General features: G+C 67.4%; 53 protein-coding genes. 27 read left to right on the forward strand and 26 right to left on the reverse strand.

All coding sequences use genetic code 11. The features are described 5' to 3' along the window. Window positions 1-43: 43 nt before the first annotated feature. The 3 genes from nikR to ACUTR7_RS10420 all read left to right on the forward strand — a co-directional run bounded on the left by nikR (window position 44) and on the right by ACUTR7_RS10420 (window position 3383). Window positions 44-502, forward strand: a complete 459-nt coding sequence (gene nikR, locus ACUTR7_RS10410) for a nickel-responsive transcriptional regulator NikR (protein WP_034392370.1) — start codon at window positions 44-46, stop codon at window positions 500-502. An 89-nt stretch (window positions 503-591) separates the two neighbouring features. After that, window positions 592-2655 carry a TonB-dependent receptor gene (locus ACUTR7_RS10415; RefSeq protein ID WP_445608778.1) on the forward strand — a complete coding sequence of 688 codons (2064 nt, stop codon included), beginning with the start codon at window positions 592-594 and terminating at the stop codon, window positions 2653-2655. Window positions 2656-2666: 11 nt separating this feature from the next. After that, on the forward strand, window positions 2667-3383 hold the full coding sequence (locus ACUTR7_RS10420; RefSeq protein WP_445608779.1) for a DUF4198 domain-containing protein: 717 nt from the start codon (window positions 2667-2669) through the stop codon (window positions 3381-3383). Window positions 3384-3416: 33 nt separating this feature from the next. Here the strand turns inward: ACUTR7_RS10420 and ACUTR7_RS10425 are convergent, their stop codons facing one another. Next, window positions 3417-4715: a D-amino acid dehydrogenase gene (locus tag ACUTR7_RS10425; protein WP_373847304.1), complete on the reverse strand. Its 1299-nt coding sequence runs from the start codon at window positions 4713-4715 to the stop codon at window positions 3417-3419. 114 nt (window positions 4716-4829) lie between these two features. On the opposite strand from ACUTR7_RS10425, the gene ACUTR7_RS10430 reads away from it, so the two are divergent. Together ACUTR7_RS10430 and ACUTR7_RS10435 are read left to right on the forward strand one after the other, a co-directional pair. Then, on the forward strand, window positions 4830-5315 hold the full coding sequence (locus ACUTR7_RS10430) for a winged helix-turn-helix transcriptional regulator (protein ID WP_012204957.1): 486 nt from the start codon (window positions 4830-4832) through the stop codon (window positions 5313-5315). Window positions 5316-5647: 332 nt separating this feature from the next. Beyond that, window positions 5648-6877: an IPTL-CTERM sorting domain-containing protein gene (locus tag ACUTR7_RS10435; protein ID WP_445608780.1), complete on the forward strand. Its 1230-nt coding sequence runs from the start codon at window positions 5648-5650 to the stop codon at window positions 6875-6877. Window positions 6878-6903: 26 nt separating this feature from the next. Here the strand turns inward: ACUTR7_RS10435 and ACUTR7_RS10440 are convergent, their stop codons facing one another. The 8 genes from ACUTR7_RS10440 to ACUTR7_RS10475 all read right to left on the reverse strand — a co-directional run bounded on the left by ACUTR7_RS10440 (window position 6904) and on the right by ACUTR7_RS10475 (window position 14155). Continuing rightward, window positions 6904-7782 (reverse strand): phosphodiesterase, encoded by an 879-nt coding sequence (locus tag ACUTR7_RS10440; RefSeq protein WP_445608781.1) that lies wholly within the window; start codon window positions 7780-7782, stop codon window positions 6904-6906. Beyond that, the gene (locus tag ACUTR7_RS10445) at window positions 7769-8830 is read right to left on the reverse strand and encodes an ABC transporter ATP-binding protein (RefSeq protein ID WP_445608782.1); all 1062 of its coding nucleotides are present in this window, start codon (window positions 8828-8830) and stop codon (window positions 7769-7771) included. The genes ACUTR7_RS10440 and ACUTR7_RS10445 overlap by 14 nt, the downstream gene beginning before the upstream one ends. Beyond that, window positions 8820-9587: an ABC transporter permease gene (locus ACUTR7_RS10450; RefSeq protein WP_088165516.1), complete on the reverse strand. Its 768-nt coding sequence runs from the start codon at window positions 9585-9587 to the stop codon at window positions 8820-8822. The genes ACUTR7_RS10445 and ACUTR7_RS10450 overlap by 11 nt, the downstream gene beginning before the upstream one ends. Window positions 9588-9706: 119 nt before the next feature. Continuing rightward, window positions 9707-10564: an ABC transporter permease gene (locus tag ACUTR7_RS10455; protein WP_445608783.1), complete on the reverse strand. Its 858-nt coding sequence runs from the start codon at window positions 10562-10564 to the stop codon at window positions 9707-9709. After that, window positions 10561-11610, reverse strand: a complete 1050-nt coding sequence (locus ACUTR7_RS10460; RefSeq protein WP_445608784.1) for an ABC transporter substrate-binding protein — start codon at window positions 11608-11610, stop codon at window positions 10561-10563. The genes ACUTR7_RS10455 and ACUTR7_RS10460 overlap by 4 nt, the downstream gene beginning before the upstream one ends. A gap of 74 nt (window positions 11611-11684) precedes the next feature. Continuing rightward, complete coding sequence (locus ACUTR7_RS10465) at window positions 11685-12674, reverse strand: LacI family DNA-binding transcriptional regulator (RefSeq protein WP_445608785.1); 990 nt, start codon at window positions 12672-12674, stop codon at window positions 11685-11687. Window positions 12675-12801: 127 nt separating this feature from the next. After that, on the reverse strand, window positions 12802-13590 hold the full coding sequence (locus ACUTR7_RS10470) for a nucleotidyltransferase domain-containing protein (RefSeq protein WP_445608786.1): 789 nt from the start codon (window positions 13588-13590) through the stop codon (window positions 12802-12804). 25 nt (window positions 13591-13615) lie between these two features. After that, window positions 13616-14155 carry a GNAT family N-acetyltransferase gene (locus ACUTR7_RS10475; RefSeq protein WP_099751661.1) on the reverse strand — a complete coding sequence of 180 codons (540 nt, stop codon included), beginning with the start codon at window positions 14153-14155 and terminating at the stop codon, window positions 13616-13618. Window positions 14156-14369: 214 nt separating this feature from the next. Here ACUTR7_RS10475 and ACUTR7_RS10480 point away from each other — a divergent pair, with 214 nt between their 5' ends. Continuing rightward, window positions 14370-15758 (forward strand): GntP family permease, encoded by a 1389-nt coding sequence (locus ACUTR7_RS10480; RefSeq protein ID WP_016453662.1) that lies wholly within the window; start codon window positions 14370-14372, stop codon window positions 15756-15758. 513 nt (window positions 15759-16271) lie between these two features. Then, window positions 16272-16535, forward strand: a complete 264-nt coding sequence (gene infA, locus ACUTR7_RS10485) for a translation initiation factor IF-1 (protein ID WP_012204971.1) — start codon at window positions 16272-16274, stop codon at window positions 16533-16535. A 161-nt stretch (window positions 16536-16696) separates the two neighbouring features. Here the strand turns inward: infA and ACUTR7_RS10490 are convergent, their stop codons facing one another. From ACUTR7_RS10490 to ACUTR7_RS10505, 4 genes are all read right to left on the reverse strand, one after another. Continuing rightward, a complete protein-coding gene (locus tag ACUTR7_RS10490) occupies window positions 16697-17041 on the reverse strand; it encodes a pentapeptide MXKDX repeat protein (RefSeq protein WP_445608787.1) in 345 nt (114 codons plus the stop codon). A 105-nt stretch (window positions 17042-17146) separates the two neighbouring features. Then, on the reverse strand, window positions 17147-17938 hold the full coding sequence (locus ACUTR7_RS10495; RefSeq protein ID WP_445608788.1) for a molybdopterin-dependent oxidoreductase: 792 nt from the start codon (window positions 17936-17938) through the stop codon (window positions 17147-17149). Beyond that, entirely contained in the window at window positions 17935-18588 is a 654-nt protein-coding gene (locus tag ACUTR7_RS10500) for a cytochrome b/b6 domain-containing protein (protein WP_445608789.1), read from the reverse strand. The genes ACUTR7_RS10495 and ACUTR7_RS10500 overlap by 4 nt, the downstream gene beginning before the upstream one ends. Before the next feature lie 69 nt (window positions 18589-18657). Continuing rightward, window positions 18658-19599 carry a LysR family transcriptional regulator gene (locus ACUTR7_RS10505; protein WP_445608790.1) on the reverse strand — a complete coding sequence of 314 codons (942 nt, stop codon included), beginning with the start codon at window positions 19597-19599 and terminating at the stop codon, window positions 18658-18660. Between the two features lie 114 nt (window positions 19600-19713). Here ACUTR7_RS10505 and ACUTR7_RS10510 point away from each other — a divergent pair, with 114 nt between their 5' ends. The 5 genes from ACUTR7_RS10510 to ACUTR7_RS10530 all read left to right on the forward strand — a co-directional run bounded on the left by ACUTR7_RS10510 (window position 19714) and on the right by ACUTR7_RS10530 (window position 24483). Continuing rightward, the gene (locus ACUTR7_RS10510; RefSeq protein WP_445608791.1) at window positions 19714-20667 is read left to right on the forward strand and encodes a hydroxymethylglutaryl-CoA lyase; all 954 of its coding nucleotides are present in this window, start codon (window positions 19714-19716) and stop codon (window positions 20665-20667) included. A 29-nt stretch (window positions 20668-20696) separates the two neighbouring features. After that, window positions 20697-21842, forward strand: a complete 1146-nt coding sequence (locus ACUTR7_RS10515) for a CaiB/BaiF CoA transferase family protein (protein ID WP_445608792.1) — start codon at window positions 20697-20699, stop codon at window positions 21840-21842. Window positions 21843-21919: 77 nt separating this feature from the next. Next, entirely contained in the window at window positions 21920-22903 is a 984-nt protein-coding gene (locus ACUTR7_RS10520) for a tripartite tricarboxylate transporter substrate binding protein (protein WP_198819441.1), read from the forward strand. A gap of 4 nt (window positions 22904-22907) precedes the next feature. Continuing rightward, the gene (locus ACUTR7_RS10525) at window positions 22908-23432 is read left to right on the forward strand and encodes a gamma carbonic anhydrase family protein (protein ID WP_198819442.1); all 525 of its coding nucleotides are present in this window, start codon (window positions 22908-22910) and stop codon (window positions 23430-23432) included. Beyond that, window positions 23425-24483: an Ldh family oxidoreductase gene (locus tag ACUTR7_RS10530; protein WP_445608793.1), complete on the forward strand. Its 1059-nt coding sequence runs from the start codon at window positions 23425-23427 to the stop codon at window positions 24481-24483. The genes ACUTR7_RS10525 and ACUTR7_RS10530 overlap by 8 nt, the downstream gene beginning before the upstream one ends. On the opposite strand, the gene ACUTR7_RS10535 is transcribed toward ACUTR7_RS10530, so the two are convergent. Next, window positions 24458-24901 carry a hypothetical protein gene (locus tag ACUTR7_RS10535; protein ID WP_445608794.1) on the reverse strand — a complete coding sequence of 148 codons (444 nt, stop codon included), beginning with the start codon at window positions 24899-24901 and terminating at the stop codon, window positions 24458-24460. The genes ACUTR7_RS10530 and ACUTR7_RS10535 overlap by 26 nt on opposite strands. Before the next feature lie 128 nt (window positions 24902-25029). On the opposite strand from ACUTR7_RS10535, the gene ACUTR7_RS10540 reads away from it, so the two are divergent. From ACUTR7_RS10540 to ACUTR7_RS10555, 4 genes are all read left to right on the forward strand, one after another. Then, window positions 25030-25329: a hypothetical protein gene (locus ACUTR7_RS10540; RefSeq protein WP_016448111.1), complete on the forward strand. Its 300-nt coding sequence runs from the start codon at window positions 25030-25032 to the stop codon at window positions 25327-25329. Between the two features lie 82 nt (window positions 25330-25411). Beyond that, window positions 25412-26344 (forward strand): dioxygenase family protein, encoded by a 933-nt coding sequence (locus ACUTR7_RS10545; RefSeq protein WP_445608795.1) that lies wholly within the window; start codon window positions 25412-25414, stop codon window positions 26342-26344. A gap of 12 nt (window positions 26345-26356) precedes the next feature. Then, window positions 26357-28018 carry an ATP-binding protein gene (locus ACUTR7_RS10550; RefSeq protein WP_445608796.1) on the forward strand — a complete coding sequence of 554 codons (1662 nt, stop codon included), beginning with the start codon at window positions 26357-26359 and terminating at the stop codon, window positions 28016-28018. Beyond that, window positions 28015-28710, forward strand: a complete 696-nt coding sequence (locus ACUTR7_RS10555) for a response regulator (RefSeq protein WP_012204984.1) — start codon at window positions 28015-28017, stop codon at window positions 28708-28710. The genes ACUTR7_RS10550 and ACUTR7_RS10555 overlap by 4 nt, the downstream gene beginning before the upstream one ends. A gap of 27 nt (window positions 28711-28737) precedes the next feature. Here ACUTR7_RS10555 and ACUTR7_RS10560 read toward each other — a convergent pair whose 3' ends face one another. Together ACUTR7_RS10560 and ACUTR7_RS10565 are read right to left on the reverse strand one after the other, a co-directional pair. After that, a complete protein-coding gene (locus ACUTR7_RS10560; protein WP_445608797.1) occupies window positions 28738-30048 on the reverse strand; it encodes an NtaA/DmoA family FMN-dependent monooxygenase in 1311 nt (436 codons plus the stop codon). A gap of 19 nt (window positions 30049-30067) precedes the next feature. After that, the gene (locus tag ACUTR7_RS10565) at window positions 30068-32017 is read right to left on the reverse strand and encodes a TonB-dependent receptor (protein WP_231574437.1); all 1950 of its coding nucleotides are present in this window, start codon (window positions 32015-32017) and stop codon (window positions 30068-30070) included. A 358-nt stretch (window positions 32018-32375) separates the two neighbouring features. Between ACUTR7_RS10565 and ACUTR7_RS10570 the strand changes: the two genes are divergently transcribed. Continuing rightward, complete coding sequence (locus tag ACUTR7_RS10570) at window positions 32376-33167, forward strand: IclR family transcriptional regulator (RefSeq protein ID WP_096916011.1); 792 nt, start codon at window positions 32376-32378, stop codon at window positions 33165-33167. 30 nt (window positions 33168-33197) lie between these two features. Here ACUTR7_RS10570 and ACUTR7_RS10575 read toward each other — a convergent pair whose 3' ends face one another. Next, window positions 33198-34013: an ABC transporter ATP-binding protein gene (locus tag ACUTR7_RS10575; protein ID WP_445608798.1), complete on the reverse strand. Its 816-nt coding sequence runs from the start codon at window positions 34011-34013 to the stop codon at window positions 33198-33200. A 119-nt stretch (window positions 34014-34132) separates the two neighbouring features. Between ACUTR7_RS10575 and fepB the strand changes: the two genes are divergently transcribed. Genes fepB through ACUTR7_RS10590 form a run of 3 tightly spaced genes read left to right on the forward strand, consistent with a single transcriptional unit; the run spans window position 34133 to window position 37233 of the window. Continuing rightward, window positions 34133-35116 (forward strand): Fe2+-enterobactin ABC transporter substrate-binding protein, encoded by a 984-nt coding sequence (gene fepB / locus ACUTR7_RS10580; RefSeq protein ID WP_445608799.1) that lies wholly within the window; start codon window positions 34133-34135, stop codon window positions 35114-35116. Window positions 35117-35119: 3 nt separating this feature from the next. Next, the gene (locus tag ACUTR7_RS10585; protein ID WP_445608800.1) at window positions 35120-36196 is read left to right on the forward strand and encodes a FecCD family ABC transporter permease; all 1077 of its coding nucleotides are present in this window, start codon (window positions 35120-35122) and stop codon (window positions 36194-36196) included. Further along, window positions 36193-37233 (forward strand): FecCD family ABC transporter permease, encoded by a 1041-nt coding sequence (locus ACUTR7_RS10590; protein WP_123691479.1) that lies wholly within the window; start codon window positions 36193-36195, stop codon window positions 37231-37233. Before ACUTR7_RS10585 ends, ACUTR7_RS10590 begins: the two co-directional genes overlap by 4 nt. Window positions 37234-37279: 46 nt before the next feature. Here the strand turns inward: ACUTR7_RS10590 and ACUTR7_RS10595 are convergent, their stop codons facing one another. Then, a complete protein-coding gene (locus ACUTR7_RS10595; RefSeq protein WP_047328120.1) occupies window positions 37280-37651 on the reverse strand; it encodes a hypothetical protein in 372 nt (123 codons plus the stop codon). A 142-nt stretch (window positions 37652-37793) separates the two neighbouring features. On the opposite strand from ACUTR7_RS10595, the gene ACUTR7_RS10600 reads away from it, so the two are divergent. Together ACUTR7_RS10600 and ACUTR7_RS10605 are read left to right on the forward strand one after the other, a co-directional pair. Further along, window positions 37794-38099 carry a helix-turn-helix domain-containing protein gene (locus ACUTR7_RS10600; protein WP_445608801.1) on the forward strand — a complete coding sequence of 102 codons (306 nt, stop codon included), beginning with the start codon at window positions 37794-37796 and terminating at the stop codon, window positions 38097-38099. 139 nt (window positions 38100-38238) lie between these two features. Further along, on the forward strand, window positions 38239-38970 hold the full coding sequence (locus ACUTR7_RS10605; RefSeq protein WP_445608802.1) for a hypothetical protein: 732 nt from the start codon (window positions 38239-38241) through the stop codon (window positions 38968-38970). A 194-nt stretch (window positions 38971-39164) separates the two neighbouring features. Here the strand turns inward: ACUTR7_RS10605 and ACUTR7_RS10610 are convergent, their stop codons facing one another. Both ACUTR7_RS10610 and ACUTR7_RS10615 read right to left on the reverse strand, forming a co-directional pair. Beyond that, a complete protein-coding gene (locus ACUTR7_RS10610; RefSeq protein ID WP_445608803.1) occupies window positions 39165-39611 on the reverse strand; it encodes a hypothetical protein in 447 nt (148 codons plus the stop codon). 452 nt (window positions 39612-40063) lie between these two features. Continuing rightward, window positions 40064-40999: a LysR family transcriptional regulator gene (locus tag ACUTR7_RS10615; protein ID WP_445608804.1), complete on the reverse strand. Its 936-nt coding sequence runs from the start codon at window positions 40997-40999 to the stop codon at window positions 40064-40066. A gap of 132 nt (window positions 41000-41131) precedes the next feature. Between ACUTR7_RS10615 and ACUTR7_RS10620 the strand changes: the two genes are divergently transcribed. The 3 genes from ACUTR7_RS10620 (at window position 41132) to ACUTR7_RS10630 (ending at window position 44226) form a co-directional block, all read left to right on the forward strand. Then, on the forward strand, window positions 41132-42109 hold the full coding sequence (locus tag ACUTR7_RS10620) for an alpha/beta fold hydrolase (RefSeq protein ID WP_445608805.1): 978 nt from the start codon (window positions 41132-41134) through the stop codon (window positions 42107-42109). A 46-nt stretch (window positions 42110-42155) separates the two neighbouring features. Then, window positions 42156-43160: a tripartite tricarboxylate transporter substrate binding protein BugE gene (locus ACUTR7_RS10625; protein ID WP_013802855.1), complete on the forward strand. Its 1005-nt coding sequence runs from the start codon at window positions 42156-42158 to the stop codon at window positions 43158-43160. Between the two features lie 151 nt (window positions 43161-43311). Then, window positions 43312-44226: a LysR family transcriptional regulator gene (locus ACUTR7_RS10630; protein WP_016448094.1), complete on the forward strand. Its 915-nt coding sequence runs from the start codon at window positions 43312-43314 to the stop codon at window positions 44224-44226. Window positions 44227-44253: 27 nt separating this feature from the next. On the opposite strand, the gene ACUTR7_RS10635 is transcribed toward ACUTR7_RS10630, so the two are convergent. From ACUTR7_RS10635 to ACUTR7_RS10660, 6 genes are all read right to left on the reverse strand, one after another. Then, a complete protein-coding gene (locus ACUTR7_RS10635) occupies window positions 44254-45231 on the reverse strand; it encodes a Bug family tripartite tricarboxylate transporter substrate binding protein (protein ID WP_012205004.1) in 978 nt (325 codons plus the stop codon). A 33-nt stretch (window positions 45232-45264) separates the two neighbouring features. Beyond that, on the reverse strand, window positions 45265-46770 hold the full coding sequence (locus ACUTR7_RS10640) for an acyl-CoA synthetase (protein WP_445608806.1): 1506 nt from the start codon (window positions 46768-46770) through the stop codon (window positions 45265-45267). Next, on the reverse strand, window positions 46767-47672 hold the full coding sequence (locus tag ACUTR7_RS10645) for an SDR family oxidoreductase (protein ID WP_016448092.1): 906 nt from the start codon (window positions 47670-47672) through the stop codon (window positions 46767-46769). The genes ACUTR7_RS10640 and ACUTR7_RS10645 overlap by 4 nt, the downstream gene beginning before the upstream one ends. A 230-nt stretch (window positions 47673-47902) precedes the next feature. After that, window positions 47903-49387: a c-type cytochrome gene (locus tag ACUTR7_RS10650; RefSeq protein WP_445608807.1), complete on the reverse strand. Its 1485-nt coding sequence runs from the start codon at window positions 49385-49387 to the stop codon at window positions 47903-47905. Between the two features lie 5 nt (window positions 49388-49392). Further along, window positions 49393-49989: a (2Fe-2S)-binding protein gene (locus ACUTR7_RS10655; RefSeq protein ID WP_278533749.1), complete on the reverse strand. Its 597-nt coding sequence runs from the start codon at window positions 49987-49989 to the stop codon at window positions 49393-49395. Further along, entirely contained in the window at window positions 49986-52907 is a 2922-nt protein-coding gene (locus ACUTR7_RS10660; RefSeq protein WP_445608808.1) for a xanthine dehydrogenase family protein molybdopterin-binding subunit, read from the reverse strand. Before ACUTR7_RS10660 ends, ACUTR7_RS10655 begins: the two co-directional genes overlap by 4 nt. A 433-nt stretch (window positions 52908-53340) precedes the next feature. On the opposite strand from ACUTR7_RS10660, the gene ACUTR7_RS10665 reads away from it, so the two are divergent. Together ACUTR7_RS10665 and ACUTR7_RS10670 are read left to right on the forward strand one after the other, a co-directional pair. Then, on the forward strand, window positions 53341-54387 hold the full coding sequence (locus tag ACUTR7_RS10665) for a methionine ABC transporter ATP-binding protein (RefSeq protein WP_012205010.1): 1047 nt from the start codon (window positions 53341-53343) through the stop codon (window positions 54385-54387). A gap of 3 nt (window positions 54388-54390) precedes the next feature. Then, window positions 54391-55056: a methionine ABC transporter permease gene (locus tag ACUTR7_RS10670; RefSeq protein ID WP_012205011.1), complete on the forward strand. Its 666-nt coding sequence runs from the start codon at window positions 54391-54393 to the stop codon at window positions 55054-55056. Window positions 55057-55110: the final 54 nt, after the last annotated feature.

Genomic DNA, 55110 nt, shown 5'->3' on the forward strand with positions numbered 1-55110 from the left:
ACCTTTTTTGTTCCCGCCACCTGTTTCCCCACTTCTGCTGCCCATGGAACGCTTCACCATCTCCATCGACGACGACCTGGCCCGTGATTTCGACGCATGGATCGCCGCGCGCGGCTACGACAACCGCTCCGAGGCCATCCGCGACGTGCTGCGCGCCCACCTGGCCCAGGTGCGCGAGCGCGAGGACGCCGACGGCCTGTGCGTGGCCAACCTGTCCTATGTCTACAACCACCACGAGCGCGACCTGTCCGAGCGCCTGGCCAGCCTGCAGCATGACCACCATGAGCTGCACATGGCCACCACCCATGTGCACCTGGACCACGAGCAATGCATTGAAACCGTCATGCTGCGCGGCCCGGCCAGCGCCGTGCGGCGCTTTGCCGACACCATCACGGCCGAGCGCGGCGTGCACCACGGCCAGCTCAACGTGGTGATGGTGCGCAGGGCAGAGCCTGGCGGGCACGATCACGCGCACCACCATCCGCATTCGCACGACGATTGAGCCAGCCCGGGGCCGGGCGCCTTGCGCAGCCCCTGTCATGCAGGTCGGTATGAAGTTTGCTTTTTTCTTCATACAACTCCTGGAAACGCATGACACATCCCCTGAATTCCCCTTCCCGGCGCCTTGCCGTGCACCAGATTGCAGCAGCTGGCCTGCTGGGCCTGGGTTGCATTCACCATGTCGGTGCACAGCAGGCGGGCGACGCCACGGCCAGCCTGCAGCCTGTCGAGGTCAAGGGCCAGACCGCGCGCGGCGCCTCGGCCGCCTACACCACCAGCGTGATCGAGGCCGAGGACATCGCCAACGCCCATGTCAGCCATCCGCAGGAGCTGCTGCGCCAGGTGCCGGGCATGAATGTGCAGAACTACCAGCTGTCCGGCGTGGGTGACGCCATCGTCATGCGCGGCTTCGGCGGTGGGGGTCATGGCGGCGACGTGGGCGTGGTGCTGGACGGCATTCCCCTGAATGAGGCCATGTCGCATGCCGACGGCTATGTGGACCTGGGCGTGATCGTGCCGCTGGAGATGGAGCGCATCAGCATCTACAAGGGTCCCGTGTCCGCGCTGTACGGCAACTTCAACCGCGCGGGGCTGATGGCGATAGAGACGCGCAAGCAGGGCGACTACACCCCCTACCGCGAGGCCGACGTGAGCCTGGCCTCGCACGGCACGCTGGACGCTCAGGCGGCGCTGGGGTTGAAGCCGGGCGATGGCGAGTTCCTGAACCTGGCGGCCCAGCACTACCGCACGGACGGTTTCCGCGCGCAGTCGCAAATGCAGCGCAGCACGGCATCCCTGCGCTGGAGCAAGCGGCTCACGCCGCAGCTGGAGGTGGCGCTGTCGGCACGGCTGCACCATGGTGAGGGCGATTCGCCGTCGTACCTGACAGCGGGGCAGTTCGCGCGCGATCCGCAAGGCATGGACCCGCGCGCCATGAACGATGGCACGCGCAAGAACTTCGCCACGCTGCGGGCCGATGTGCAGTACGCGCTCTCGCCCCGGCTGACCTGGCTGGGCCATGCCTACACCACGCAGCAAAGCTTCACGCGCTGGTTCAGCCGGCCCATCGACGCACTGCAGTGGCGCCAGCGCGAGGAAAGCTATGACCGCGCCGTCTACGGCGCCGGCACCAGCCTCAATGGCCGCCATGTCACGGCGCTGACCCCGCTCAACTGGGTGGCCGGGCTGGAGGCCGTGCGCGAATCCACCGACTACCAGTTCTACGACGGCCTGCAATGGCGCGAGCGCACGGGCGCAGCCATTGACGACCGCAATTCCAGGCTCAACACCCTCTCGGCCTTTGCCGAGGTGGATGCGCCCGTTCACCGCCTGCTGCAGCTGTCCGCCGGCCTGCGCTGGGACCGCTTCACGGGCGGCTGCCGTCCCAACGGCCCCGAAACGGGCAGCGACCCCTGCGGCCCGCTGGCGCGCACGGCGCATGCCAGCCCCAAGCTGGGCCTGCGCTCGCAGGTGGCGCCGGGTGTGCTGCTGCGCGCCAGCTGGTCCGAGGGATTTGCGCTGGCCAGCGATTTCGCCAAGTACGCGCTGGGCGCTGCGCGGCTGGACCCCAATATCTTTCGGCAGACCGAAGTGGGCGCGCAGATCAAGCCCATGCCGGGCCTGGTGCTGGATGTGGCCGCCTATCGCATGCTGTCCTCGGGCGAGATCCGCAACGTGGCGCCCGGCGTGTACGAGAACTTCGGCGCCACGCGCCGCACGGGCTTGGAGGCCAGCGCGCTGTGGGCGGTGCGCAAGAACCTGGACCTGCAACTGGCCTGGGGCAGCGCCCATTCGCGCGTGACCGAGAACGGCAACCCGGCCCTGGTCGGCAACCAGGTGGCCGGCGTGCCCCGGCAGACGGCCACCGTGGGCCTGGCCTGGCGCCCGCTGGCGCAGTGGGAGGGCACGCTCACCTGGCGCCGCGTGGGCCGCTATGCCGTCACGGCCGACAACAGCGTGTTCTACGGCGGCTACGCCACCTGGGACCTGGGCCTGAGCTGGCGCCTGCCTTCGGCGCGCAGCCGCATTTATGCCGTGGTCTCCAACCTGGGGGACAAGGCCTATGCCACGTCGGCCTCGGTCATCCGCGGCGTGCCGCTGTTCGCGCCCGGCGCGCCGCGCACGCTCAAGGTCGGCGTGCAGACACAGTTTTGAGGAAGCAAGAAATGAAATCCAACCCCTGTTTCGCATCCGTTGCAACCGCCGCATTCGTGGTCCTGCTGGCCTGCGCACCGCTGGCCCAGGCCCACAACGTCTGGCTGGAGCCCGATGCCGACGGCGCCTACACCGTTCAATTCGGCGGCCATGAGGGCAAGCTGGAGAACTTTGCGGCCGGCAAGCTCAAGAGCGTTGAGGCGTATGACGCGCGCGGCCGCCGCATCGACGTGGCCGTGCAGCCCGTGCCCGGCGGTGCCCGCGCCACGCCGGCCCGCAAGGCCGCGCTGCTGGCCGCGCATTTCGACAACGGATTTTTCAGCCGCGTGGGCGAGGGGCCGATGGTTGAAAAGCCCATGACCGAGAACCCCGGTGCCACCAGTGGCGTGCATGCGCTCAAGTTCCACAAGACCATCCTCGAATGGGGCCCGGTCACCCGCGAGAAGCTGGGCCAGACCCTGGAGATCGTCGCCCGGACCCGCCGCTCGCCCCACGCGGGCGAGCCCCAGCAATTCCAGGTGCTGCTGAACGGCCAGCCTCGGGCCGGCGTGCGCGTGTCGCTGGGAGAAAGCGGCCCGCCACTGGCAACCGATGCCGACGGCCTGGTGACCGTCACACCGCGTGCCGGCATGAACCAGTTGCTGGCCATCGTGCGCCTGCCCGTGGCAGGCGACGCGCGCACCACCAGCCTCAGCTACGAATACCTGCTGGGGTTCTCAGCGCATTGAAGTGGGGGCGGTGCCCGGCCGCGCTCAGTACGCTCAGGCGGACACGGGGGTGGAGCTGCCCCCCAGGTGCCGGGCCGGCCGGTGCGTGTAGCGGTCCAGGGCCAGGCCGTCGGTGCTGATTTCCGGACTGCGGCCGGTGATCAGGTCGGCGATCAGGCGGCCCGAGCCGCAGGCCATGGTCCAGCCCAGCGTGCCGTGGCCGGTGTTCAGGAACAGGTTGGCATAGCGCGTGGCGCCGATGATGGGCGTGCCGTCCGGCGTCATGGGCCGCAGCCCGGTCCAGAAGCTGGCACGCGCCACGTCGCCGCCCGGGAACAGGTCGTTGACCACCAGCTCCAGCGTGGCGCGCCGGCGCGGGTCCAGGCGCAGGTCGAACCCGCCCAGCTCGGCCATGCCGCCCACGCGGATGCGGTCGTCAAAGCGGGTGACGGCAATCTTGTAGGTCTCGTCCAGCACCGTGGACTGCGGCGCCAGCGCCGGGTTGCCCAGCGGCACGGTGAGCGAATAGCCCTTGACGGGGTAGACGGGCAGGTCAAGCCCCAGCGGCTCAAGCGCCTGGCGCGAGTAGCTGCCGAAGGCCATCACATAGCGGTCGGCGGTCAGCAGTTCGCCATTGACGCGCACGCCGGCAATGCGGCCGCCTTCGACCACCAGGCCATCCACGTTCTGGTTGAAGCGCAACTCCACGCCCAGGCCGGTGGCGATGCGGGCCAATTCATTGGTGAAGCGGTGGCAGTCGCCGGTCTCGTCCTTGGGCAGGCGCAGGCCGCCGGTCAGCCGGTCGCGCGCCTGGGCCAGCGCGGGCTCCACCTGGGCGAGCTGGTCGCGGTCCAGCAGTTCGTAGGGCACGGCGCATTCGCGCAGCACGGCCACATCGCGCTCCACGGCGTCCAGCTGGGCCTGGGTGCGGAACAGCTGCAGCGTTCCGCCCGTGCGCTGCTCGTAGGCAATGCCGGTGTCGGCGCGCAGCTGCTGCAGGCAGCTGCGGCTGTACTCGGCCACGCGCATCATGCGTTCCTTGTTGACGGCGTAGCGCTGGGCAGAGCAGTTGCGCAGCATCTGCGCCATCCAGCGCAACTGGAACAGGCTGCCGTCCAGGCGCACGGCCAGCGGCGCGTGTTCCTGCAGCATCCACTTCAGGGCCTTGAGCGGAATGCCGGGCGCCGCCCAGGGCGTGGAGTAGCCGGGCGAGACCTGGCCCGCGTTGGCAAAGCTGGTTTCGGACGCGGGCGCATCCTGCCGGTCCAGCACCGTGACCTCGGCACCGGCCCGCGCCAGGTAGTACGCACTGGTCACGCCGATGACACCGCCGCCAAGAACAAGGACTTTCATACGATTCACCGCCAGGTCAACAAGATGAAATCAAAGTCTATTGACGATGAGGCAGTGGAAACCACTGAAATATTGCTACTCTCCAGTGATTGATAAGCCCCGGGAATCGCCGCCATGGCTGCCAAAAGTGAAAACCGCGTGCTTGACCGCACCGATCGCAAGATCCTCGACATCCTGCAGCGGGATGGCCGCATCTCCATGACCGAACTGGCCGAGCAGGTCAGCCTCTCGGCCACGCCCTGTTCGGAGCGCGTGCGCCGCCTGGAGCGCGATGGCGTGATCACGGGCTACCACGCCCACCTCTCGCCCGAGGCGCTGGGCAAGACGCTGCTGGTGTTCGTGGAGATCAAGCTCTCGTCCAAGTCGGGCGAGGTCTTCGACAAGGTGCGCCAGGAACTGCTGCACGTGCCCGACGTGCTGGAGTGCTTCCTGGTCTCGGGCAGCTTCGACTACCTGGTCAAGGCCCGCCTGGGCGGCATGCGCGAGTACCGCCGCCTGCTGGGCGACATCCTCAAGAAACTGCCCGTGCCGGCCGAGTCGCACAGCTATGTGGTGATGGAAGAGGTCAAGGAGACGCTGGCGCTGCCTGTGGACCGGTGAGGGCGCCGTCCTCGGCGTTCCAGGGTCGGATCTACCGCCATTTCTTATTGTTATTTACTGTTTGAAACGTTTGTCACAATATCGTTGATTCAAATGGGGTATTGTGCGATCCAATCAAAAAGGATATTGGGCGGAAGATCGGTTGTTATGGAGTTCCGCATTCATCGGCGCTCTCCGTTGAAAAGTAAACCGGACGACGGCTTGGAGTTCAATTCCAATGGCGGGATTGCAAATATTTGTCATTGGATAGTGGCTGTAAGGGATTGTTGATTTTTAAAGTTCAATGCCAGTGATACCTTGATAGCTCAAATCTATCTATCACTGGGAGTTCTATGAACAATCACGCCCTCATGGCTGCCTTGATGGCCGGCGCAGCACTCTCGGCCTGCCCCCCCGCCAGCGCGCAAGTAACGCGTTACTACGGGGAGATGAGAACCGCCTACTCGGATTTCCAGGATCGCACGGCGTGTCCCCTGGGGTCTCACGGCTCATGCCAGGATTTTCCGAGGACCGCCCGCCTGGCCGGCTGGTTTGAAACGGCCGCACCCTTGCAGCCCAATCTGGACGAGAGCGAAATAAGGGCGCTGGTGACTTCCTATAGTTTCTCGGACGGATTGAACACCTACAGCAGTTCCGATCCGGATGTGCGCGCATTCATATTCAGGGTTTCCACGGACAGTGGATCCAATATCGTGAGAAACAGAATCCACCTTCAACGCTGGCTGACGGGAAACAATCCGCACCGCTCCATCAATCAAATTGGCCCGGGTGGATCTCCCAATGATGTGGATATGCTCAGCCGGTTTGAAATGGCCACAGAACAGGTGGGTGCCATGAACAACGCGATGTGCGCTTCCTTGTTCTCGGAAACATCCCAGCAGGTCAGCCATTCGGGTGAAAGCGACACCTGCTTGGGCACCTATGAGATGCCCGACAACGGCGTGTCCGTTGCGTGGACCGGGGCGCCCGTGCAAAACCAGAACGTCATGTCCTGGCACAGGGAGGCCGTGCATCCTGCCCTGTCGTTGACCCATAGCATCTCGCCCGCAGGCCAGGTGCAGGCGGGGCAGGAGGTGCGCTACACCATCACCGTCAGGAATACGGGGACCGTGCCCGCCACCCAAGCGCAGATTGCCGACAGCCTGCCTGCCGGCCTGGAGCGCGCCACCTGGATCTGTACGCCCGGCGCCAGCACACCATGTCCCGTGGCGTCAGGCTCCGGATCGCTGGCAGTCACGGTGCCCGTGTTCGCGGCAGGAGACTCGCTGGTTTTCACCGTGATGGCCAGCGTGTCCAACCCGGCGCCCGCAACCATTACCAATGTGGCCACGGTGGATGCCGGGGACCCGTCGGTGCAGTGCATGCAAGCAGGGCAGGTCGTGGGAACGGTGCCGTGCATGGCTTCCGCGTCCATCAATACGGTGGCGGCTCCCCCCGGCGGTGGCCAGGTGACCCCCGTGCCGACGCTGCAGCACACAGCCCTTGTGGTCCTGAGCCTGCTGGCTGCAGCCATCGGATGGATGGGGCTGGGGCGGCGCCAGCGGGTCGGCGCGGGCCGCTGACGCGGCCAGGGCGCGCCGGCCCGGGCTCAGTCGATCAACCGCCCGTCCGCATCCCAGAACGGGTGCGGCCCGTCGAATTGCCCGCTGGCCACCGCATGGCTGACCAGTCGGCCGCCGTGCGGCAGGGCGTGCAGCATGAAGCCGGGCGGCTCCAGCGTCCAGGCCGATGCGGCGTTGGCCGCCAGGTCCAGGCAGACCTGGTGGGCGGGCGCGGGCGAGGTCATGGCCACCGTGCCGCCGAAGGCGACCTGGATGCTGCGGTGCAGGTGGCCGCAGATGACGCGCTGCACGTTGGGGTGGCGGCGCACCAGGTCTTCGAGTGCCTGGGCGCCCTGCAGCAGGCCGATCTTGTCCATGTGGCCTATCAGGGTCTCGAAGGGCGGGTGGTGCATGGCGATCACCACGGGGCGGCCTTCGCTGGCGGCCAGCTGCAGCTCCAGCCATTGCAGGCGCTCCTCGCACAGCGCGCCCTCGCTGTGGCCGGGCACCACGGTGTCCAGCGCGATCAGCCGCAGATCGCCGATGTCCACCGCGTACTGGATGAAGCCTTCGCTGCGCAGCCAGGTGTGATCGGGAAAGGCGGTGCGCAGCGCGTCGCGGTCGTCGTGGTTGCCGGGCAGCAGGTAGATGGGAAGCTCGCCCAGCGGCGCCAGCAGGCTGCGCAGGTGGGCGTATTCGGCGGGCCTGCCGAAGTCGGTCAGGTCGCCGGTGATCACCAGGGCATGCGGGGGCTGGGGCAGGGCGAGCACGCTTTGCACGCTGCTTTCCAGGTACCGGGCGGTATCGATGCGGCGGTAGGTCAGGCGACCGGGTTCGCGGATGTGCAGGTCGGTGAGCTGGGCCAGGAAGGTGGTCATGGAAGTGCGGGAAGTGCGGGAAGTGCGATGGCTTTCAGGCGTGGGCATGGTTGGGCATCCATTGATGGGGGGCGATGCGCAGGGCCACGCGGTCGCCCGATTGCGCGGCGTGGTCGCGCGCCACGTCGGCCATCAGCGGCGTGTGGCCCGCCAGTTCCAGCGTGAGCTGCAGGCGGTCGCCCAGGAAGACGCGGCGCGTCACCGATGCCGGCACTCCGCCCGGCGTGCCGGCGGCGCAGACCTCGATGTCTTCAGGGCGCAGCAGCAGCCGGGCCGCGCCCGTGCATTCGGCCGGGCAGGCCAGCTCCATGCCGGCCAGCGCCAGCCGGTTGCTGCGCGCATCGTCTTCGCTGCGTTCGACATGGTTCACGCGCCCCAGGAAGGTGGCGACAAAGGGATGGGCCGGGCGGCGGTACAGGCTCTCACCGTCGCCCACCTGCAGGATGCGGCCTGCCTGCATCACGGCCATGCGGTCGGCAATGGCCATGGCCTCCTGCTGGTCGTGCGTGACGTGGACGGCGGTGATGCGCAGCTGGCGCAGCAATTGGGCCAGCTCGTCGCGCAGGGTTTCCTTGAGCTTGGCGTCCAGTGCGGTCAGCGGCTCGTCCAGCAGCAGCACGCGCGGGCGCGATGCCACGGCGCGGGCCAGGGCCACGCGCTGGCGCTGGCCGCCGGACAGTTCGGCCGGGCGCTTGTGCTCCAGGCCGTTCAGGCGCACCAGGTCCACCAGTTCGCCCACCACGCGGCGCTGCTCCTGCTCGGACACGCCGCGTATGCGCAGGCCGTAGCCAATGTTGGCCTGCACGCTCATCTGCGGGAACAGCGCGTAGTGCTGGAACACCATGCCCACCTGGCGCTTTTCTATGGGCACGCGGGTGACGTCGGTGTCGCCGAAGGCGATGCGGCTGCCCGCGTCCGGCGTCTCCAGCCCCGCGATGATGCGCAGCAGCGTGGTCTTGCCGCAGCCCGAGGGGCCGAGCAGGGCCAGCACCTCGCCGGGCTCCACGCGCAGGTCGGTGGCCTGCAGGCCGCGCGTTCCGTCGGCATAGGTCTTGGCGCATTGCCGGATGTCGATGGCGACGCTGTTACTTTCCATAATGCTTCTCGATGAAATGCCCCAGCGCCTGCAGCAGCCACATCACGGGCAGGATGACGATGAGGAAGATGAGGGTGTAGGCCGAGCCCACCTCGATGCGCATGGACGCATAGCTGTCGGCCAGGCCCACGGGCAGGGTGCGCGTCAGCGGCGTATGCAGCATCCAGGTCAGGTTGAACTCGCCCATGGACAGGGTGAACACCATCAGGCAGGCGGCCACGATGGCGGGCAGCACGGCAGGCACCAGCACGCCCAGGAAGCGCTGCGTGAACGAGGCGCCCAGGCTGCGCGCAGCCTCCTCCAGCGCCACCAGTTCCTGGCGGCGCAGCGCCGAGCCCACCATGCGCACCATGAAGGGCAGGGTGAACACCACATGGCCCACCAGGATGAAGGCAAAGCTCTGGCGGAAGGCGGCCACGCTGCCATAGGCCAGCAGCAGGGCCAGGGCGCTGGCCAGGCCCGGAATCGCCACGGGCAGGGTCAGCAGCTCCTCGAAATGCCGGGCCCAGGGCGATCGGCTGCGCGCCAGCGCATAGGCGCAGGGCACGCCCAGCACCAAGGTCATGGCCACGCAGGCGCAGGCCAGCAGCAGCGACATCAGCACGGTATTGCCGTAGCCGGCCCAGACCTCGGCCAGCCAGCGGGTGGTCAATCCGCTGGACAGGCCCTGGCCGTAGTTCTGCACCAGCCCGGCCAGCACCGACAGCAGCATGGGCGCCAGCATGAACAGGGTGACCGTGGCCGTCACCAGCCACATCAGCGGTGGCATTTTTGGCCGCCGGGCCGCCCCAAGGCAAAAAGCGGCCCCTTCGGGGGGCAGCGGACCTTGCGCTGCAAGGGCAGCGTGGGGGCTATTTTTTTGTGTGGTCCGCATGTTCAGACTCCCGAGGCGGCCGGACCCGCCCAGCGCCGCGACAGCCACAGCACCAGCCAGGTGATCAGCCCCAGGCTGATCGACAGGCTGGCGGCCAGGGCGAAGTTGGCGTAGTTGGTGAACTCGTTGTAGATGGTGATGGGCAGCACCTCGAACTTGCTCGACAGCGTGAAGGCCGTGCCGAAGGCGCCGACCGACGTGGCGAACACGATGGCGCTGCAGGCCAGCGTGGTGGGCAGCAACTGCGGCCACCACACATCGCGCGCCACGCGCCAGCCATTGCCGCCCAGCGAGCGCGCGGCCTCTTCCAGGTGCGGGTCCAGCGCCTCGGCCGCTGCCGTGTAGGAGGCAATGGCGCGCGGCAGCGAGAAATACAGGTAGCCCAGGAACAGGCCCAGCAGCCCGTAGGCGAAGGTGATCCGCTCGCCGCCCAGGGCCACCGACAGATCGGCCAGCGCGCCCTGGCGCCCGCCCAGCAGGATGATGAAAAAGCCGATGATCACGCCCGGAAACGACAGCGGCAGCGTCAGCAGCGACAGCAGCAGGCCGCGCCCCGTGAAGCGGTGGCGCGCCAGCGCAATGCCCATCACCGCGCCGATCAGCAGCGTGGCCAGGGTCACGGCCAGTGACAGGGCCAGCGTCTGCAGCAGGCTTTGCAGGTACAGCGCGTCGGTCAGCGTGGCGAAGTAGGTGCGCCAGCCTTCACGCGCCGGCAGCGCCAGCAGCAGGCCGGCCGGCAGCAGCCAGAACGCGGCAAAGAAGGCCACGGCCGGCGCGCTGCAGGCCAGCAGCAGCGCGCGGGCGCGCCAGTCGCCTGGCGCTTGGGAGGGAATGCCCACGATGCAGTCCGCCTGGCTCAACGCACTTCACGCAGGTAGCGCGTGGAGAAGCCCTTTTGCACATCGGCCATCTTCTGGTAGTCCACCGAGGTGGCGCGTGCGTACTCGCTGGCGGGCAGGAAATGGCCGGCCACCTCCTTGGGCAGGGCCACGTCGCGCACGGGGCGCAGGTAGGCGTTGGCCCAGATGGACTGGCCCTTGTCGGACAGCACATAGTCCAGCACCTTCTTGCCGTTGTCCGTGTGCGGCGCCTTGTTCACCAGGCTCATCACATAGGGCATGACCACGGTGCCTTCCTTGGGGATCACGAAGTCCACGTCAGCCTTGTCCTTGTAGCGGGCGCGGTAGGCGTTGAAGTCGTAGTCCAGCAGGATGCCGATCTCGCCCGACAGCAGGCGCGCATACGAGGTCTGCTTGGGCACGATGGGCTCGTTCTTCTGCAGCTTCTTGAAGTAGTCGATGGCGGGCTGGAAGTTGTCCAGTGTGCCGCCCATGGCCTGGTTCACGGCCACGGCGCCCACATAGCCCACGAAGGCCGAGGCCGGGTCCAGGTAGCCGACCAGACCCTTGTATTCGGGCTTGAGCAGGTCTGTCCAGGACTGCGGCACGGGCTTGCCGCCCAGCGCCGCCTTGTTGACCATGAAGCCCAGCGTGCCCGAGTGGATGGTCACCCACTCGCCCTTGGGGTCCTTGAGGCCGGCGGGAACCTGGTCCCAGTTGGCTGGCTTGTAGGCGGCAACCACGCCGTCTTTCTGCGCCTGGATGGCGAAGGTCACGCCCAGGTAGGTCACATCGGCCACGGGGCTGGCCTTCTCGGCCACCAGCTGGGCCAGCGACTGGCCGGAGTTCTTGTTGTCGGGCGGCACGGTGATGCCGGTATCGGCCTTGATGGCCTTGATCTGCGTGCCCCAGTCGGCCCATTCGGGCGGGCAGTTGTAGCAGATGGCGCTCTGGGCCAGGGCCGTTCCGCAGACGGCGGTGGTGGCGGCCAGCAGGGCCAGGCGCTTGAAGGAGGGCTTGAAGGAGAGCTTGAAGGAGAGCTTGAAGGGGAGGGCAGTCAGTTTCATGGTGCGTACTCGAAGAGGTTGGGGGGCGTGGGGAAGGGCACGGCCTTGGCTTGCGCGGGCCGCTGTTGTTGGTTTTAGAGCCGGCAGGACTCGCCGCTGCGCCAGCCATGCGGCAGGCACAGGCTGTCCTGCGCGGCCAGGTTTTTCTTGCCCGCCAGCGCATCGCACAGCAGGCGCACGCAGGCCGAGCCGATGTCGTGGTTGGGCTGGGAAATCGAGGCCAGCGAAGGCGTGAGATCGTCCGCCATGGCAATCCCGTCAAAGCCGACCACGCTCAGGTCCGCAGGCACGCGGAACCCGGCCAGCGATGCCGCGCGGATGGTACGTATCGCCAGCAGATCGTTGCTGCAGACAATGGCCGTGGGCGGCGCCTGCTCGCTCAGGTGCTGCTGCAGCATCTGTACGGCGGTGGCGGCAAAGGGCACCTCCCAGACCGGCAGCGGCGCCAGGCCTGCGGCCTGCATGCCCAGCGCATAGCCACGGCAGCGCTGCTGGGCGCGGTCGGACGCGCGCAACTGGCCCGTGACCATGCCGATGCGGCTGTGGCCGGCCGCGGCCAGGCGCAGCACCAGTTCGCTGACGGCGCGCGTGTTGTCCACGCCCACGCAGGCATGCTCATGGGTGTGGTGATAGGCCAGCACATAGGGCTTGCCGGCCTGGCGCACACGCGCCAGCGCCGCCGAATCGCCAGGGTTGGAGACCACCAGCACCAGCGCATCCACCCCGCTGGCCAGCAGCCGCGTAGTGGCCGCGTCTTCACCGGCGTGGTCGTATTCGGTGGTGCAAGGCGAAATCGCATAGCCGCGCAGCGCCGCCTGCGAGGCAATGCCCTGCAGGCACTCGGCAAACACCGGATTGGTGAGCGTGGGCAGCACCACGCCCAGCACCTTGCTGCTGCGCGTGCGCAGCGTGCGTGCGCTGGCATTGGCCACATAGCCCACTTCCTGCGCCACACGCAGCACCGTGCTGCGCGTTTGCGCATTGACCACCTCCGGCGAATTGAAAACCCGCGAAACAGTGGCGACGGACAGTCCCGCGCGGCGTGCAACCTCGGTGATGCTCATGGATGTAAACGATTTCTTGAAAACGTTTACATTGCACCCGCTGCGCGTGACGGTGCGGTGACGGAGGAGTGAAGGTTTTGTTGCGTATCAGGCGCTTGGCGGCTTGGGCCCTGACGTTGCCCGGTACCTAGACTGCCGTAGATGCAGCTCGCTGGCGCCGAATCCAGCTGATGAAGGCCGAAAGCTCTGCGTTGAAACGAGCTCTGGGTGCCTCGGGCGTACTTGACTGCGCCAGAAAGAAAGCCACGGTCTGCGCCATTTCCGGATGGAGCTGCGCAAAGCAATCGGCGAACTCCTCCAGCGTGCGCGGCCAGAAGCCGCCTGAGCAGGGGCGCAGCACATTGGTGGCCCGGATCAGCTTGCGTGCGGCTTCGCGTTGCAGACGCAGGGCCTCCATGTCGTCCCTGGTTCCGGAAATGCGCTGCAGGTAGTCGTTCAGCACCTGCACGTAGTCGCCATTGACGGCCTGTGCAATCGCCCTGGACGGCTCGAACGCCTCAAACTGCTGCGCCAGGTCCGCGCCGTGGATGCAGCGGCACTCATGCTTGAGCCAGTAGCCCCAGCTGTAGAGATGGGCCGGGTCCAGCACCTCTTGCCGAGTGCCCAGGTCGAAATCGATCTTCGCGACTTCTTTGTGACGTAGTTGCAGGTCCTGGCGCCGCTGCTCCAGCCGGGCGCTCTCCTGCCTGGACAGGGGGCGGGCCAGCACGATCGTCAGGTCCAAGTCCGAGAAGCCCGCCCTCGCGCAGCCGCGCGCCACGCTGCCATACAGGTAGAGGCTGTCCAGCGCCTCGCCGAGGGCGCTGGCGATGGCTGCGCGCGCATCGTCCACCAGGCGCTGGAACTCGGGCTGGACAGGATCGTTGGGGATGAGGTCCAGAGTGCGGGTCGCGTGAGGATCGCTGCAGGAGTGCATGGGGATGCCTGGGCTCGTCGCCCGCTCATTCGTCTGCTGCAAGCCGCGCGTAGAGCGCATAGTCCCTGGGCATTCCGCGAACCAGCCTGAACGAACGCAGCAGCCCCTCATGCCGGTACCCGCAGGCCTGCACGACCTTGGCCGAGGCCTGGTTCGACTCCAGCACCGCAGCCTGGATGCGGATGAAGCCGTATTCCTGAAAGGCCCATCGGGTCACTGTCGCGCACAGGGCCTTGGCTATGCCGCGTCCCCAGTATTCCGGGGCGAGGTCGTAGGCGATTTCGGCGGTGCGGTTCACGCCGGAGATGGTGTGAAAGCCGATGCTGCCCACCATCCGGCCACTGCGGGCATCGACGACGGCCAGGCGGCGCTGGGAGTCGGCGGACGGGGACTCGAACGCATCGAACAGCGGCAGCAGGTCGTCGCCTGAGGCGAGGTTCCAACTGGTGTGCTCGGTGACGGCGGGCAGCCTCAGGTAGGCGTACCAGGCACCGATGTCCGAGCGTTCGACCTGGCGAAGGGAGATTCCGGGCAGCTCCGGTACGGGGGGATGGTGTATGCGCATGGGTTCCGGGATGGCAGCGCCGGCTTGCCCGGCAGGGACGATTGTGGACCGGCGCCAGCGCGAACTCTGTGAACAAGCCTGAAACCTACAACCCGCCGACAGGCCCAGGCATACGATTTGTAGCGATTGGAAACCGCCCACCGCTTGCGGCATGCCGCATGCCGCAAGCGCGCAGGCGGGGTCCAACGCCAAGAATCACAACTCCAAGCTTCCTATGTCTTCATTCGATACCCAACTGCTGCTCATCGCGCTGGCCAGCGTGCTGGTCCTCGTCGCGCTGATCGTCTCGCGCATCCGTCTTCATCCCCTGCTGGCGCTGCTGGTGGTTTCCATTGGCGTGGGCTTTGCCACGGGCATGGCGCCAGGCGAGATCGTCAAGAACCTCACCAATGGGGCCGGCAAGACGCTGGGCGCGGTGGGCGTGGTCATTGCCCTGGGCGCCATGCTGGGCAAGATCCTGGCGGACTCCGGCACCACGGAGCGGCTGGCCAGTGCCATCCTGCAGCGCACGTCCGAGCGCATGATTCCCTGGGCCATGACCCTGGTGGCCTTCGTGATCGGCATTCCCATGTTCTTCGAGGTGGGGCTGGTGGTCATGCTGCCGCTGATCTTCAGCGTGGCGCGCAAGCTGGAAAGCAATGAGCGCTTCAAGGGATCGGCCTATGTCTATGTGGGCGTGCCCGTGATCGCCGCGCTGGCCGCCATGCACGGCATGGTGCCGCCGCACCCGGGCCCGCTCACCGCCATCGCCACGCTGCACACCACGGTCGGCCCGACCATGCTGTACGGCTTTCTGGCCGTGATTCCCGCCATGGTGCTGGGTGGCCCGCTGTACGGCGCCTTCATCACGCCGCGCATGAGCACGCGCCCCGATGCAGCCCTGCTGGAGCAGTTCACATCAGGCAAGAAGGAAGGCGGGGAGGGCAGTGCGCCCAGCATCGGCATGGGCGTGCTGTGCGCCTTGCTGCCCGCGCTGCTGATGCTGGTGCATGCGCTGGCCGAGGTGCTTCTGCCCAAGGATTCGGGCCTGCTGCATGCGGCGGCCTTCCTGGGCAATCCGCTGGTGGCCATGCTGCTGGGCGTGGTGTTTGCCTCCATCACCCTCGGCTATCTGCGCGGCGCCGATGCCGAGAAGCTGCGCGACGCGCTGGGCCAGAGCCTCAAGCCCATCGCCGGCATCATGCTCATCATTGCGGGCGGCGGTGCCTTCCAGCAGATCCTGACCAGCGCCAAGGTGGGCGATGCCATCGTCCACATGACCCAGCAGTTCGCCCTGCCTCCGCTGGTGCTGGGCTGGATGATCGCCATGCTGCTGTCGGTGTCCACCGGCTCGGCCACCGTGGGCATCGTCGGCGCGGCGGGCCTGCTGGCGCCGCTGGCGGCCTCCGATCCTTCGCTGAACGTGCCGCTGCTGGCGCTGGCCATTGGCTGCGGCTCGCTGTTCTTCAACTACGCCAACCACGCGGGCTTCTGGATGGTGAAGGAGTCCTTCGGCATGAGCATGGGCGAGGCCACCAAGACGATTACCGTGGTCCAGTCCATCGTGTCCTTTGTGGGCCTGCTGATGGTGCTGCTGTTCAACCTGCTGCCCAAGCTGGGATAGGTGAAAGGCATGAGTGAAAGGCATGAGGCGGGCTGCCGGCGGCCGCTTCGATGCCGCGGCAACCACCAAGAGAGGGCACTACTTCCGGTTCGACTGCGGATTGCCCCAGTCGCGACAGGGAAAATGCCGCCCCGTACAGGTGCGGTACCCGGCGCCGCTTCAACGCGGGGCCGGCAATTCACCTATACTGATGGAGGTGCTGTCCTTGTTGTTCGCCTCCTCAGTGCCCGTCTGACACCTTCGCGGTCTCCGGGCTGCCGTTAGCCGCCCACTGTCACAAAGTCTGTGACGAGGTCCGCAACTGTCACTCTCAACGGCGAGCACCACGCGAATCCAACCCACCTCCCGGGTCCGCACTCTCCCTGCCACCTGCAGGGTCCTCTTTTCCCTTTTTTCGATGCTCCGCTGCCTGCGTGCAGCGGTCATCCTGCGCTGGCCCAAGGCCGCAGCATGGTGCTGCACCAGCAACTTGCGGCGACGCAACCCTTTCAACATGTACTCACAGGAGTCCCATTGGCTAAAGAAGAACTGATCGAAATGCAAGGCCGGGTAGACGAAGTGCTGCCTGATTCCCGCTTCCGCGTAACGCTGGAAAACGGCCACCAGCTCATCGCCTATACCGGCGGAAAAATGCGCAAGCACCGCATCCGCGTGCTGGCCGGCGACAAGGTGACGCTTGAAATGTCGCCTTATGACCTGAACAAGGGTCGCCTCACGTTCCGCCACATCGAGCAACGCTCCGGCGCACCGGGCCCGCGTCCTCCGCAGCGCCGCTGAAGCCCGCCGGCCCGCTTCTGTTGCAGAGCGGGCATTCGGGGCGCAGGCAGGACCGGGCTCTGTGCCTGGTTGCCTGATCGGCAGCCCCACTCAGCTTTCCAAGCAGCCCCGACGGCCCGACCGCCTGGAGGGCACCAGACGGATCAGGCGAGTCCGTCTGCTTATTTGGACATGGCGTCCTTGCCCATGGAATCCTTCTTCATTCCATCCTTGGACATGCCGTCCTTGTGCATGCCATCCTTGTGCATGCCGTCCTTGGACATCGAGTCCTTCTTCATCCCGTCCTTGGACATGGAGTCTTTCTTCATGCCGTCCTTGGCCATGGAGTCTTTCTTCATGCCGTCCTTGGCCATGGAGTCCTTCTTCATTCCATCCTTGGACATCGAATCCTTGGACATGGCTCCGTTGGACATGCCGTCCTTCGCCATCTCATCCGCAGCGAATGCCGTGGTGGCACCGGCCAGGGCGAGGCAGGTGGCGAGCAGGGTGGTGGTGAGCTTGGTCATTTGAGTCTTCCTTTGGATTAGCGGTTTGCGGGATTGCAAATCGGCCGGCTTTGGATGGGCCCGGCCTCGCACCTTCGTTGGCGGCCCAGCGGCTTGGAAGGCCGCTCAGCTGCCTCCGAACCAGTTGTAGCCCTGGTCTTCCCAGTAGCCGCCGGAGTAGGTGTTGGTGACGAACATGGCCTGGATGTGCTTCGGGTTCTTGTAGCCCAGCTTGGTGGGCATGCGCAGCTTCATCGGAAAGCCATATTTGGGCGGCAGGGGCTGCCCGTCGTAAGTCAATGCCATCAGCGTCTGCGGATGCAGGGCCGTGGCCATGTCGATGCTGGTGAAGTAGTCGTCAACGCACTTGAAGCCGACGTACTTGGCGCTGGTGTCGGCGCCTATGTGGCGCAGGAAATCGGCAAAGCGCACGCCGCCCCAGCGGCCTATGGCGCTCCAGCCTTCCACGCAGATATGGCGCGTGATCTGTTCGTCCTGCGGCATGGCGCGCAGCTCGGCCAGGGTCCAGGCATGGCGGTCGGCGACCATGCCGGTCACCTCCAGGCGCCAGCTGGCCCCGTCCACCTCGCGCACCTCGTCCTCGCCGTAGTAGGCATTGAAGGGGAAGGGGCGCGTGATCTCGGCTGCGGAATAGGTGGGCGCCAGCCGCGTGGGGCTGAAGAGCAGGCCCTGCACGCGGTCGTTGAAGCGCGATACCTGGCTGAGCGCGGCCTCGACGTGGCTGTCATCGCTGATGCTGCAGCCCGTGAGCAGGGACAGGCCGCCCAGCGTCAGCGAGCGTTGCAAAAAGGCGCGGCGTGCGGGCTGGTCCAGCTTGCGGGCGATCAGCGAGCGTGCCTCGTGCACCACGGCCTCGCCATCGACGCCGGGCAGGGAAGGGGCTTTGAAGATTTTCATGGTGTCTTGGGCGCACGGCCGTGGATCATGGTCAGGAAGGTCCGGGGCACCAGGGCGACCATTGCCAGGTGCACCACCACGAAGGCCACCAGCGCGGACATGCCGAAGAAGTGCACGCGCCGTGCGGATTCATAGCCGCCCAGCAGCTCGCGCAGCAGCGGGAACTGCACCGACTTCCACAGCACCAGGCCCGACAGCACGATCACCACCAGGTCCAGCACCACGAACAGGTAGGCCAGCTTTTGCACATGGTTGTAGCGGGCCGGGTCGGCATGCGACAGCCGGCCCTTGAGGGCGGCCACCAGGTCCTGCCGCACGCCCTGCACGCTGACGGGAAAGAACTTGCGCAGCCATCGGCCGCTGGCGATGTTGAGCAGCAGGTACAGCAATCCGTTGAACACCAGCAGCCACATGGCCGCGAAGTGCCATTGCAGCGCCCCGCCCAGCCAGCCGCCCAGCGTGATCGAGCCCGGAAAGCTGAAATCAAAGAACGGCGCCGCGTTGTAGATGCGCCAGCCGCTGGTCACCAGGATGACCACGGCCAGCGCATTGAGCCAATGCGTGAGGCGCAGCCACAGCGGGTGGATGCGCTGGCCATCCTTGGGCTGTGCCGGTTGGGGGGTGAGGAGGGCGGTGTTCATGGGTCCCATTGTTGGAGGGACCCTGTAGCGGATGTATCACGCAAACTTCAATTAATCGTGATAACTCCCAAGGCCTGTTCAGCCCGCCTGGGCGCACCCGGCCAGATAGTCCACCAGCGTGCGCGCCGCAGGCGATAGCCGGCTGCCGTCCCTGAAGCAGATGGCGAACTGCCGCCGCGCCCAGGCATCGGTGAGCGACACCATGTTCACGCCTTGCACGCCTTGCACGCCTTGCACGCCTTGCACGCCCTGACCGGAGCCCGCCATGCCCAGGATCTCCCTGGGCATGATGGCCACGCCCAGGCCGGCGCGCACGCAGCGGATCGTGGCGTCGAAGGAGCTGACCACGGCGCGGTAATTGAGGGGCCGGCCGATGATGGCCGCCGCCCGTGCCAGCATGGTGTAGACGGCCGTGGAGGCGGGCAGGCCCACATGCTCGCAATCCAGCGTTTCGCTGAAGCTGCAGCTGTCGCGCAAGGCCAGCGGGTGGCCGGCCGGCACGGCTACGGCCAGGGTGTCGCAGCGGTAGGGCAGGGTCTGCAGGCCCTCCAGATCGGCCGCATTCCAGCACACGCCCACCAGGGCCAGGCCTTCGCGGATGGATCGGATGATTTCGCTGCTGGTCAGCTCCTCGATGTCCACGCGGATCTGCGCGTGCTCGGGCTTTTGCAGAAAGGCCGCAATGTCGTCGGGCAGCGACTCGGCAATCGACGAGACCGAGGCCAGTATCCGCACCTGTCCCTTCACGCCGTGCTGGTAGGCCGCCATGTCGCGGGCCGCGCGGTCGGCGCTGGCCAGCATGGCGCGTGCGTGCTCCAGCAGCATCAGCCCGGCTGCCGTGGGCACTACGCCGCGGCGGTGGCGCTCCAGCAGCGGGGCCTGCACCTGCTCTTCCAGCAGCGCCATGCGCTTGCTGATGGCCGATGAGCCGATGTGCTGCTGCTCGCCCGCGCGGGCAATATTGCCCAGGTCGCAGGCGGCGACAAAGAGCCGCAGGGTGGTCAGGTCCAGGTCTTTCATGGCGGTTATGGATTTCCATTTGGGAAACTCTAAGGCGAAAAATTATCGCTTCTGCACGCTGGTGGGAATGTCTAAAGTGCCATTCAAGACAAACCACCCCACGCGAACCTTCCCATGCCAGAACCCATCCGTGCCCTGCAGTCCGCCGTCATCCGCGAGGTCGGCCTGCGCGATGGCCTGCAAAGCATCCAGACCGTGCTGTCCACCGAGCGCAAGAAGGAATGGATACGCGATGCCTACGCTGCCGGCCAGCGCGAGATCGAAGTCGGCTCCTTCGTCCCCGCGCGCCTGCTGCCCCAACTGGCCGACACGGCCGAGCTGGTGGCCTATGCCCGAACGCTGCCGGGCCTGTTCGTCTCCGTGCTGGTGCCCAACATGCGTGGTGCCGAAAGCGCCCTTGCCAGCGGGGCCGACCTGATGCTGGTGCCGCTGTCGGCCAGCCATGCCCACAGCCTGGCCAACCTGCGCAAGACGCCCGATGAGGTCGTGGCCGAGGTGGCCCGCATGCGTGCCGCACGCGATGCGGCGGGTTCGACGATGCTGATCGAGGGCGGCATTGGCACGGCCTTCGGCTGCACGCTGCAGGGCCGGGTGGAACCGGCCGAGGTGCTGCGCTGCATGCAGGCCCTGCTGGACGCGGGGGCCGACCGCGTCAGCATGGCCGACACCGTGGGCCACGGCGGGCCGGGCCAGGTGCAATCGCTGTTCGAGCAGGCGCGGCGCATTGCGGGCGAACGCTTTTGGTGCGGCCACTTCCACGACACGCGTGGCCTGGCGCTGGCCAATGTGCATGCCGCACTGCAAACCGGCGTCACGCGCTTTGACGCCACGCTGGCCGGCATCGGCGGCTGCCCCCATGCGCCCGGCGCCAGCGGCAATGCCTCCACCGAAGACCTGGCCTTCATGCTGGACACCATGGACATCGACACGGGCCTGGACATCGAGGCCCTGCTGCGCCTGCGCGCCAAGGTGGCCGCCTGGCTGGCCGGCGAAAGCTTGCACGGCGCGCTGTGGCGCGCGGGCCTGCCGCGCAGCGTCACCGCCGACGCAGCCCCCGCCGCTGCATGAACCCCTTACCTTCCCACGAGCACACCTGTATGGCCACCGAACCCCTGCTGCCGCTGTCCGGCATCCGCGTCATCGAATTCACCCACATGGTCATGGGCCCCACCTGCGGCATGATCCTGGCCGACCTGGGCGCCGAAGTCATCAAGGTCGAGCCACCGGGCGGCGACAAAACGCGCACGCTGCCCGGCCTGGGCATCGGCTTTTTCCGCAGCTTCAACCGCAACAAGAAAAGCGTGGTGCTGGACATCACCACCGAAGCGGGCCGCGCCACCGCTGCCGAGCTGGCCGCTGGCAGCGATGTGGTGCTGGAGAACTTCCGCCCCGGCCTCATGCAGTCCCTGGGCCTGGACTACGCCACGCTGTCGCAGCGCGCGCCCGGTCTCATCTACGTCAGCCACAAGGGCTTTCTGCCCGGCCCCTACGAAAAGCGCCTGGCGCTGGACGAGGTGGTGCAGATGATGGGCGGCCTGTCGTACATGACCGGCCCCGTGGGCCGGCCGCTGCGCGCGGGCACCAGCGTCAACGACATCATGGGCGGCATGTTCGGCGCCATCGGCGTGCTCGCCGCCCTGCGCGAGCGTGAGCACACCGGGCGCGGCCAGGAGGTGCAAAGCGCGCTGTTCGAGAACTGCGTCTTTCTGTCCTCCCAGCACATGCAGCAGTACCTGATGACGGGAGAGGCACCGCCGCCCATGCCCTCGCGCGTGTCGGCCTGGAGCGTCTACGACGTGTTCACCCTGGCCGGTGGCGAGCAGCTGTTCATCGGCGCCGTCAGCGACAAGCAGTTCGCCACCCTGTGCCGCGTGCTGGGCCGCGCCGACCTGCTGCAGCGCCCCGAATACGCCGACAACGCCGCCCGCGTGGCCGTGCGCCCCCAACTGCTGGCCGAGCTGGGCGCCATCCTGGCCAGCCATGAATCGGCCCGGCTTGCGCCGCAGCTGGAGGCCGCAGGCATTCCCTACGCGCCCATCACGCGGCCCGAGCAACTGGTGGACGACTCGCACCTGCGCCAAAGCGGCGGCCTGGCTTCCATGCAGACCGAAGACGGCGGCCAGACCGACGTGGTGCTGCTGCCACTGCTCATGAACGGCCACCGTCCCGGCGTGCGCATGCCGCTGGCCGGGATTGGCGAGCACACCGAAGAAATCCTCGGAGCCCTTGCATCACGGACCTGACAGCCATCCCCGGGCGCCGAAGGCCGCAGAAAAACCACCCCGGCGCGCATGAGACAACACAAAAAGGAGACAACCCCATGCACTCGTCCCATCCCTTCCGCCGCCGCACCCTGCTGGCCCTGGCCGGCGCATCGCTGGGGGCCGCTGCCCTGGGCGTGCGCGCCCAAAATGGCACGCCGCTGCGCGTCATCCTGCCCGTGGGGGCTGGCTCGGGCGCCGACACCATCGTGCGCTCGGCCCAGACTGCGCTGGTGCGCTCGCTGGGCGGCCAGCCCGTGGTCATGGAGAACCTGCCGGGCGCGGGCGGCATCACGGGAACGCAGATGCTGGTCAAGGCGCCGGCCGATGGCAACACCATCGCCTTCATCTCCAACAACCACGCCGTCAACCCCAGCGTCTTCAAGAAGCTGCCCTACGACAGCCTGGCCGACATCACGCCGCTGTCCATCGTCGGCGGCTCGCCCTTTGTGCTGGTCGTCCACCCCAAGGTGGCGGCGCGCAATGCGCGCGAACTGCAGGCGCTCATGAAGGCGCGGCCCGGCGACCTCAACTACGCCTCGTCCGGCAACGGCACCATCTTCCACCTCGCGGCCGAAGTCTTTCTGGACGCGGCCGGCACCACGGCGCGCCACATTCCCTACAAGGGCGTGGGCCAGATGGTGGTGGACCTGCTCAGCGGGCAGGTGGACTTCGGCGTGATCGCCGTGGGCACGGCGCAGGCGCACCTCAAATCCGGCGCGCTGCGTGCCATCGGCATCATGGGCCGCGAGCGCGTGGCATCGCTGCCCGATGTACCCACCGTGGCCGAACAGGGCTTTCCCGGCGTGGACATCGCCGGCTGGGTGGCCGCCATAGGCCCCAAGGGCATGCCGCCCGCCCAGGTGCGCCGCCTGCACGACGGCATCGCCTCTGCCTTTGCCGACCCCGAGGTCAAGGCCGGCTTTGCTCGGCGCGACGAATACACCGTGCTCAACAGCCCCGAGGCGGCAGCCCAGTTCCTGCGCTCCGAACAGGAGCGCTTTGCGCGCCTGGTCAAGAAGGCCAATGTCACGCTGGAGTAAGCGCATGGCCCTCTATCGTTATCGGAACAAGGCACCGCTGCTGCCCGCATCCGCCTATGTGGCGGCCGAGGCCACGCTCATCGGCGACGTCACACTGGGCGAGGGCGCCAGCCTCTGGCCCGGCGCCGTGGCGCGCGGTGACAACGAACCCGTGCGCATAGGCGAGGGCAGCAACGTGCAGGAAGGCGCCGTGCTGCATGCCGATCCCGGCTTCGCGCTCACCCTGGCTGCCCATGTCACCGTGGGCCACCAGGCCATGCTGCATGGCTGCAGCGTGGGGGAGGGCTCGCTCATCGGCATACAGGCCGTGGTGCTCAACGGTGCCGTCATCGGCGCGCACAGCCTGGTGGGTGCCGGCGCCATCGTCACCGAAGGCAAGCAGTTCCCTCCGCGCTCGCTGATTCTTGGCGCCCCCGCCAAGCTGGTGCGTACGCTCAGTGACGAAGAAGTCGCGGGCCTGCTGCAAAGCGCCGCCAGCTACGTGGAGCGTGCAATGTCCTTTCGCCAGGAGCTGCAGCGCATTGACTGATTCCCTGAACCCGCTGACCGACGCCGTGCGCATGCCCGCCGCAGCGCTGCAAGCCTGGGCTGCTGGCGTGCTCCAGGCCTTTGATGTGAGCGCATGCCACGCGCAGGCCACCGCCCAGGCACTGGTGCGCACCAGCCTGCGCGGCGTGGACACGCATGGCGTGGCAAGACTGCCGCCCTATGTGCAGCGCATCCGCGAAGGCACCATCCATACCCGGGCCAAGCCCAGCCTGCAGGAGCACAACGGCCTGCTGCGCTGCCATGGCGACCATGCCCTGGGCCAGCCCGTGCTGGAGCTGGCGCTGCAAGCCTGCCTGGACAGGGCCGCAAGCCAGGCCGTGGTGGCCTGCCACATCGAGGCCTGCGGCCACCTCGGCGCCCTGGGCGTGCTGCTGCTGCCCGCCGTGGAACAGGGCTGCATGGCCCTGCTGTGCCAGCGCACGCCGTCCATCATGGCCATGCCCGGTGCCACGCGGCCTGCGCTGGGCAACAACCCCATCGCCTTCGCCGCGCCCGTGGCCGGACGGCCGCCACTGGTCTTCGACATGGCCCTGAGTGCGGTCGCACGCGGCGCCGTCATGGCTGCCGTCCGCGACGGCCATGCGCAAATCCCGCCGCATTGGGCGCTGGACGCACACGGCCATCCCACCACCGATCCCCACGCCGCACTGCAGGGCGCCATGCAGCCCATGGCCGGCCACAAGGGCCTGGGCCTGGCCATGGTGGTCGAATGCCTGGCGGGCGCGCTGGGCGGCGGCCTGTTCCAGCCCGCTGTACCCGGATCGGCGGAAGGTTCCACCGCCAACGCCTGCGCCTTTCTGCTGGTCATCAACCCAGCCCTGGCTGCACCGTCACCCCGGGGATTTGACAACTACATGGCCAGCTGGATCACCGGCCTGCTCGCGGCCCAGGGCACCCAAGGCCGCTATCCCGGACTGCGCCAGCATGAATGCGAGCTCCAGCGCCGCGCCGAAGGCATCCCTCTGTCGTCTGCGCTGATCAATGAGTTGCAGGCGCTGGCACGGCTCAGCGGGGTGGCGCTGGCGTTGTGAGCGACGGATCTGCAGCCGGTTGGCCGGACGACATCACCGCCTCCAGCCCGCTTCTAGGGAAGACCGGGCTGTAGTTCACCTGGATCTCGGAGAGCCTGTCATTCACCCGCGTCGTCATGAAATAGCGCGGCATGCCGAACCCCACCTTCATCACCAGGCCGCGAAGCTCGGAGAGGGCGCCGACCTTCACATCGGGATCGACCAGCACGGCAATGCGAACCGTACTTTTGGCATCGGGGGCTGCGGTCAGCTTCCTGGAGAGTGTGTTTCTCAACTGAGCCGGACTGACCCGCTGGCCATCCAGGCTGTACCGGCGATCATTGCCGCTTGCCGCATGCATTTCGATCACGGTCAGATCTGCGGCAAGAGCGGGTGGGCCGAGCAGGGCGGCCAGCAGCAGGAATCTTGTTGGTTTCATGGTTCTGTTGTGCGATGCAGAGCTTGTTGACTCACTCGCTCTGTGAGCTTGTACCAGCTCGTCCCCACTTCTCCCAATTTCCCCCCAGATTGGTCGCAAGAATTCCTTGGCAACTCCAGGAAAAGACCATGATTGATTTCTCGCAAACCAACGCTTCACGCATTCGCCCGGCCCTTGTGCTGGCTGTGGCGGCCTTCGCGGCGGCCTGCAGCCATGCGCAGGGCCACGGGGGGCACGGCAATCCGCCGTCGCCGCCGCCCGAGGCCTATACGGCCTGCCAGGGCAAGGCCGAGGGCGACAGCGTGACGCTGACCATGCCCGATGGCAAGACGCTGGCCGGCACCTGCCGCAGCCTGAACGGGCAACTGGTGGCCATGCCGGCCGGCGGGCCCGGCGCAGGTGGGCCGCCGCCCCATCCGCAGCAGTGATCGCGTGGCCCGGCGGGCCACGCCGCCGGGCTGTCTGCAACCCCACGGGCCTGCGCACAGGCCCTCATGAAAAGCCATCCCCATGAACCATTCTCACGATGCCGATGATCTTGCCCACGACCTGGGCCTTCAGCACGATCTGCAAGTCATGGCGCGCCGCCTGCTCGACCGGCGCCGCATGCTGGGCCTGATGGCCTCTGGCGGCGCTGCAGCGCTTCTGTCCGCCTGTGGCGGCGGTGGTGATTCCAGTGATTCGACAGGAACTGGCACGGGCACCGGAACCGGGACAGGAACGGGCACCGACACGGGTACGGGCACTGGTACGGGCACGGGGACTGGAACCACGACCGGCACCTGCATGGTCGATCCCACGGAAACCGAAGGCCCTTACCCCGCCGACGGCTCCAACGGCTCGCGCGGCAGCCTGGTCAACGTGCTGTCGCAAAGCGGCGTGGTGCGCAGCGACCTGCGCAGCAGCTTTGGCGGCATGAGCGGCACGGCTGCGGGCCTGCCGCTGACGCTCAAGATCACCCTGGTCAACGTCAGCACCAACTGCAGCCCGCTGGAAGGCTATGCCATCTACCTGTGGCATTGCACCCGCGAGGGCGAGTATTCACTGTACTCCACCGACCTGCTCAACCAGAACTTCCTGCGCGGCGTGCAGGCGACGGACAGCAATGGCGAATGCACCTTTGTGACCATCTTCCCGGGCTGCTATGACGGGCGTTGGCCGCACATGCACTTCGAGGTGTTCCGCAGCCTCGACACGGCCGGCAGCTACACCAACAAGCTGCTGACCTCGCAGATGGCCATGCCCAAGGACGTGGCCAGCGCCGTCTATGTCGGTGTCAGCGGCTACAGCGCCAGCGTCTCCAACCTGTCGCGGGTCAGTGTGACATCGGACAATGTCTTCGGCGACAACTCCAGCGAGCAGATCGCCTGGCAGACGCCCACCTTCACCGGAGACACCACCAATGGCCACACCGCCACGATTTCCATCGGCATTGCCGTCTGACGCAGCAACTGAATGAGCCTCCGCCTCCCGCGCCTGAAGCTGCAGCACAAGGCCTTCTTCGCCCTGGCCGTGCTGCTGGTGGCCCTGCTGCTGGTGTTTCTCGGCTTCTCCCGCCTGGGCCTGCAACGGGGCCTGGGCCCGTACATGGCCGAGGTGGAGCTGACCGGCATGGACGGGCTGGCCGAGCGGCTGGTCCAGCACCATGAGCAAAACGGCGGCTGGGATGCGGCGCGCGCCAACCCCGGTTTCTGGCGCGACATGGTGCGCCCGGGTGCAGGCATGGGCCGGGGCTTTCCTGCGGGCGAGCCCGGGCCACGGCCCCCCATGTCCATGCCCATGTCCATGTCCATGCCCATGCCGGAGCCGAGGCCTGGTTTTGAGGGAAGCCACGGTCCGGGGCCGGGCCCGGAGTTTCCGCCGCCACCTGGGCCGGAAGGCGGAGAGCCTGCAGATCGCTCAGATCGCTCCGACCGTACAGACCGTACAGACCGTACAGTCCGCCCTGGCCCGCCGCCAGACCGCCCGTTTGGCGGCCCGTGGGCGCGCGTGGGCCTGCTGGATGCCCAGGGCCAGCTCATCTCCGGCATGGCGCCGCAGCCCGGTGCGGCGCATCGCGTTCTGCGCGCAGCCAATGGTCAGGCCATTGGCGAGATCGTGCTGTCCCCCGTGCAGACCGGGCAGGGCATGCAGCGCGACCTGGACCGCGCCTTCCTCGCGCAGCAGATGGGCTTTGTGGCCTGGACCGGGCTGGCCGGCCTGCTGCTGGCGCTGCTGCTGTCGGCCTGGCTCACGCGGCGCTGGCTGGAGCCGCTGACCGCCTTCGTCGACGGCCTGCGCGGCATTGCGGCCGGGCGGCTGGACACGCGCGTGGCCATCAGGGGCGATGCGGAACTGGCCCGCCTTGCGGAAACCTTCAACGACATGGCCGTGCAGCTGGCCACCATGGAGGCCTCGCGCCAGCGCTGGCTGGCCGACGTGGCGCATGAGCTGCGCACACCGCTGTCCACCATGCGCGCCGAGGTCGAGGCCGTGCAGGACGGCGTGTTGCCCATGGACGACCGCATGGCGCTGCGCCTGTACCGGCAGATCATGCGGCTGATACGGCTGGTCAGCGACCTGCGCGTGAGCCTGGACGACCCGCAGGCCCTGCACGGCTCGGGCCATGTGCCCGTGCATGTGCTGACCCTGCTGGGCGAGGCGCTGGACGGCGCGCGGCCCGGCTTCGAGCAGGTCGGCATCGGCCTGGACCGCTCCACCGTGGACCAGCTGGCCGCGCGCATTCCGCCGCCGCTGGTGCAGGGCGATCCGCACCGGCTGCACCAGGTGTTTGCCAACCTGCTGGAAAACAGCCTGCGCTACACGGCTGCGGGCGGGCGGCTGCAGGTGTCCGCCGAAATCGTCCAGATGCAGGACCGCAGCATGCTGCAGCTGCGCTGGGACGACACGGCTCCCGGCGTGGCCAGCCCGCACCTGCCGCGCCTGTTCGACCGCCTTTACCGCGTAGACGCCTCCCGCGTGCGCGACGGCGACGGCCTGGGCGGCTCCGGCCTGGGGCTGGCCATCTGCCGCACCATCGTCCAGGCCCATGGGGGCAGCATCGAGGCGGCTGCCTCGCCGCTGGGCGGCCTGCGCATCACGCTGTGGCTGCCCTTGCTGGAAAATCCCGCGCCATGAAGCCTGCCCGCATCCTCCTGGTCGAAGACGAAACCGACATGGCCGCCATCGTCATCGACTACCTGCGCCATGCAGGCTACGAAGTCGAGCACATCCGCCACGGGCGCGAGGCGCTGGACCGCATGCTGCGCTCCCCGCCCGACCTCACCGTGCTGGACATCATGCTGCCGGGGCTGGACGGCCTGGACATCCTGCGCCAGTTCCGCCCCCACAGCGCCAGCCCCGTCATCCTGCTCACCGCGCGTGTCGAGGAAATGGACCGCCTGCTGGGCCTGGAGCTGGGCGCGGACGACTACATCTGCAAACCCTTCGCCCCGCGCGAAGTCGTGGCCCGCGTCAAGGCCGTGCTGCGCCGCAGTGCCGGCCCCGGCCCCGCGCAGCAACGCCTGACGCTGCTGCCCGAGCAGGGCCGCGCCATGCTCAACGGCAGCGTGCTGCCGCTGACCAAGCGCGAGCTGACCTTGCTGCAGGCCCTGATGCGCCAGCCCGGCCGCCTGTACTCCCGCGCGCAGCTGCTGGAGCTGGCCTGCGCCGACACGCTGGACGTGAACGAACGCGCCATCGACAGCCACATCAAGAACCTGCGCAAGAAACTCAAGGCGGCGGACGACCGCCATGAGTGGATTCGCTCCGTCTATGGCGTGGGCTTTGCGTTCGAGCCCGATGGCGGTTCCGACACGCGGGCGCAGTGAAGGCCCGGCGCGGGCAGGGCGCAGCCCCTACCTCGACTCGTCGAGGTGCTCCATGAACGTGGTGCCCGTGTAGCGGGAGCGGAACAGGCCGGCCTCCACCAGGCGCGGCACCAGCTGCTCCAGCATGCAATGCAGTGACTCGACGGAGCCGCCGGGCGCGGCCAGAAAGCCGTCGATGGCGCCGGCGGCGCTCCACTGGGTGATCTGCGCCACGGCATCGTCCACCGTGCCGACCACCTGCCAGTGCGCGGCGGAGAGGATTTCCGGCCGCTGCAGCAGCTCGTCGATGCGCAATGACTCGCGCTCCATCAGGCGCCTGAGCAGGCCCGCATGCGTGCGGCTGGACGGGGTTGCCACGGGCGGCGGAAGGTCGGCTGCGGTGATCGGCCGGTCTGCGGGCCAGTCCGTCAGGTCCAGGCCGACCATGGCCTTGATCGACGCCAGCTTGCGGTCCCTGTCCACCCGGCCGTGCGTCTGCTGGAACATCTCCCGGGCCTGCTCGCGGGTGTCGGCCAGGTACAGGCTCAGGCCGGGCAGCAGGCGCACATCCTGCGCCTGGCGGCCATGGCGCTGGGCGCGCCGAGACAGGTCCCGGCGCAGCTCCAGCGCCGCGTCCAGGTCCGGCGTGGGGGCGAAAACAATGTCTGCCACCGATGCGGCAAAGTCGCGCCCGGTGCTGGACGCGCCCGCCTGCACCAGCGGAATGCGCGGGCCGCCGAACTCCGGCAGGTTCAGCGGGCCGCGCACCTTCAGGTGCGGTCCCTCGTGGTCTATGGGGTGGACCAGCGAGGCATCGGCATAGCGGCCGCTGTGCCGGTCGATCTTCAAGGCCTCGTTGGGAAAGCTGGCCCACAGCCGGCGCACCACGTCGGTGAACTCTGCGGCCCGCGCATAGCGTTCATCGGCATCGGGCATGGCCTGCAGCCCGAAGTTCTCGTGGCCCTGCAGGGCCGTGACGATGTTCCACCCGGCGCGGCCGTTGCTGATCCAGTGCAGCGATTGCAGCTGGCGCGCCACCGCATAGGGCGGGAAAAACGTGGTCGATACCGTGGACACCAGGCCGATGCGCGAGGTCTCGCGCGCCAGCGCGGCCATCAGCACCGTGGGGTCCAGGCTGGCGAAGCCCGCGCCCGTCTCCAGCGCCTCCATGGGCAGAAAGCTCACGTCCGGGCGGAAGACGAAGTCCAGGTGCGCGGCCTCGGCGCGCCGGGCCAGGTCCAGGGCGAAGTCGCTGGAGTACAGCCCTTCGATATTGCTGCCGGGCCGCCGCCAGGCGTCGCCGCTCAGCCAGGTGGGGGCCAGGGAAAGGCCGATGTGCAGGGGTTTGTGGGTTGTCATGTCTGCTGTCATTCCCATCTCAGAACGTTCCGCGCACGCCCACGCCGATCATGCGCGGCGCGGTCATGCTGGCCTCGATGCCGCCAATGCCGCGGTTTTGCTGCAGGTACGTCGGTGCGCGCCTGTCGAAGACGTTCTTGATGTAGCCGTACAGCTGCACGCGCGCGCTGTAGGCATAGGTCATGCGCAGGTCGGCGATGGTGTTGGAGCCCACCGCATAGGCGCGGGTGTTGGCGGTATCGGAGTAGTAGCCGTCCAGGTGGCGCACCTGGCCGGAGACATTGAACCGGGGGCTGGCGTCCCAGCTCACGCCCAGGCTCAGGTTGTAGCCGGGCGAGCGGGCGAAGCGGTTGTGCTCGTAGCCGGGGTTGCTGCCCATCTCCTCGATGCGGGTGCGCAGCACGCCCACGCCGGCCTTGATCCGCAGGTTGTCCAGCGCGCGGTAGTCGGCGCCCAGCTCGAAGCCGTAGGCATGGGCCTTCTCCGCGTTGATGGTGTAGGACTGGGCCACGCCCGGGGAGATGACCACGGGGATGTTGTACTGCGCATCCCGCATGTCCATGTAGAACAGGTTGGTGTTGAGCATCAGCCGGTCATCGAGCAGGCTGGCGCGGCTGAACAGCTCGTAGTTCCAGATCGACTCCTTCTTGAAGTACGCCCATTGCCGGCTGGTGAGGTTCAGCGACACACCGCCCGGGTTGTAGCCCCGGCTGACCAGCGCGCCCACGGTCCAGCGCGGTGTGGCGGCATAGGCCAGGGACAGCTTGGGCAGCAGGGCCGAGAAGGTTTTCGTGTAGTCGAGGGCGGTGGGTGCCAGCACCGAAGTGCCGGTGCGCACCACCTCGTCCTGCTGGTAGCGCAGGCCGCTGGTCAGGGTCCAGCGGTCGGCCAGGCGCCAGTTCAGCTCGCCGAAGACGCCCAGGTTCTTCTTCGTGTCGTCGAAGGCGGACAGGCCGCGCAGCAGCAGGCTTTCGTCCGTGCCGGTGCGCGCGTAGTAGACGCCGCCGAAGCCGCTCAGGCGGTCCTTGTCGCTGCCCACCAGGGCGCGGAACTCATTGGAGACATTGTTCTGGCGGATATCGGCATCGCCCTCGCCGGGGATGCCCGTGTAGCGCTGCACGGACGAGCGCGAATACTGGGACTGGTTGACCAGCCGCACGCCGTTGCCCAGCTCGTAGCTGAGGTCGAGGATGCCGGTGTCGGTCTTCTGCTTCCAGCTGGGCATGGTCGTCGTCCAGTGCTCCAGCGCGTTGAACGGAGCGGACGCTGCCTCCTGGCTGGGACGGTTGCTGTCGTTGTGGGAATAGGTGAACTTGGCCTCCAGGCCCGGAATGCGGCTGGGCAGCCACAGGAACTTCATGCGTGCGTTCAGCGCGCGGAAATCCTGATCGGCCTGGCCCCGCTGGAACTGCGGATTGGTGTAGTCGATGAAGGTATCGCGCCCCGAGTAGTCCACGGCCAGCCGCGCGGCCAGCTCCTCGCCCACGGGGCCGGAGACGGCGATGGACGCACGCCGCGAGTGGTAGTCGCCCGCCTCCAGCTGGTAGGCCCCTTCGCGCTTGAAGCTGGGGTCCTTGGTGTTCACGACGATGGCGCCCGCAATGGCATTGGCGCCCTGCGAGGTGGTCTGCGGGCCGCGGAACACCTCAATGCTCTCCACATCCCAGACCGAGGTCGCGCCGAAGAACATCTCGTTGTAGTTGAGGTAGTGCCCGTCCAGGTTGATGGTGGCGCGCGGCACCGTGCCGCCCCAGAAGACGTTCTGGCCGTTGTTGGGGCCCTGCGTGTCCTGCCCGCGGATGATGGGCGCGCCCACCGTGTCGGTGTAGACCACGTTGGGCACGTCGTGCAGCACCTCGTGGACCGAGGCATTGCCGGACTCCTGCCGGGCCAGGTCCTTGCCGGCCTTGACCGACACGGAGGAGGCCGTGTCCTTGAGTTCGCGCCTGACCTTTTCTCCGCTGACCACGACCGCTTCAAGCGCGTTGGATTCCCCCCCGGAACCCGACGCGCCCTGTGCAAAGGCGCCGGCCGGCGCCATCAGGGTAGAGAGTGCGATGGCGCCCGCCCGGGACGGGAGCCTGCGATGGAAACACAGCTTCACAGCATCTTCCTTTGATGAGAATGATTCGTATTTTTCAAAGGTCGCCATCATGCATTGAAATTCCGCAGTAGGGAACGCATTCCCACATGCGGAAGAAAGAAACAGCGGCGAAACGGTGCACGCGCACCCGTGCAGAGCCTTCGGCAGAGCCGGTATCATCGACACCGGCGGCGCCTGCGCCCCCACCTGCGATGCGCCTGGTACAGGCAAGAAAGCCCAGCCCTTGAAAACAACAACACCTCAGACGACAGCCGGCGAGAAGCGCTCCGGCACCATCCAGTCCGTCTCCATCGCCACCCGGTTTCTCATGGTCCTGGCCAATGCCGAAAGCGAGCTGGCGCTGGGCGAGGTGGCCCGGCGAACGGGAACGGGGGGCTCCACGGCCCACCGCTACCTGCAAAGCCTCGTCAAGGAAGGCCTGGCCAAGCAGGACCCGGCCAGCGGCCTGTATGACCTGGGCAGCGCGGCGCTGAGCATCGGCATTGGCGCGCTCAAGCGTGTGGATGCGGTGGAGATTGCGGCGCAGCGCATGAAGGCGCTGACGCACAGCCATGCGCTCAGCGGCGGCGTGGCCATCTGGACCGACCGGGGGCCCACCCTGGTGCGCTGGTACCGCAGCGCCTACTTCTCGATCAACCCGCTGGCGCTGGGCGACATCCTGCCCATAGACAACACCGCCTGCGGCCTGGTGTTCCAGGCCTTCCTGCCCAAGGCCACCATCGACGCCGCACGGCGCCAGCAGCCCGCCCATTTTCGTGGCAAGCCGCCGGCCAAGGCCGTGCTCGACGAAGTGCGCGAGCGCTGCTGGTCCGAGATGACCAGCCACCTGCTGTCCAACGTCACGGGCCAGGCGGCGCCGGTGTTCGATGCGCAGCATGAAATCGTCTGCGCGGTCACCACCGTCTCGGACCTGGGCCAGCTCAAATCACCGGAAGACCGGGTCGCGCTGTTCCGCGAGGCCAGCCTGATCAACCAGTCCACGGGCGGGCGGGCCTTCAGCGCAGATTCGCCTTGAAAGCCGCGCCGGGAACAATGGCCGGGCGCCTCAGTTCCCTGCGGCGCGCTCCACGGCATCCACGGCCCTGCGCCGCCTGGGCACCACCAGGGGTGTCCCCGACACGGGGTCCGCAATGATCACGGCCGGCAGGCCGAACACCTCCTGCACCAACTGCTCCGTGAAGATCGCCCCGGGCGCGCCTTGCGCGGCAATGCGCCCGTCGCGCATGGCGATCAGGTGCGAGGCATAGCGGCAGGCCTGGTTGAGGTCGTGCAGCACCGCAACCACCGTGCGGCCGGCGTCGTTGAGATCCGCCAGCAGCTCCATCAGCTCGATCTGGTGGGCGATGTCCAGGAACGTCGTGGGCTCGTCCAGCAGCAGGATCGGCGTCTGCTGCGCCAGCACCATCGCAATCCACACCCGCTGGCGCTGGCCGCCTGACAGCTCGTCCAGCAGGCGGTCGGACAGCGCTGCCACATCGGTGGCCTGCATGGCCTCGGCCACGGCCTGCTCATCCGCGTCCGTCCACTGCCTCAGGAAGGATTGATGGGGGTAGCGCCCCCGCGCCACCAGGTCCGCCACCGTGATGCCATCGGGCGCCATCGCGCTTTGCGGCAGCAGGCCCAGGCGCCGCGCCACCTCCTTGGCGGGAAATTGCGAGATGTGCCGGCCATCCAGGATGACCTGCCCGGCCACCGGCACCAGCAGCCGCGACAGCGCGCGCAGCAGGGTGGACTTGCCGCAGGCGTTCGGCCCCACGATGACGGTGAAGGAGCCATCGGGAATGGCAAGGGACAGGCCCTGCGAAATCGTGCGCTCGCCGTAGCGCAGCGTCACCGCATCAGCACTCAGGCGCTGCGTCATGGCCGGTCATTTCCCACAATCGATAGGTCCTTCGGTGTTTGCAATGTGGAATGAATTCTACAATACGGAATACGCTGAAGACGCCGCCCTGGCGCCCGGCCCCGTCGCTTCGGATCGAGATGAACAGACTCAAACTTGCCGCCCTGGGCGCGGCCGCCGCACTGGCCGTGCTGGCCTGTTTCGCATGGTTTCCACGCGCCGCCGTTCCCGTGGCGGGCGCCGCACCGCATACGCCGGATACATCGGATGCGCCGGCTGCAGCACACGCAGACCATGCACCGCTGCCCCGGCGCATCGTCTCCACCTCGCCCAGCGTGACCGGCATCCTGCTGGCCATCGATGCGCCGGTCGTTGCGACCGCCGCGACCACGCCCAGCCGCATGACCGACGACAAGGGCTTTTTCTCGCAATGGGCCGCGGTTGCCGACAAGCGCGGCGTGCAGGTGCTCTACCGCAACCTGCAATTCGACATCGAGGCCGCCATCGGCGCCAGCCCCGACCTGCTGGTGGCCTCCGCCACCGGGGCCGACAGCGTGGCCCAGCACCGCACCGAACTGCAGGCGCAGGGCGTGCCCATGGTCGTGGTCGACTACTCCAGCCAGTCCTGGCAGGACATCGCCACCGAGCTGGGCCGCATCACCGGCCATGCGAAGCAGGCCGCCGCAGCCATTGCCCGCTTCGATGCCCATGTGGCGCAGACCGCCGCCTCCATAACGCCACCGGCCCAGCCCGTCAGCATCGTCGCCTACAACCTGGCCGGCAGCTACTCCATAGGCCGCGCCGCCAGCCCCCATGCGCGGCTGCTGGCCGCACTGGGCTTCAAGGTGGAGGGCCTGCCGCCCGCGCTGGCCGCCCAGGTCACACGCGCCTCGGACTTCGAATTCATCTCCCGCGAGAATCTCTCGGCCGCCATCACCGGCGACTCCGTCTTCCTGCTCGGCGCCTCGCAGGGCGATGTGCAGGCCTTCCTGGACGATCCGCTGCTGGCCAACCTGCCCGCCGTTGCCGGCCGGCGCGTCTATCCGCTGGGCCCGACCTCGTTTCGCATCGACTACTACTCGGGGCAGCAGATGGTCGACGCCGTGGCAAGCCATTTCCGCTGAGCCATGCGTGCACGGCTCCAAGGCGCGGTGGCGCGGCCTGCCCAGCGCTCCTGTTTGCGGTCCTGTTCGCGGTCCTCCCTGCACTGCAGGCGTTGGCTGGGCCTTGCAGGCGGGCTGCTGGCGCTGGCCATCATCGCCGTGCTCGGCATCACCGTCGGCTCGCGCGACATTGCGCTGGCCGACATCCTCGGCGCGCTGCGGGCTCCGAACCTGCGTGATGACCAGCACCTGATCGTCAGCCTGCTGCGCATGCCCCGCACCGTGGTGGCCATCCTGGCCGGCATGGCGCTGGGCGTGGCTGGCGCGCTCATGCAGGCCGTCACCCGCAATCCCCTGGCGGAGCCGGGCCTGCTGGGCGTCAACGCCGGCGCGGCGCTGGCCGTGCTCATCGGCATGACGGCCTTCGGCCTGACGTCCGTGCTTCAGTACGTCTGGTGCGCCTTTGCCGGCGCGGGGCTGGCGGGCGCTGCCGTCTTCGCGTTCGGCCAGTCCCGGGGCGCGGGCGCGCACCCGGTGCGCCTGGTCCTGGCCGGGGCCGGCCTGTCGGTCATGCTCACCTCCAGCGCCGGCATCATCCTGCTCAACGCACCCCCGGAAGTCTTCGACGGCTTCCGGCACTGGGCGGCCGGCTCCCTGGAGGGCAGCGGCTATGCCAGCGCTGCCGTGCTGGCGGCCGCCGTGGCGGCGGGGCTGGCGGCGGCCTGGGCCATCGTCGGCCAGCTCAACGCCATGGCACTGGGGCATGACGTGGGCCTGGCGCTGGGCGTCAATGTGCGCGTCACCGCGCAACTGGCCTGCCTGGCGGTCATGCTGCTGGCCGGGGCGGCCACGGCGGCCGTGGGGCCCATCGCCTTCGTCGGCCTGGTGGCGCCGCATCTTGCACGCCTCTCGTGCGGGCCGGACTACCGCTGGATACTGCCGCTGTCCGCGCTCTACGCGGCGGTGCTGCTGCTGGGTGCCGACGTGCTGGGCCGCGTCGTCGCGGCGCCTGCCGAAGTGGCTGCGGGCATCGTCGCCTGCCTGATCGGCGGGCCGTTCTTTGTCTGGGTGGCGTGCAGATACCGATTGAGCAGGCTATGAAGACCTCCGTGAACACATCGGTTGTGCGCTGGGGAGCCTGTTCGTTTCTCTGGCGGCCCAGGCCGCTGGCCGTGGGTTTGGCGCTGGTCGTGCTGGCCCTGGTGCTGGGTGTGCTGCTGCTGGGCACGGGAACCCTGTCCCTCAGCCCCGCCGAAGTGCTCGACAGCCTGCTGGGCACGGGCTCCAACCCCGCAGCAGAGCGCATCGTGCAGCGGGTGCGGCTGCCGCGTGTCCTCACGGCCGTCTTCGTGGGCGCGTCGCTTGGCATGGCGGGTGCCATCTTCCAGTCCATCTCCCGCAACGCGCTGGGCTCGCCGGACGTGATCGGGTTCACCACCGGCGCGGCCAGCGGGGCGATTGCGCTCATCGTGCTGGGTGACGCCGGGCCGCTGTGGACATCGCTGGCCGCCGTGCTCTCGGGCATGGCCACGGCGGCGGTCGTGCTTGCGCTGTCCGGGGGCCGGCGTGCTGCCGGCGGCTACCGGCTGGTGCTGGTGGGCATAGGCGTGGGGGCCACGCTCTCGGGCCTGAACACCATCTTGCTGGTCATGGGGGACCTGGACCGGGCCGTCGCCGCGCAGCGCTGGCTGGCCGGCTCGCTCAGCGCGCGGACCTGGGCGCATGTCGTGCCCGCCGCGCTGGGCTTCATCGCCATCGTGCCCGTCGTGCTGTGGTGCGCCCGCCGCATCAACCTGCTGGAGCTGGGCGACGATGCCGCCACCCAGCTCGGCGTCAACGTGCCGCGCACGCGGCTCACCATGGTGATGGCTGCAGTGGCCCTGACCGCCATCGCCACGGCAGCGGCGGGGCCCATCGCCTTCATCGCGCTGGCCGCGCCCCAGGTGGCCAGGCGCCTGGGCCTGTCGCCCGACGTACCCCTGTTCACGGCGGCAGCCATGGGCGCCGTTCTGCTGCTGGCGGCCGACATGCTCAGCCAGTGGGCGCCCGTGCGCCTGCATCTGCCCATCGGGTTGGTGACGGGGCTGCTGGGCGGGGTGTATCTGCTGTGGCTGCTGTTTCGCACACGCAAGGGATAGACGGCCGTGCAGGGTGCAACGGGGCGCAGTCCCAGTGCCTCCGGGACTACCTGACGCCCCGCGCCACCCCAGGCCCCACCACGGTGTACACATGCCCGGCCTCTTCGGCAGCCACCTTGGCCGCCTCGCTGCGGCGCACCTCTGCCTGGTCCTCGTACTCGCAGTTCATCACCCGAGCTTCACTGCCCGCGAACTCCGCCAGCGATTCAGCACTGTTGCGAATGGTCACCAGCGCTTGCGCCACCACGTCCAGCCGCTGATGGCCCTCGGGGATCTCCAGCCATGCCAGCGCCAGCTGGGCCAGGGCGGAAACCTCGGCACAGCCTTGCTGCACGAAGCGGTCCATTTCGTGCAGTGCTGTTGCAAGCTTCTGGGCGTGGGTGTTTTCGGGGGGAGGGGATGGGGGGATGTGCTTCATGGGTTGCTGCTCCTGTGTCGAAGCGCCGTGCTGCGGCGAGGACGTTCCGTAGCGATTCGTGGCTGCAGGCTAGAAACTACGCAACTCGTAGTATCGAGAATACAGCATAACTACGAGTCTCGTAGCTTTTGGAAAGCACGAGATGTCAGACGCAGATGAACAATGGGGCGCGAGGCTTAAGCAAGCTCGGCTTGCAGCAGACCTGTCCCAAAAAATGCTGGGAATTGAAGCTGGAATCGATCCGTTTGTGGCGAGTGCGCGGATCAATCGCTATGAGCTGGGGAAACACAAGCCGGACCTGCTGACCGTGCGCAAGCTGGCGGAAGTGCTCAAGGTTCCGATGGCGTTTTTCTATTCGGATACGGATGATGAGATTGCTAACCTTTTGCTAAATTATCGGCGAGTAAGTGAGAATGTACGGCAACAGGTCAAGGGGGGTGAGGGATAGCTTATGCAGTTATCGCTGAGAATGCTCTGTGCAATCTGATCAAATCTCCATAGCGACGCTGAAAATCCCAAGTACATAAGAACTTGATATGATATGAGTGTGAATTCCTGTTTGTAAAAATAGTCTTCTATCTGAAAAAATGTCAGAATCAAAAATCCAACCTACAAATATCACCAAGCCTATTCAGTTGTTGGCTGCTTGGTTAGTTGGCTTGCTTGCAATTGATAGTTGTTTCCTTATAGCTGCTGCTCGTATGGAGTCAAGCCTTCCTTCAGCATCCGCTTTAATATGGGCGGCAATTTTTAATGTGCCTCTCTTTCTTGCTGCACTGTTTGTTTTGCAGACAAGATTTCGTCCTGAGCTTCAGGAGGATTTATACTATTCTACTTATATAAATCAGAAGACTAATCAGACCATTTCTGTTACGCGTGACGAGCAACGTTTGGCTACAGCGATGGGGCAGATAGAGAGGCTGGAAATTCTTATAAAAGAATCTGCCGCAAAGAATGAAGATATTAAGGAGGAAAGTAAACTTCTAAATGTAATATTTGGAGTCAATGAAAATTTCTTGGATAAAGAAGAGATTTCTCGTAAACTTCTCGATTTTGGAGTTGGGTCGCACACTTGGTTTGGTGTGGGAAATCCACCTGAAGATCGCGTGGTTTCAATATCTCAATATCTACCAAGGCAAACAAGGGAGGCAATATTTCTAATTATTGAGAGACTGGGTTTTACTAAATACAGACTCTTTGATAATCAGTTGGAGGAAATAGAAGAGGATGTTCTTATCGGATCTTACGGCTCCGGCGGGCGCACGCTTCCGCGGACCGCTATAGGTTTGAGTGCCTCCCAGACTGATTTGCCTACTTAAGTGATTGGCATGGGCTGCTGGATTCGAGTTGTTGAAATCTAGCCTAGGCTCTGCATAGGATATGCATTTGGAGTTTTATATTGAGGGGTGCTATTTGTTGATGTATTAAATGTGTAGGTCAATATTAAGGTTCTGGGTTGTCTAGATAGCCGTCGGGTCCCCGGAAAATTTGCTACCGGCCAAGAGGCTTTTCCTCACCCAAACAACCCCCCCTCATCCAACAACTCAAACGCCACCTCCGGCGTCCTCTCCATCCCCCGCCGAATCGCCGCAGGAATCGCCTGCCGCGTCTTGCTGCACAGCCCGCGCATGGGCAGGACCTCGATCTGTATGCCGCGCACGGTGCGCACTTCGCTGGCGCCGGGTTCGATGCGCACGCGGATGCCAAGCTGCTCATACATGCGCTGCTCCACATGGCGCAGGTCCTGCAGGCTGGTGATCTGTTCGAGCCGCTGCAGCAGGCGTTTTTCCTCTTCCTTGGTGAGGCGCAGGATGCGCTGGTCGGCCATGGAGTCGGTGAGCAGGGCGTCGTGCTCGCAGATGCAGGCGCCCGGAGGGCAGGGGACTCGGATCGGAATCTGAACGGGAAAGCTCATCGATGCCCAAGGAAGATCCGCCCCGGCTGGGGCGGTGCAGGCCATGCTAGTTCAAGGCTGCGGCGGGGCCAAGGGGAAAGTCCTGGGCGCGCCCGCTGCCTGCGCCTGCTGCCTCTTCCCCCTCCCGTATGCACGCGCCTGCGTCGTGGCGGTTGCGGGGTTGCAAGCCTGCCGAAGGACAGGCTTGCTTCGTCATCTGACTCGCCGTGATGTTTGAGTGAAGCGCGCAGCGCGCAACGAGTTTCACGGCGAACCCCGCAGCCGCCACGACGCAGGTTGCCCCGCAGCGAAGCGAAGGGGTCGCGGACATTCGGGTCGCCTTCTTTGATCTGACCTTTCTTGGCGAATCAAGAAAGGGCAGTCGGCTGCCGGGCCGAGACCCGGCCTCTAAAAGAAACCGCCCGGCAGGGGCAAGAAGAGCGCGCGGCGCTCAAATTTGCAGACGTTCAACAACGCAAGGCCGCAGCCGCCAAGTCACACAAACTGGCCCACCCGCCTCACGACTTCTGACTCCTCCCATAAAGATTCTCCAACCCCGCCCACACCCTGCGCGTGAGCGGCTTGCTCTGCGCCGCAGGCCGGCGGTAGAGCCGCACGTTGATGGGCACGTCCTTGTCGGGCCCGGCCGCGCGGGCCAGGCGGCCCTCGGTCAGGTCGGTCTTGACCAGGGTGAGCGGCAGCCAGGCCAGGCCCAGGCCCTGGTGGACCATGGCGTGCAGGGAGTCGGCGAGGTCGGCCTCGTAGACGGTGCGCAGGCGCGTGGTGTCGCACAGCTCGTGCAGGTGGCTGCGCAGGATCTTGCCCAGGGACATGCTTTGCGCGTAGTCCAGGTAGGGCACCAGCGGGCCGCCGCCGTGGGCGGGCAGGGCGTACTTGGGCAGTTGCGGGACCAGGGGGATGCTGACGGGGATCAGCGTGTCCTGGCCCACGGGCAGCCAAGCCAGGTGGTGGCCCTGCAGGCTGCCTTCGATGGCGGGCTGGGCGTGGCACATGAGCAGGTCCACCTTGCCTTGCAGCAGCATTTCCACGCCGTAGTCCAGGCTGGTGGTGACCACTTTCCAGCACAGCTGGGGCATGGACTGGTTGAGGGCGGTGATGATGCCCGGCAGGACGGTGTGCGACAGCGTGCGGCCGGCCGCGATGGTGATGGTTTCATCGCGCGTGCGGTGGGGGCGCTGCAGCAGGCCATGGGTCTGCTCCAGGATGCCCAGCACTTCATGGGCCGAGGCCAGCAGCGTCTTGCCGGCGGCCGTGAGCGTGGTGGACTGGTGGCCGCGCTCGACCAGGGGCGTGCCCGCCCATTCCTCCAGCGCGCGGATGCGGCGGCCAAAGGCAGGGTGGGTAATGTGGCGGCGCTCGGCGGCCTTGTAGAGGCTGCCGGTGTCGGCCAGGGCCTGCAGGTCCTGCAGCAGTTTGAGGTTGAGTTCGTGCATGGGTAGGGTGGGTGCAGGGCTGTGCTGATCCGGCACAGCCCCGCCGCAATCGGCACAGCACCAAGGCGGGGCATGCCTAGCATGGCGGCATGCGAGAGAAGCCCTGTTATGCCTGAAGTTTGCCTCAGGAAGATGCAAAGCCATTTCATTGGCGGTGCGCAGCGCACGGTGCGGGATCTGCCGATCCAGCACAGGGAAGTGGTGCGCAATGGCGGCGAGCGGCCGCTGGACATGAATGGCAGCTATGCCGTGGGCCAGATGTACGCCATGGAGTACCGGCTGGCGCGTCCGCGCAGCCCCCTGCCCGTGCTGCTGTGGCACGGCGGTGGCATGACGGGTGCGCAGTGGGAGTCCACGCCCGATGGCCGCCAGGGCTGGCTGTGGCGCCTGCTGGAGGCCGGCCACGACGTGGTGGTCTGCGATGCCGTGGAGCGCGGCCGCGCGGGCTGGGCGATGTTCCCCGAGATCTATGCCGAGGCGCCCGTGTTCCGCAGTGCCGAGGAGGCGTGGCAGCTGTTTCGCATAGGCCATGGCGCGCCTTCGGGCGACGGTGTGGGCGAGTCCTTCGTTGGCCAGCGGTTTCCACATGCGAATTTTGGTGCCCTGGTGCGGCAGATGGTGCCGCGCTGGCTGGGGCATGAGGCCATGGCCATGGCGGCCTATGACGCGCTGCTGGAGCAGTTCGGCCCCTGTGTGGTGATAGGCCACAGCCAGGGCGGTGGCTTTGCCGCGCATGCGGCCAGCCGCAAGCCGCACCTGGTGCGCGCCGTGGTGGGCGTGGAGCCTACGGGCATGCCGGTGGTGCAGCAGGGGCAACAGGGGCAACAGGAGCAACAGGAGCAACAGGGGGTGGATGCCTTCACGCCTGCCTCGGCCATCCCGCACCTGGCGGTGTGGGGCGACCATTTCGCGCACAGCCCGCAGTGGCAGAAGTACCGCGCGCAGACCGATGTGTATTGGCAGCTGCTGCGCCGCCTGGGCGGCCGCGCCGAGGTGCTGGACCTGCCGGCCGCAGGCATTACCGGCAATTCGCATTTCTGCATGCTGGACACCAATGGCGACGAGGTGCTGGGCCGGGTGCTGGCCTGGCTGGAGCGCCTGGGCCGGTGACTGGAGAGTGCTGGTCCCGAAGAATTTCAACGAGGAGAAAAATCTCATGCAACGCCGCAATTTCATGATCCGCAGCCTGTCTGCAACCACGGCGGCCCTGGCCCTGGGCGCGCTGGCGCCTGCGCAGTCGGCCCTGGCGGCCGATGCCGGCTGGCCCACGGCCGAGCCCATCCGCCTGATCGTTCCGTTTCCGCCCGGCGGCACGGCCGATGTGGTGAACCGCCTGTTCGCGCAGCAGCTGGGCAAGGTGCTGGGCGCCTCGGTGATCGTGGAGAACAAGGCCGGTGCCGGTGGATCGCTGGGCACGCGCTTCGTGGCCGATGCCAAGCCGGACGGCTATACGCTGCTGGGCGCCACGTCCAGCACGCACGGCACGAATCCGGCCGTCTACACCAAGCTGCCCTATGACGCGGTGAAGGATTTCACGCCCATCACCCAGGTGATCACGGTGCCGGGCGTGCTCAGCGTGCATCCCTCGGTCAAGGCGGCCAATCTGAAGGAGCTGATCGCGCTGGCCAAGGCGCAGCCGGGGCATCTGTCGTATGCGTCCTCGGGCGCGGGCGGGCTGGGCCATCTGGCCATGGAGCTGTTCAAGGCCAAGGCGGGCGTGCAGATCATGCATGTGCCCTACCGTGGCGCGGGCCCGGCCTTCACCGATCTGATCGGCGGCCAGGTGTCCATGCTGTGGGAGCCGCTGCCGGCTTCGCTGCCGCACATCAAGTCCGGCAAGATCCGCCCGCTGGCCGTGGCCACGGCCCAGCGCAGCAGCGAGCTGCCCGATGTGCCGACCTTTGCCGAGTCCGGCGTGCCCGGCTACGCCGTGCAGGCCTGGAACGGCCTGCTGGCACCCAAGGGCCTGCCCAAGGACATCCGCGACAAGCTGCACAAGGCCAGCGTGCAGGCCCTGGCCGATCCGCAACTGCGCCAGCGCCTGGCGGAGCTGGGCGGCACGGTGGTGGCCAATACGCCGGAGCAGTTCGGCGCGGTGATCCTCAAGGATGTGACGACCTGGAAGCAGGTGGCCGCTTCGTCGCAGATCAGCCTGGACTGATGCGGCGGGCACCGGGGAAAGCCCTGTGTCCCGGTGCCCACGGGTGGCGGGGCCAGGTGTCGTGACGGTGCCATAGTCCGGGGGTGGCGGTCCGGGCGCGTTGCCTGCGGCCGCGCACAAGGCTGGCCGCCTGATCTGCCGCTCTCAAGCCATGGATATCAACCTCATCCGCAATTTCGTAGAGATCGTGGACGCGCGCAGCCTCAGCGCTGCGGCGCGCAAGCGCGATATCACGCGCTCCAAGGTGAGCAAGGAGCTCAAGGCGCTGGAGACGGCGCTGGGCGTGACCCTGCTGCACCGCACGACGCGCAGCTTTTTGCTGACGGCGGCGGGCGAGGTGCTGTACGAGCATGGGCGCAGCATCATCCAGGAGGTGGAGGCGGCGCAGGGCGCGATCGACGCGCTGCAGCATGTGGTGACCGGCTCGGTGCGGCTGAGCATTCCCACGGGCCTGGGCGAGCTGTACCTGGCCGACATGCTGCTGGCTTTCCAGAAGCGGCACCCGCAGGTGCGCATCCGCGTGCTGTTCTCCAACCGGGTGAGCGATCCCATGAGCGCCCAGGTGGATGTGGCCGTGCGCGTGGCGCGCGACGTGCAGGAGCACCTGGTGGCGCGCGACCTGGGGCCGGTGGGCTTTGGCCTGTATGCCAGCAGCGCCTATGCCAAGGCGCGGCCGTTCCACGACCCCGCCGAGATTCCCCACGGCGTGCTGCTGACGCCGCCCGGCGACGGCAAGACCTATGCCGTCTCGGTGAAAAAGGGGCAGCAGGAGATTGCGCTCAAGTGCGAGCCCTGCATCACCAGCGAGCATTTTCCCTTCCTCAAGCAGTCCATGCTCCGGGGAAGCGGCGTGGCCACCTTGCCCAACTACATGGTGATGGACGAGCTGCGATCGGGCGCGGTGCAGCGCGTGTGCCCGGACTGGACGGTGTCCGGCCTGGGCGACAGGCTGTACATCATCACGGCCGAGGACCGCCGGCCCTCGCATGCCGTCAAGGTGATGACCGAGTTCCTCAGGGCCAGCCTGCTGCGCTTCGTGGAGCAGGCCGAGGTGTCCGGCCCTTAGGCCCTTAGTTCATCACCTTTTAGGTCTTCAGTTCTCCAGCGCAATCGCGTTGTCCGCGATCACCTTGCGCCACATCTGGCCGTCTGCGGCCAGGAAGTCGTCTAGCTGTGCCTGGGTCTGGGGCTTCCTGGCGGCCAGGGTCTGGTTGCCCAGGGCGCTGGCGAATTCAGGGTTGAGCATGACCTTGTTGACGGCGGCCTGCAGGGTGTTGCGCGCGTCCGCGGGCGTGCCTGCGGGCACGGCAATGCCGAACCAGGTGGAGGCCCTGAAGCCGGGCACGCCCGATTCGGCAATGGTGGGCGTCTGCGGCAGGAACTGCGAGCGCTCCGGCCCGGTGGTGGCAATGGCCACCAGCTTGCCGGCCTTGATGTGGGGCAGGGAGGTGCCGGCCACGTCCACCATGAGCTGGGTGTCGTTGGCCATGAGGGCGGTGAGGGCCGGCGCGCTGCCGTTGAAGGGAATGTGGGTGGCGGCCACGTCCAGGCGGGACTTGATCAGCTCGGTGGTCAGCTGCAGCGGGTTGCCCAGGCCGACCGAGCTGTAGTTGAGCTTGCCCGCGTGGGCCTTGGAGTAGGCCTTGAGGTCGGCCACGTTTTTGATGCCGGTCTGGCTGTTGGTGACCAGCACCAGCGGGGCCTCGGCCAGGATGTTGGTGAGCTTCAGCTCCCGGTCGGGGTTGTAGCTCAGCTTCTTGTAGAGCAGGGGGTTGAGCACCATGCTGGCATTGCTGGCCAGCAGCAGGGTGTAGCCGTCGGCCGGCGAGCGTGCCACGGCCGAGGCGGCAATCATGGTGTTGGCGCCCGGCCGGTTCTCCACGACCACGGACTGCTTGAGCTCGGTGGACAGGTGCGTGGCCAGGGTGCGGGCCAGCACATCGACCGAGCCGCCCGGAGCATACGGGGCGATGAGCTTGATGGGCTTGCTGGGGTAGTCGGACTGGGCGAACCCGGGGGCTGCGGCTGCGGTGGCCGCAGCGGCAAGCAGCAATGCGATGGCCTTGTTCATGCGTTGTCTCCTTCTCTTTCGGTGTTGGCGGGTTCAGATCTTGCGCTGCGTCGCGCCCCAGTGGGCGTCGCGCAGCTTTCTTTTGGCGATCTTTCCGTTGTCGTCGCGGGGCAGGCGCTGGAAGGCGAAGCTGCGCGGCAGCTTGTAGGCCGCCAGCCGGCCGCGCAGCCATTCTTTCAGTTCCGCCTCGGGCAGTGTGCCTGACTGGCCGGGCTCGACCAGGGCCAGCAGCCGTTCGCCGTACTCGGCATCGGGCACGCCGATGACGGCGCAGTCTGCTATGCCGGGGTGCCTGAGCAGCTCGTTCTCTATCTCGGCCGGGTAGATGTTCACGCCGCCGGAGATCACCATGTCCGAGTCGCGATCGCAGACGTAGAGAAAGCCTTCCTCGTCCAGGTAGCCCATGTCGCCCAGGGTGATGAGGCCGCCCTGGTCCATCTTGCGGCGGGCCTCTTCGTTGCCCTTGTAGGTGAAGTCGGCATAGGCGGGCTGGCGCACATAGATCAGGCCCACCTCGCCCGTGGGCAGGGCCTGGCCCTGCCTGTCGAGGATGCGGACTTCGGCGTCCTGCAGCGGCAGGCCCGCGCTGCCGGGGTGGGTGAGGGCGTCGGCCGAGCCGATGAAGGTGACCAGGCCCGATTCGCTGGAGGCATAGGTCTCGTTGATGATGGGCCCCATCCACTCGATCATGGCCTTCTTGACCTCGGGCGCGCAGGGCGAGCCGGTGGAGGCGATGAAGCGCAGCGAGGAGATGTCGTAGCGCTCGCGCACCTCGCGCGGCAGCCTGAGCAGGCGCACGTACATGATGGGCACCATGTAGGCGGTGTCGATGCGGTGCTCCTGCACCAGCTGCAGAAAGCGCTCGGGGTCGAAGCGCGGCTCCAGCACCACCAGCTCGCTGAGCATGAGCGCGTTCTGGAAGTACAGGCTGGGCGCGCTGTGGTAGATGGGCGCGGTCAGCAGGGTGCGCGCGCCGGGCTGCAGGCCGTAGGCGGTGGCGATCAGCGCCTGGTTCACGGCCAGGCGCCGGGGCAGTTCTTCCACGGGAAAAGCCTTGCGCAGCACGCCCTTGGGGCGGCCCGTGGTGCCCGATGTATAGGCCATGTGGCCGCGCGGCGCGACCAGCGGGCCGTCGTAAGGAGCCTGGGCGGCCAGCCAAGTTTCGTAGTCCTGCTCCGGCTCGCGTGCGTGGGCGACGCGCCGGGGCAGGTCCGCATAGAGTTCGCCCTTGAGGCCGTCGAGCAGGTCCTGGCTGGTGATGAGGGCGCGGGCGCCGCTGTCGGCCAGGATGTAGTCGATCTCCGTGGCCGTGAAATGCCAGTTGACGGGGCAGTAGTAGATGCCCGCAATGCGGCAGGCATGGACCACGTCGGCGTATTCGATGCCGTTGCGCAGGAAGACGGCCAGCACGTCGCCTTCGGCCAGGCCCAGGCTGCGCAGGCCCTGGGCCAGCTGGCGGCCGCGCTGCTGCTGGGCGGCGCCGGTCAGCGTGCGCTGTTCGAAGACCAGGGTGGAATGGGGCGTGGCGGCGGTGCTCATGTGGGCGTGGCCTCCTGCTCCCCATCGTTGACGTTGGGCTGGTTGGCGGCCTTGGCCATCTGCCGGGCGCGCGCCCAGTCGGCATCGTCCCAGGCCTGGTATTCGGTGAAGTAGGCGCCGTTGGCCAGGGCGTCGCCGCCGTCCAGCGTGATGGTCTGGCCGTTGAGCCAGGTGTTGCCCGGGGCCAGGATGAAGGCGGCCATGTTGCCGATGTCCTCGCCCGTGCCCAGGCGGCGCGTGGGGTTGTCCAGGCGGCGGCGGTCGGCCGAGTCCTCGTTGCCGTCGATCCTGGGGCGCAGGCGCTGGCTGGCGCCCTGGGTGGGAATCACGCCCGGCGCAATCGCGTTGAACCGTATGCGCTTGGGACCCCATTCCACGGCCAGCGATTTGGTCATGGCGTCCAGCCCGGCCTTGGACATGGCCGAGGGCACGACGAAGGGCGAACCCGTGTCCACCCAGGTGACGACGATGGACAGCACCGAGCCCGGCAGCCCTTCGGCGATCCAGCGGCGGCCCACGGCCTGGGTGACGTAGAAGGTGCCCCGGAAGACGATGTCCGAGATGGCATGGAAGCCGTTGATGCTCAGGTCCTCGGTGCGGCTGACGAAGTTGCCGGCCGCGTTGTTGACCAGGCTCGTCAGCGGGCCGTGCTCGGCCCAGATGCGGTCGATGACGGTGTGCACGGCCTCGGGCTGGCGAATGTCGAGTTCATGCGCAAAAGCCTGCGCGCCCGTGTCGTTGTTCAGCATCTCGCAGGCCTGCTGCACCACGGAATGCCGCCGGCCGCACAGGTGCAGCTCGGCGCCCAGTTCCGCCAGCTTGGCCGCCATGGCCAAGCCCAGCCCCGTGCCGCCCCCGGTGATCAGGACGCGCTGGCCCTGGAATAGATTGGCTTCGAACATGCTTGTCTCCTTTTGCTTTCACTCTAGGGAGACAGGGGCGGCTGGCAAAGGAGGGTGGTGGAACGCGGTTGGTTCCGTGGTGGAAACAATGGGCGGGGTTTCGGGCTGTGATCACAGCCAGTTGACGAAGCAGTCCTGCCCTTCGGCAGGACTGCAACCCCGCAACCGCCGCAAGCTGCAAGCCGCAGGCGGGGGCATACGGGGCGGGGTCTGCAGAACCGCCCGGGGGTTCAGGGCGCAGCCCTGTGCCCCGCCTTGCCCGCTGCGCTGCGCAGGTCGGCCACCTGGGCGGCTGTCACATCGGCAGGCTGGCCGCCCAGGGCCGTGCGGGTGTAGTTGGCCAGGGCGGCGACTTCGCCATCGGTCAACTCCTGCATGAAGCCGGGCATGCCGGGCAGGGGCGTAGGGCCCTGCTGGGTGGCCGGGTGCTTGGGCAGGCCGACGAGGATGGCCAGCACCAGGTTGCGGGCGTCGGCCTGGCGCACGGTGCTGTTGCCCTTGAGCGGGGGCATGGTGAGGCTGCGGCCCAGGCCCTCGCTGCCGTGGCAGCTGGCGCACAGCGCCATGTAGTGGCCCCGGCCCGCGTCCAGCGTGCCCGCGCCGTTGCCGGCGCCATTGCCCGCGCTGTTGCCTCCGCTGTTGCCGGTACCGGAATCCGGGGGCGCGGCGGCCGGCAGCGGCTGGGGCGCAGGCGGGTTGTCGCCCAGCAGGAAGGTGGACAGCGCCGTCATGTCCTCGGCCGTGAGGTACCGGGTGCTGTTGGCGATGACCTCGTGCATTTCATCGAAGGCGCTGCCGTGGGCCGAGAAGCCCGTCTGCAGGAACTGGGCCATGCCCTCGCGCGTCCAGCCGCGTGCGGCCAGGGCTTCGGCGGTGATGCCGGGGGCCGTGAACAGCGACAGCGTGCCGCCCTGCAGCCAGCGGTCCTTCTGCATCTGGCCGAACATGCCGCGCGGCGTGTGGCATTCGGCGCAGTGGCCCATGACATTGCCCAGGTACTGCCCGCGCAGCCAGGCCGGGCTCTGGCCCTGCGAGCCCACGGGCAGGGGCGCGCTGGACAGGAACAGCGTCTTCCAGCCGAACATCAGTACGCGCAGGTTGAAGGGGAAGGGCAGGGCGGGCTTGGTGTTGGGCTGGGCCACGGGCCGGATGTTCATCAGGTAGCCGTAGATCAGGTCCGAGTCTTCGCGGCTCATCAGGTGGTAGGAGGCATAGGGCATGGCCGGGTAGAGCTGGCGCCCGCCCGGCGCCGTGCCGCGCGTGATGGCGGCGTGGAATTCCTCGGCCGTCCAGCGGCCTATGCCGTGGTCGGGGTCGGGGGTGATGTTGGTGCCGTAGAGGGTGCCGAAGGGCGTGGGCAGGGGCTTGCCGCCCGCAAAGGGCTGGCCTTCCCGGGCGCCACCTATGCCACCCACCCCGTCATGGCAGGCCATGCAGTCGGCGGCGCGCGCCAGGTACAGGCCCTGGGCCAGCTGCTGGGGGCTGCGGTGCACGGCCTGCGGCTCGCGTTGGGGCACATGGGGCCGGTTCCCCCAGACGGCGGCAATGGCAAACAGCACGGCCAGCAGCAGGAGGACGAGCAGCAGCCCGCGCCAGCGGCGCCTGGGCCTGCGCGGTGGCGGGGGGCGGGCACCGCTGTAGTCGGCAGGTGGCGCGGCGGTGGGGGAACCGGTGGCGGCGGTGGGGGCGGCTGCGCTGGGGTCGGCGGCGGACATGGCGCTCATCCTTTCAAGGTCAGCCCGGGCGTGTTCAGGACCAGGTCCTTCACGGCCGCGTAGTAGCGCACATAGCCGGTGCAGCGGCACAGGTGGGGCTGCAGCGCCTCGCCCACGACCTGTTCCACATCGGCCGCGCGGATGGGCGCCTTGGCCAGGCGCTCGACCAGCACCGTGGCCGCGATGACGAAGCCCGGCGTGCAGTAGCCGCACTGGAAGCTGAAATGCTCCAGGTACTTTTGCTGCACGGGGCTGATGGCGATGACCTTGCGCGGCTGGCCCGAGGTGCCCGAGGCGCCCGGGGCTGATGGGGGCGCGGTGTCCGCGCCGGCCGGGTCGGCAATGCCTTCGATGGTGCGGACCTTGCGGCCCTGGAAGTAGTGGGCGCCGGTGATGCAGGTGCGCATCTCGCGGCTGCCCTCGGGACCGTCCACGATGACGGTGCAGGCCCGGCATTCGCCGATGCCGCAGCCCAGGCGCGAGCCGGTGAGGTTCAGGTATTCGTGCAGGAAGTCGATCATGGGCATGCCTTCGGGCACGTCCATGGGGCCGACGCTCTGGCCGTTGACGGTCAGCGACAAGGGGCGCGGGACAAGGCTCATGGTGCGAGTGCCTCCCTGATCTTTTGCGGGGTCACGGGCAGGTCGTGGAAGCGCTTGCCTATGGCGTGGTGCAGTCCGTTGACGATGGCGGCGACGATGGGAATCATCACCACCTCGGCAATGCCCTTGGGCGGATCGGTGTCGGACAGAGGTGCCAGCAGCTCGGCCGTCTGCTTCCAGACCGCCACCTCGCTGCCGCGCGGCAGGTGGTAGCGGTGGAAGTTCCAGTTGCCGTCGCCGGGGCCGCCCTCGTACAGCGGCATGGTTTCGTACAGCGCATGGCCTATGCCCATGGCAATGCCGCCTTCGAGCTGGCCGTGCACCAGCTCGGGCACGATGGGTCGCCCGCACTCCATGATGGAGTGGTGGGCCAGCAGCTCGACCGCGCCCGTGCCCGTGTCCACCGCCAGCTCGACCAGGGCCGCATTGGCGCTGTAGTAGGTGACGCCCGCGTTGTTGCGCTGCATGGGCGGATAGAACAGGTTGCGCCGCGCAATCATGCGGTAGCCGGCGGCGCTGCGCCGCGCTGTGAGAGAGGCCTCGACGGGCGTGGCCGCCTGCGGCGTGTCGGTGGTGTCAGAGGCCGGCGTGACGGCGGCAGCATCGGGCGCGCTGCCCAGGCGCACGGCCAGCGCGTCCAGCGGCCGGCGCGCGCTGGTGCCCAGGATGTCGAAGTCGGCCTCGGCCCATTGCCAGCGGTTGAAGGTATGGCCCACGGCGCCCGTGACCAGCTGCATGGCATGGGCCTTCTGGGCCAGGGCCTGCAGGGACAGCGGCTGCATGCCGTTGGCCGTGAGCATGCCGTTGACCCAGCGCGCGTCCTCGCGGCGCACCACGTAGGGCGCCTTCTGGCCGCCGCCCGTGCCCTGGCTCCAGATGGCGACGGCGGCCGGCCACAGGCCGTGCTCGAAGACCACGCGCGCCGTCTCGCTGGTGGCGTGGCTGTAGTAGTAGGCCGAGTTGCTGGCGCTGGCCGGCGAGGCGTAGACCGGTGTCCACAGCGGCCGGGTGGCGAAGCGGTCCTGGTCGGCCTGGGGCATGGTGTAGTTGTCGCCCTCGGCCTTGAGCGGCAGCTCCGGCCAGTCCAGGCAGGCGGTCTGCAGCTCGTCGGCGGGCTTGCCGAACCATTGCACGCACAGCTGGGCCTGCGAGGTGCCCATGCCCGTGCCGATCTCGGTGCCCGAGTGGTGCAGCAGCACGCGGCCCTGGGGCGATATCTCTATGCGGGCGAAGGCCGCCTCGCCGCCCGTGCCAAAGTCCTTTTGCACGCAGGCAAAGCCCACGCCGTAGCGCTGGCCAGGGTGGCTGGCCTCGTAGGCGGTCTTGCGCTTGGCGCGCTCGGTCCACAGCGGATGGCGGCGGGCGCGCTCCAGCACCTCGTCGGCGCGCAGGGCGCCAGCGGCAATGGCGCCCTGGGTGTTCTTGGCGCCCGAGGTCAGCACGTTGCGCAGGCGCAGCTCGATGGGGTCGATCTGCAGCAGTTCGGCGATTTCGTCCACCATCATCTCGGTGGCCGCCATGCTCTGCAGCGTGCCGTAGCCGCGTGCCGAGCCCGCATCCAGCGCGCGGCTGGCCAGTGCCACGGCGGTGATGTCGTTCTTGGGAAAGTAGTAGATGGACTGCGCCGCCGTGCCGCCCACCATGGCCACCGAGGGCGAGAAGTTGGCCCGGCCGCCGCCATTGGCCGTCATGCTGGCCACTAGGCTCTGGAAGAGGCCGGTCTTCCTGTCGATGGCCATGGTGTAGTCGATCTCGAAGGCATGGCGCTTGAGCGAGGACTGGAACTGCTCGAATCGGTCATTGGCCAGGCGCACGGGCTTGCCGTCCGCATACAGCGCGCAGACCAGGCCGTAGTAGGGCATGGGCGCGTGGTCCTTGGAGCCGTAGCCCACCGTGTAGCACGGGTGCACGAAAAGGTTCTTGAGCGGGAACCTGCTGGCCTGCACCATCTGCGCAGCCCATTCGGCCACCTCGTGCGGCGACTGCGTGGCCAGCACCATGTGCAGGCTTTGCGTGGCCGCGTCATACCAGCAGTTGGCGTTGTCGGGCTCCAGCGCGGCCGTGTCCACCGATTGCGTGGCGTAGTGGCGCTGCAGCACCAGCCAGTCGGCCGGCGGCGTGGCCAGTTCCTGGGCGATCTGCTCGGCCGCGCGCAGGCCGCGTGCCGTGACCGCGTCGGCCTTGGAGATCTGCGGCCAGACCAGCGGCTTGCGTTCGGCGGGGAACAGCGGGGCATCGCGCAGGCTGGAGAACACGTCGTCGTCAAAGGCCGTGGCGCCGCCCTGGCGCACATAGCGGAACACGCCCCAGGGCGGACGGTCCAGCGCGCCCGTAATGCGGCCGTAGCGGATGACGCCGGCCGTGGCCTGCAGCCTTTCCTTGGCAAAGCGAAAGCGCGCGAAGTCGTGGTAGATGAGGATGGCCACGGCCTGGCCCAGGTAGGCGGCGGTCTTGCCTGCGGGCAGCAGCATGTCTTCGCCATAGAACTCGGGAAAGGCCAGGCCGTCGCGCGCCAGGTCCTCGGCCGTGACCACGCGGTCGGGCGCCAGCTCGCCGTCCAGGGAAGACAGGTCCATTCCATCGAACAGCCGGTCGGCCAGCGTGGTGCGCACGATGAAGGCATGGGATTGCTGCTGGGGCCAGTGCGGCATGTCGCGTGCGCGGATGTCGCGGGCGAAGACCTTGGCGCCCATGACCTTGGAGCGGCCATCGAGCCGCATGCGCGGCAGCTGCGTGGCCGGCTCGCGGGCCACGCTGCCCAGGACGCGGTCTTCAAAGAGGGCTGCATAGGCCTGGCTGGCCAGCGGCGCCACCCAGACGCTGACGCCTGCGATGGTGGCGGCCTGCAGAAAGCCGCGCCGCGACAAGGGAGCCGTGCCGGCCTGGCTGCCGGCGCCGGAGTGTTGTTCTGGGCGCATGGCGCTCTTCTCCTGTGGGGTTGAGCCCACTGTAGGAGGGCGCATGCCGCGCGGCCTGTCAGCAAAGGCTGCTTCTGGCGTCAGCGCGGCGGCAGCGGCAGGTGCTTGCCATCGTCAAAAGCAGGAGCGGGCCAGGGCCGCCAGGCCGCGACGGCAGCGTGCCGGCCGCACTGTCAATCAGACGCCGGCGCAAGAAGGGCCTTGCCGCAGTGCTCCGTGGCGCCGCGCATAGCCCGGCAGGGCAAGGGCGTGTCCACATTCAGGCATAGTTGAGGGTTGTGCAGAAAGTAGTGAAGTCCTGGGCATAACCGGAGCTTCTTATTACTTTATTTTTTTATAGTTTGCGTTTTTATACGCGCAACCTATATTTGCTCCCACTTCCCAACAATGCGCAGCGGCGTCCCCAGGCCGTCCTGCGCCGCGGCGTTTTTTCATGATCGAGATTCGGGATCTTTCCCTGACCTACAAGGGCCCCACCGGGCCCGTCCATGCCTTGCGGGGCATCAACCTGCAGATCGAGTCGGGCGAGGTGTTCGGCATCATCGGCCGCAGCGGCGCGGGCAAAAGCTCGCTGGTGCGCTGCCTGAACCTGCTCAACCGCCCGACCTCGGGCCAGGTGCTGGTGGGCGGCCGTGACCTGATGCAGCTCAGCGATGCCGAGCTGCGCACGGCGCGCCGCGACATCGGCATGGTGTTCCAGCATTTCAACCTGCTGTCCTCGCGCACGGTGTTCGACAACGCCGCGCTGCCGCTGGAGATGGCGGGCATGTCGGCCGACGACATCAAGAAGCGCGTGGACCCGCTGCTGGACCTGGTGGGCCTGAGCGCGCTGCGCGACCGCTATCCCGCGCAGATCTCGGGCGGGCAAAAGCAGCGCGTGGGCATTGCGCGCGCGCTGGCCAGCCACCCGAAGGTGCTACTGTCGGACGAAGCCACATCGGCACTGGACCCCGAGACCACGCGTTCCATCCTGGACCTGCTGCGCAAGGTCAACCGCGAGCTGGGCCTGACCGTGGTGCTGATCACGCACCAGATGCAGGTGATCAAGCAGATCGCCGACCGCGTGGCCGTGATCGACGGCGGCGAGATTGCCGAGCTGGGCCCCGTGATCGACGTGTTCACGCGCCCGCAGCAGGCCATCACGCGCAGCCTGATCGACGAGATCGTGCCCCAGCAACTGCCCGAGTCGGTGGCCGTGCGCGTGAACGCGCTGGCCGCCCAGCTGGCGCCCGGCCAGCAAGGCCGGCTGCTGCGCCTGTCGTATGCGGGCGAGAGCGCCTACCAGCCCATCCTGTCGCACCTGATCCGCGAGCTGGGGCTGGACCTGTCCATCCTGCATGGCCAGATCGACGAGATCCAGGAGCAGACCTTCGGCTCGCTGGCCGTCTTCGCCAGCGGCGACGCGGCAAAGATCGATGCAGCCGTGGACCATCTGCGCGCCACCGGCGTGCAGGTGCAGATCGTTTCCACCAGGGATTGAGCGATGTTTGAGAATTTTTCGGAAATGATGCTGGAGCTGTTCGTCAGCTCGCTGTGGGAGACCATCATCATGGTCGGCGTCTCGGGCCTGGTGGGCGGCCTGATCGGCATTCCCCTGGGTGTGTTCCTGCGCCTGACCGACCACGGCGGCGTGCTGCAGAACGGCCCGGCCAACAAGATCGTGGGCTGGATCGTCAATGCGCTGCGCTCCACCCCCTTCATCATCCTGCTGGTGGCCATCATCCCGCTGACGCGTCTGATCACGGGCTCCTCCATCGGCACCTGGGCGGCCGTGGTGCCGCTGACCATTGCGGCAGCGCCCTTCGTGGCGCGCCTGGTGGAGACCGCGCTGCGCGAGGTGGACAACGGCCTGGTGGAAGCGGCCCAGTCCATGGGCGCCACCACGGGCCAGATCGTCTGGAAGATCCTGCTGCCCGAGGCGCTGCCCGGCATCGTGGCGGGCCTGACCATCAGCTTCGTGAGCCTGACCGGCTACTCGGCCATGGCCGGCGCCATTGGCGGCGGCGGCCTGGGCGACCTGGGCATCCGCTACGGCTACCAGCGCTTTTTGCCCGACGTGATGCTGGCCGTGGTCATCATCCTGATCTTCTTCGTGCAGGCCATCCAGAGCCTGGGCGACTGGGCGGTGCGCAGGCTCAGCCACCGCTGATCCACACACCCCGGCGGCCGGCGCGGCCGGGGCGGCAAGCTGCCGCGAGATTGT

The organism is Delftia sp. NA_296.1, from assembly GCF_052692095.1.

Coding starts and splice junctions, on each gene's coding strand:
- nikR (WP_034392370.1), top strand. CDS start 44: ATGGAACGCTTCACCATCTCCATCGACGACGACCTGGCCCGTGATTTC.
- ACUTR7_RS10415 (WP_445608778.1), top strand. CDS start 592: ATGACACATCCCCTGAATTCCCCTTCCCGGCGCCTTGCCGTGCACCAG.
- ACUTR7_RS10420 (WP_445608779.1), top strand. CDS start 2,667: ATGAAATCCAACCCCTGTTTCGCATCCGTTGCAACCGCCGCATTCGTG.
- ACUTR7_RS10425 (WP_373847304.1), bottom strand. CDS start 4,715: ATGAAAGTCCTTGTTCTTGGCGGCGGTGTCATCGGCGTGACCAGTGCG.
- ACUTR7_RS10430 (WP_012204957.1), top strand. CDS start 4,830: ATGGCTGCCAAAAGTGAAAACCGCGTGCTTGACCGCACCGATCGCAAG.
- ACUTR7_RS10435 (WP_445608780.1), top strand. CDS start 5,648: ATGAACAATCACGCCCTCATGGCTGCCTTGATGGCCGGCGCAGCACTC.
- ACUTR7_RS10440 (WP_445608781.1), bottom strand. CDS start 7,782: ATGCCCACGCCTGAAAGCCATCGCACTTCCCGCACTTCCCGCACTTCC.
- ACUTR7_RS10445 (WP_445608782.1), bottom strand. CDS start 8,830: ATGGAAAGTAACAGCGTCGCCATCGACATCCGGCAATGCGCCAAGACC.
- ACUTR7_RS10450 (WP_088165516.1), bottom strand. CDS start 9,587: ATGTGGCTGGTGACGGCCACGGTCACCCTGTTCATGCTGGCGCCCATG.
- ACUTR7_RS10460 (WP_445608784.1), bottom strand. CDS start 11,610: ATGAAACTGACTGCCCTCCCCTTCAAGCTCTCCTTCAAGCTCTCCTTC.
- ACUTR7_RS10465 (WP_445608785.1), bottom strand. CDS start 12,674: ATGAGCATCACCGAGGTTGCACGCCGCGCGGGACTGTCCGTCGCCACT.
- ACUTR7_RS10470 (WP_445608786.1), bottom strand. CDS start 13,590: ATGCACTCCTGCAGCGATCCTCACGCGACCCGCACTCTGGACCTCATC.
- ACUTR7_RS10475 (WP_099751661.1), bottom strand. CDS start 14,155: ATGCGCATACACCATCCCCCCGTACCGGAGCTGCCCGGAATCTCCCTT.
- ACUTR7_RS10480 (WP_016453662.1), top strand. CDS start 14,370: ATGTCTTCATTCGATACCCAACTGCTGCTCATCGCGCTGGCCAGCGTG.
- ACUTR7_RS10490 (WP_445608787.1), bottom strand. CDS start 17,041: ATGACCAAGCTCACCACCACCCTGCTCGCCACCTGCCTCGCCCTGGCC.
- ACUTR7_RS10495 (WP_445608788.1), bottom strand. CDS start 17,938: ATGAAAATCTTCAAAGCCCCTTCCCTGCCCGGCGTCGATGGCGAGGCC.
- ACUTR7_RS10500 (WP_445608789.1), bottom strand. CDS start 18,588: ATGGGACCCATGAACACCGCCCTCCTCACCCCCCAACCGGCACAGCCC.
- ACUTR7_RS10505 (WP_445608790.1), bottom strand. CDS start 19,599: ATGAAAGACCTGGACCTGACCACCCTGCGGCTCTTTGTCGCCGCCTGC.
- ACUTR7_RS10510 (WP_445608791.1), top strand. CDS start 19,714: ATGCCAGAACCCATCCGTGCCCTGCAGTCCGCCGTCATCCGCGAGGTC.
- ACUTR7_RS10515 (WP_445608792.1), top strand. CDS start 20,697: ATGGCCACCGAACCCCTGCTGCCGCTGTCCGGCATCCGCGTCATCGAA.
- ACUTR7_RS10520 (WP_198819441.1), top strand. CDS start 21,920: ATGCACTCGTCCCATCCCTTCCGCCGCCGCACCCTGCTGGCCCTGGCC.
- ACUTR7_RS10525 (WP_198819442.1), top strand. CDS start 22,908: ATGGCCCTCTATCGTTATCGGAACAAGGCACCGCTGCTGCCCGCATCC.
- ACUTR7_RS10535 (WP_445608794.1), bottom strand. CDS start 24,901: ATGAAACCAACAAGATTCCTGCTGCTGGCCGCCCTGCTCGGCCCACCC.
- ACUTR7_RS10540 (WP_016448111.1), top strand. CDS start 25,030: ATGATTGATTTCTCGCAAACCAACGCTTCACGCATTCGCCCGGCCCTT.
- ACUTR7_RS10545 (WP_445608795.1), top strand. CDS start 25,412: ATGAACCATTCTCACGATGCCGATGATCTTGCCCACGACCTGGGCCTT.
- ACUTR7_RS10550 (WP_445608796.1), top strand. CDS start 26,357: ATGAGCCTCCGCCTCCCGCGCCTGAAGCTGCAGCACAAGGCCTTCTTC.
- ACUTR7_RS10555 (WP_012204984.1), top strand. CDS start 28,015: ATGAAGCCTGCCCGCATCCTCCTGGTCGAAGACGAAACCGACATGGCC.
- ACUTR7_RS10560 (WP_445608797.1), bottom strand. CDS start 30,048: ATGACAACCCACAAACCCCTGCACATCGGCCTTTCCCTGGCCCCCACC.
- ACUTR7_RS10575 (WP_445608798.1), bottom strand. CDS start 34,013: ATGACGCAGCGCCTGAGTGCTGATGCGGTGACGCTGCGCTACGGCGAG.
- fepB (WP_445608799.1), top strand. CDS start 34,133: ATGAACAGACTCAAACTTGCCGCCCTGGGCGCGGCCGCCGCACTGGCC.
- ACUTR7_RS10585 (WP_445608800.1), top strand. CDS start 35,120: ATGCGTGCACGGCTCCAAGGCGCGGTGGCGCGGCCTGCCCAGCGCTCC.
- ACUTR7_RS10590 (WP_123691479.1), top strand. CDS start 36,193: ATGAAGACCTCCGTGAACACATCGGTTGTGCGCTGGGGAGCCTGTTCG.
- ACUTR7_RS10595 (WP_047328120.1), bottom strand. CDS start 37,651: ATGAAGCACATCCCCCCATCCCCTCCCCCCGAAAACACCCACGCCCAG.
- ACUTR7_RS10600 (WP_445608801.1), top strand. CDS start 37,794: ATGTCAGACGCAGATGAACAATGGGGCGCGAGGCTTAAGCAAGCTCGG.
- ACUTR7_RS10605 (WP_445608802.1), top strand. CDS start 38,239: ATGTCAGAATCAAAAATCCAACCTACAAATATCACCAAGCCTATTCAG.
- ACUTR7_RS10610 (WP_445608803.1), bottom strand. CDS start 39,611: ATGGCCTGCACCGCCCCAGCCGGGGCGGATCTTCCTTGGGCATCGATG.
- ACUTR7_RS10615 (WP_445608804.1), bottom strand. CDS start 40,999: ATGCACGAACTCAACCTCAAACTGCTGCAGGACCTGCAGGCCCTGGCC.
- ACUTR7_RS10620 (WP_445608805.1), top strand. CDS start 41,132: ATGCAAAGCCATTTCATTGGCGGTGCGCAGCGCACGGTGCGGGATCTG.
- ACUTR7_RS10625 (WP_013802855.1), top strand. CDS start 42,156: ATGCAACGCCGCAATTTCATGATCCGCAGCCTGTCTGCAACCACGGCG.
- ACUTR7_RS10630 (WP_016448094.1), top strand. CDS start 43,312: ATGGATATCAACCTCATCCGCAATTTCGTAGAGATCGTGGACGCGCGC.
- ACUTR7_RS10635 (WP_012205004.1), bottom strand. CDS start 45,231: ATGAACAAGGCCATCGCATTGCTGCTTGCCGCTGCGGCCACCGCAGCC.
- ACUTR7_RS10640 (WP_445608806.1), bottom strand. CDS start 46,770: ATGAGCACCGCCGCCACGCCCCATTCCACCCTGGTCTTCGAACAGCGC.
- ACUTR7_RS10645 (WP_016448092.1), bottom strand. CDS start 47,672: ATGTTCGAAGCCAATCTATTCCAGGGCCAGCGCGTCCTGATCACCGGG.
- ACUTR7_RS10650 (WP_445608807.1), bottom strand. CDS start 49,387: ATGTCCGCCGCCGACCCCAGCGCAGCCGCCCCCACCGCCGCCACCGGT.
- ACUTR7_RS10655 (WP_278533749.1), bottom strand. CDS start 49,989: ATGAGCCTTGTCCCGCGCCCCTTGTCGCTGACCGTCAACGGCCAGAGC.
- ACUTR7_RS10660 (WP_445608808.1), bottom strand. CDS start 52,907: ATGCGCCCAGAACAACACTCCGGCGCCGGCAGCCAGGCCGGCACGGCT.
- ACUTR7_RS10665 (WP_012205010.1), top strand. CDS start 53,341: ATGATCGAGATTCGGGATCTTTCCCTGACCTACAAGGGCCCCACCGGG.
- ACUTR7_RS10670 (WP_012205011.1), top strand. CDS start 54,391: ATGTTTGAGAATTTTTCGGAAATGATGCTGGAGCTGTTCGTCAGCTCG.